General features: G+C 49.6%; 57 protein-coding genes, 2 rRNA genes and 1 riboswitch (1 of these 60 only partly in view). Of the genes, 49 read left to right on the top strand and 10 right to left on the bottom strand.

Going from position 1 to position 57,671, the window contains the following annotated elements; genetic code table 11:
* The 3 genes from DCC85_RS03490 to DCC85_RS03500 form a co-directional block, all read left to right on the top strand.
* Positions 1-1,815, top strand: a 23S ribosomal RNA gene (locus tag DCC85_RS03490); it begins 1,235 nt to the left of the window's first position.
* Between the two features lie 231 nt (positions 1,816-2,046).
* Positions 2,047-2,163 (top strand): 5S ribosomal RNA (gene rrf, locus DCC85_RS03495).
* A gap of 207 nt (positions 2,164-2,370) precedes the next feature.
* Positions 2,371-3,030, top strand: coding sequence for a CAP domain-containing protein (locus DCC85_RS03500; RefSeq protein WP_108464320.1), 660 nt, complete (start codon positions 2,371-2,373; stop codon positions 3,028-3,030).
* Positions 3,031-3,114: 84 nt separating this feature from the next.
* On the opposite strand, the gene DCC85_RS03505 is transcribed toward DCC85_RS03500, so the two are convergent.
* The 3 genes from DCC85_RS03505 to DCC85_RS03515 all read right to left on the bottom strand — a co-directional run bounded on the left by DCC85_RS03505 (position 3,115) and on the right by DCC85_RS03515 (position 5,919).
* Positions 3,115-3,375 (bottom strand): GlsB/YeaQ/YmgE family stress response membrane protein, encoded by a 261-nt coding sequence (locus DCC85_RS03505; RefSeq protein WP_108464321.1) that lies wholly within the window; start codon positions 3,373-3,375, stop codon positions 3,115-3,117.
* Positions 3,376-3,568: 193 nt separating this feature from the next.
* On the bottom strand, positions 3,569-4,714 hold the full coding sequence (locus tag DCC85_RS03510; RefSeq protein WP_108464322.1) for a type II asparaginase: 1,146 nt from the start codon (positions 4,712-4,714) through the stop codon (positions 3,569-3,571).
* Between the two features lie 218 nt (positions 4,715-4,932).
* A complete protein-coding gene (locus DCC85_RS03515) occupies positions 4,933-5,919 on the bottom strand; it encodes a ketoacyl-ACP synthase III (protein ID WP_108464323.1) in 987 nt (328 codons plus the stop codon).
* A 215-nt stretch (positions 5,920-6,134) separates the two neighbouring features.
* Between DCC85_RS03515 and DCC85_RS03520 the strand changes: the two genes are divergently transcribed.
* From DCC85_RS03520 to purD, 16 genes are all read left to right on the top strand, one after another.
* Complete coding sequence (locus tag DCC85_RS03520; RefSeq protein ID WP_108464324.1) at positions 6,135-8,255, top strand: DNA topoisomerase III; 2,121 nt, start codon at positions 6,135-6,137, stop codon at positions 8,253-8,255.
* A gap of 91 nt (positions 8,256-8,346) precedes the next feature.
* Positions 8,347-8,484 carry a hypothetical protein gene (locus DCC85_RS23100; RefSeq protein WP_199909969.1) on the top strand — a complete coding sequence of 46 codons (138 nt, stop codon included), beginning with the start codon at positions 8,347-8,349 and terminating at the stop codon, positions 8,482-8,484.
* 132 nt (positions 8,485-8,616) lie between these two features.
* Complete coding sequence (locus tag DCC85_RS03525) at positions 8,617-8,880, top strand: DUF1294 domain-containing protein (protein WP_108464325.1); 264 nt, start codon at positions 8,617-8,619, stop codon at positions 8,878-8,880.
* A gap of 81 nt (positions 8,881-8,961) precedes the next feature.
* A complete protein-coding gene (locus tag DCC85_RS03530; protein ID WP_108464326.1) occupies positions 8,962-9,393 on the top strand; it encodes a universal stress protein in 432 nt (143 codons plus the stop codon).
* Positions 9,394-9,669: 276 nt separating this feature from the next.
* A riboswitch (purine riboswitch) is annotated at positions 9,670-9,771 on the top strand.
* 151 nt (positions 9,772-9,922) lie between these two features.
* Positions 9,923-10,423 (top strand): 5-(carboxyamino)imidazole ribonucleotide mutase, encoded by a 501-nt coding sequence (gene purE / locus DCC85_RS03535; protein ID WP_108464327.1) that lies wholly within the window; start codon positions 9,923-9,925, stop codon positions 10,421-10,423.
* On the top strand, positions 10,420-11,595 hold the full coding sequence (gene purK, locus DCC85_RS03540) for a 5-(carboxyamino)imidazole ribonucleotide synthase (RefSeq protein ID WP_108464328.1): 1,176 nt from the start codon (positions 10,420-10,422) through the stop codon (positions 11,593-11,595). Before purE ends, purK begins: the two co-directional genes overlap by 4 nt.
* Positions 11,592-12,890 carry an adenylosuccinate lyase gene (gene purB / locus DCC85_RS03545; RefSeq protein WP_108464329.1) on the top strand — a complete coding sequence of 433 codons (1,299 nt, stop codon included), beginning with the start codon at positions 11,592-11,594 and terminating at the stop codon, positions 12,888-12,890. The genes purK and purB overlap by 4 nt, the downstream gene beginning before the upstream one ends.
* 43 nt (positions 12,891-12,933) lie before the next feature.
* Positions 12,934-13,827, top strand: coding sequence for a phosphoribosylaminoimidazolesuccinocarboxamide synthase (locus tag DCC85_RS03550; protein ID WP_108464330.1), 894 nt, complete (start codon positions 12,934-12,936; stop codon positions 13,825-13,827).
* An 87-nt stretch (positions 13,828-13,914) separates the two neighbouring features.
* Positions 13,915-14,160, top strand: coding sequence for a phosphoribosylformylglycinamidine synthase subunit PurS (gene purS / locus DCC85_RS03555; protein ID WP_108464331.1), 246 nt, complete (start codon positions 13,915-13,917; stop codon positions 14,158-14,160).
* A 5-nt stretch (positions 14,161-14,165) separates the two neighbouring features.
* The gene (gene purQ / locus DCC85_RS03560; protein WP_108464332.1) at positions 14,166-14,855 is read left to right on the top strand and encodes a phosphoribosylformylglycinamidine synthase subunit PurQ; all 690 of its coding nucleotides are present in this window, start codon (positions 14,166-14,168) and stop codon (positions 14,853-14,855) included.
* Positions 14,833-17,076: a phosphoribosylformylglycinamidine synthase subunit PurL gene (gene purL, locus DCC85_RS03565; RefSeq protein ID WP_108464333.1), complete on the top strand. Its 2,244-nt coding sequence runs from the start codon at positions 14,833-14,835 to the stop codon at positions 17,074-17,076. The genes purQ and purL overlap by 23 nt, the downstream gene beginning before the upstream one ends.
* Positions 17,061-18,530, top strand: a complete 1,470-nt coding sequence (gene purF, locus DCC85_RS03570; RefSeq protein ID WP_108464334.1) for an amidophosphoribosyltransferase — start codon at positions 17,061-17,063, stop codon at positions 18,528-18,530. The genes purL and purF overlap by 16 nt, the downstream gene beginning before the upstream one ends.
* Before the next feature lie 141 nt (positions 18,531-18,671).
* Positions 18,672-19,715 (top strand): phosphoribosylformylglycinamidine cyclo-ligase, encoded by a 1,044-nt coding sequence (gene purM, locus DCC85_RS03575; protein ID WP_108464335.1) that lies wholly within the window; start codon positions 18,672-18,674, stop codon positions 19,713-19,715.
* On the top strand, positions 19,715-20,344 hold the full coding sequence (purN, locus tag DCC85_RS03580; protein WP_108464336.1) for a phosphoribosylglycinamide formyltransferase: 630 nt from the start codon (positions 19,715-19,717) through the stop codon (positions 20,342-20,344). The genes purM and purN overlap by 1 nt, the downstream gene beginning before the upstream one ends.
* 198 nt (positions 20,345-20,542) lie before the next feature.
* Positions 20,543-22,090: a bifunctional phosphoribosylaminoimidazolecarboxamide formyltransferase/IMP cyclohydrolase gene (gene purH, locus DCC85_RS03585; RefSeq protein ID WP_108464337.1), complete on the top strand. Its 1,548-nt coding sequence runs from the start codon at positions 20,543-20,545 to the stop codon at positions 22,088-22,090.
* 84 nt (positions 22,091-22,174) lie between these two features.
* Entirely contained in the window at positions 22,175-23,443 is a 1,269-nt protein-coding gene (gene purD, locus DCC85_RS03590; protein WP_108464338.1) for a phosphoribosylamine--glycine ligase, read from the top strand.
* Between the two features lie 242 nt (positions 23,444-23,685).
* On the opposite strand, the gene DCC85_RS03595 is transcribed toward purD, so the two are convergent.
* Together DCC85_RS03595 and DCC85_RS03600 are read right to left on the bottom strand one after the other, a co-directional pair.
* Positions 23,686-24,261: an ArsR/SmtB family transcription factor gene (locus tag DCC85_RS03595; protein ID WP_108464339.1), complete on the bottom strand. Its 576-nt coding sequence runs from the start codon at positions 24,259-24,261 to the stop codon at positions 23,686-23,688.
* Positions 24,262-24,386: 125 nt separating this feature from the next.
* Positions 24,387-25,670: an MFS transporter gene (locus tag DCC85_RS03600; protein ID WP_108464340.1), complete on the bottom strand. Its 1,284-nt coding sequence runs from the start codon at positions 25,668-25,670 to the stop codon at positions 24,387-24,389.
* A 210-nt stretch (positions 25,671-25,880) separates the two neighbouring features.
* On the opposite strand from DCC85_RS03600, the gene DCC85_RS03605 reads away from it, so the two are divergent.
* The 7 genes from DCC85_RS03605 to DCC85_RS03635 all read left to right on the top strand — a co-directional run bounded on the left by DCC85_RS03605 (position 25,881) and on the right by DCC85_RS03635 (position 31,993).
* Entirely contained in the window at positions 25,881-26,816 is a 936-nt protein-coding gene (locus tag DCC85_RS03605) for a VOC family protein (RefSeq protein WP_108464341.1), read from the top strand.
* A 127-nt stretch (positions 26,817-26,943) separates the two neighbouring features.
* Positions 26,944-28,224: a threonine ammonia-lyase IlvA gene (ilvA, locus tag DCC85_RS03610; RefSeq protein WP_108464342.1), complete on the top strand. Its 1,281-nt coding sequence runs from the start codon at positions 26,944-26,946 to the stop codon at positions 28,222-28,224.
* Between the two features lie 198 nt (positions 28,225-28,422).
* Complete coding sequence (locus tag DCC85_RS03615; RefSeq protein WP_108464343.1) at positions 28,423-29,379, top strand: ABC transporter ATP-binding protein; 957 nt, start codon at positions 28,423-28,425, stop codon at positions 29,377-29,379.
* On the top strand, positions 29,372-30,127 hold the full coding sequence (locus DCC85_RS03620; protein WP_108464344.1) for an ABC transporter permease: 756 nt from the start codon (positions 29,372-29,374) through the stop codon (positions 30,125-30,127). Before DCC85_RS03615 ends, DCC85_RS03620 begins: the two co-directional genes overlap by 8 nt.
* Positions 30,128-30,220: 93 nt before the next feature.
* A complete protein-coding gene (locus tag DCC85_RS03625) occupies positions 30,221-30,550 on the top strand; it encodes a GntR family transcriptional regulator (RefSeq protein WP_108467707.1) in 330 nt (109 codons plus the stop codon).
* Between the two features lie 13 nt (positions 30,551-30,563).
* Entirely contained in the window at positions 30,564-31,262 is a 699-nt protein-coding gene (locus DCC85_RS03630; RefSeq protein ID WP_199909970.1) for an ABC transporter ATP-binding protein, read from the top strand.
* A complete protein-coding gene (locus DCC85_RS03635) occupies positions 31,259-31,993 on the top strand; it encodes a hypothetical protein (RefSeq protein WP_108464345.1) in 735 nt (244 codons plus the stop codon). The genes DCC85_RS03630 and DCC85_RS03635 overlap by 4 nt, the downstream gene beginning before the upstream one ends.
* A gap of 70 nt (positions 31,994-32,063) precedes the next feature.
* On the opposite strand, the gene DCC85_RS03640 is transcribed toward DCC85_RS03635, so the two are convergent.
* Positions 32,064-32,753, bottom strand: a complete 690-nt coding sequence (locus DCC85_RS03640; protein ID WP_108464346.1) for a DUF1129 family protein — start codon at positions 32,751-32,753, stop codon at positions 32,064-32,066.
* Positions 32,754-33,095: 342 nt separating this feature from the next.
* Here DCC85_RS03640 and DCC85_RS03645 point away from each other — a divergent pair, with 342 nt between their 5' ends.
* A complete protein-coding gene (locus DCC85_RS03645; protein ID WP_108464347.1) occupies positions 33,096-33,317 on the top strand; it encodes a hypothetical protein in 222 nt (73 codons plus the stop codon).
* 51 nt (positions 33,318-33,368) lie between these two features.
* Here DCC85_RS03645 and DCC85_RS03650 read toward each other — a convergent pair whose 3' ends face one another.
* Positions 33,369-34,289, bottom strand: coding sequence for a hypothetical protein (locus tag DCC85_RS03650; RefSeq protein ID WP_108464348.1), 921 nt, complete (start codon positions 34,287-34,289; stop codon positions 33,369-33,371).
* Between the two features lie 238 nt (positions 34,290-34,527).
* Here DCC85_RS03650 and DCC85_RS03655 point away from each other — a divergent pair, with 238 nt between their 5' ends.
* The 6 genes from DCC85_RS03655 (at position 34,528) to corA (ending at position 40,441) form a co-directional block, all read left to right on the top strand.
* A complete protein-coding gene (locus DCC85_RS03655) occupies positions 34,528-35,358 on the top strand; it encodes an alpha/beta hydrolase (protein ID WP_108464349.1) in 831 nt (276 codons plus the stop codon).
* 158 nt (positions 35,359-35,516) lie between these two features.
* Positions 35,517-36,335: a DODA-type extradiol aromatic ring-opening family dioxygenase gene (locus tag DCC85_RS03660; RefSeq protein ID WP_108464350.1), complete on the top strand. Its 819-nt coding sequence runs from the start codon at positions 35,517-35,519 to the stop codon at positions 36,333-36,335.
* Between the two features lie 122 nt (positions 36,336-36,457).
* A complete protein-coding gene (locus DCC85_RS03665; protein ID WP_234414329.1) occupies positions 36,458-37,525 on the top strand; it encodes a DUF3048 domain-containing protein in 1,068 nt (355 codons plus the stop codon).
* Between the two features lie 208 nt (positions 37,526-37,733).
* Positions 37,734-38,348, top strand: a complete 615-nt coding sequence (locus tag DCC85_RS03670) for a DUF47 domain-containing protein (protein WP_108464352.1) — start codon at positions 37,734-37,736, stop codon at positions 38,346-38,348.
* 15 nt (positions 38,349-38,363) lie between these two features.
* On the top strand, positions 38,364-39,350 hold the full coding sequence (locus DCC85_RS03675) for an inorganic phosphate transporter (RefSeq protein WP_108464353.1): 987 nt from the start codon (positions 38,364-38,366) through the stop codon (positions 39,348-39,350).
* A gap of 131 nt (positions 39,351-39,481) precedes the next feature.
* A complete protein-coding gene (gene corA, locus DCC85_RS03680) occupies positions 39,482-40,441 on the top strand; it encodes a magnesium/cobalt transporter CorA (RefSeq protein ID WP_108464354.1) in 960 nt (319 codons plus the stop codon).
* Between the two features lie 50 nt (positions 40,442-40,491).
* Here corA and DCC85_RS03685 read toward each other — a convergent pair whose 3' ends face one another.
* A complete protein-coding gene (locus DCC85_RS03685; protein WP_108464355.1) occupies positions 40,492-40,995 on the bottom strand; it encodes a hypothetical protein in 504 nt (167 codons plus the stop codon).
* Positions 40,996-41,235: 240 nt separating this feature from the next.
* On the opposite strand from DCC85_RS03685, the gene DCC85_RS03690 reads away from it, so the two are divergent.
* The 12 genes from DCC85_RS03690 (at position 41,236) to DCC85_RS03745 (ending at position 53,039) form a co-directional block, all read left to right on the top strand.
* Positions 41,236-41,526 carry a YerC/YecD family TrpR-related protein gene (locus DCC85_RS03690; RefSeq protein ID WP_108467709.1) on the top strand — a complete coding sequence of 97 codons (291 nt, stop codon included), beginning with the start codon at positions 41,236-41,238 and terminating at the stop codon, positions 41,524-41,526.
* Between the two features lies 1 nt (position 41,527).
* Complete coding sequence (locus tag DCC85_RS03695; RefSeq protein WP_108464356.1) at positions 41,528-42,295, top strand: sirohydrochlorin chelatase; 768 nt, start codon at positions 41,528-41,530, stop codon at positions 42,293-42,295.
* A 15-nt stretch (positions 42,296-42,310) separates the two neighbouring features.
* Positions 42,311-43,198: a diacylglycerol kinase gene (locus tag DCC85_RS03700; protein ID WP_108464357.1), complete on the top strand. Its 888-nt coding sequence runs from the start codon at positions 42,311-42,313 to the stop codon at positions 43,196-43,198.
* Positions 43,199-43,608: 410 nt separating this feature from the next.
* Positions 43,609-45,099 carry a 23S rRNA (uracil(1939)-C(5))-methyltransferase RlmD gene (gene rlmD, locus DCC85_RS03705; RefSeq protein WP_442789518.1) on the top strand — a complete coding sequence of 497 codons (1,491 nt, stop codon included), beginning with the start codon at positions 43,609-43,611 and terminating at the stop codon, positions 45,097-45,099.
* 255 nt (positions 45,100-45,354) lie between these two features.
* Entirely contained in the window at positions 45,355-47,073 is a 1,719-nt protein-coding gene (locus tag DCC85_RS03710; RefSeq protein ID WP_108464359.1) for an ATP-dependent nuclease, read from the top strand.
* 748 nt (positions 47,074-47,821) lie between these two features.
* Positions 47,822-48,019 (top strand): helix-turn-helix domain-containing protein, encoded by a 198-nt coding sequence (locus DCC85_RS03715; RefSeq protein ID WP_108464360.1) that lies wholly within the window; start codon positions 47,822-47,824, stop codon positions 48,017-48,019.
* Positions 48,003-48,380, top strand: a complete 378-nt coding sequence (locus DCC85_RS03720) for a hypothetical protein (protein WP_108464361.1) — start codon at positions 48,003-48,005, stop codon at positions 48,378-48,380. The genes DCC85_RS03715 and DCC85_RS03720 overlap by 17 nt, the downstream gene beginning before the upstream one ends.
* A 254-nt stretch (positions 48,381-48,634) precedes the next feature.
* Positions 48,635-48,820: a hypothetical protein gene (locus tag DCC85_RS03725; RefSeq protein WP_108464362.1), complete on the top strand. Its 186-nt coding sequence runs from the start codon at positions 48,635-48,637 to the stop codon at positions 48,818-48,820.
* A 198-nt stretch (positions 48,821-49,018) separates the two neighbouring features.
* Entirely contained in the window at positions 49,019-49,204 is a 186-nt protein-coding gene (locus DCC85_RS03730) for a helix-turn-helix domain-containing protein (protein ID WP_108464363.1), read from the top strand.
* Complete coding sequence (locus DCC85_RS03735; RefSeq protein WP_108464364.1) at positions 49,201-50,277, top strand: hypothetical protein; 1,077 nt, start codon at positions 49,201-49,203, stop codon at positions 50,275-50,277. The genes DCC85_RS03730 and DCC85_RS03735 overlap by 4 nt, the downstream gene beginning before the upstream one ends.
* Before the next feature lie 1,113 nt (positions 50,278-51,390).
* Entirely contained in the window at positions 51,391-51,546 is a 156-nt protein-coding gene (locus DCC85_RS22860; protein WP_159081767.1) for a hypothetical protein, read from the top strand.
* 2 nt (positions 51,547-51,548) lie between these two features.
* Positions 51,549-53,039 carry a recombinase family protein gene (locus tag DCC85_RS03745; protein WP_108464365.1) on the top strand — a complete coding sequence of 497 codons (1,491 nt, stop codon included), beginning with the start codon at positions 51,549-51,551 and terminating at the stop codon, positions 53,037-53,039.
* Positions 53,040-53,106: 67 nt separating this feature from the next.
* Here DCC85_RS03745 and DCC85_RS03750 read toward each other — a convergent pair whose 3' ends face one another.
* Together DCC85_RS03750 and DCC85_RS22865 are read right to left on the bottom strand one after the other, a co-directional pair.
* Complete coding sequence (locus DCC85_RS03750) at positions 53,107-54,663, bottom strand: recombinase family protein (protein ID WP_234414331.1); 1,557 nt, start codon at positions 54,661-54,663, stop codon at positions 53,107-53,109.
* A complete protein-coding gene (locus DCC85_RS22865) occupies positions 54,664-54,819 on the bottom strand; it encodes a hypothetical protein (protein WP_159081768.1) in 156 nt (51 codons plus the stop codon). It lies immediately after the preceding gene.
* A 347-nt stretch (positions 54,820-55,166) separates the two neighbouring features.
* On the opposite strand from DCC85_RS22865, the gene DCC85_RS23610 reads away from it, so the two are divergent.
* The 4 genes from DCC85_RS23610 (at position 55,167) to DCC85_RS03775 (ending at position 57,240) form a co-directional block, all read left to right on the top strand.
* Positions 55,167-55,343 (top strand): helix-turn-helix domain-containing protein, encoded by a 177-nt coding sequence (locus DCC85_RS23610; protein WP_108464366.1) that lies wholly within the window; start codon positions 55,167-55,169, stop codon positions 55,341-55,343.
* Between the two features lie 2 nt (positions 55,344-55,345).
* The gene (locus tag DCC85_RS03760) at positions 55,346-55,549 is read left to right on the top strand and encodes a helix-turn-helix domain-containing protein (RefSeq protein WP_108464367.1); all 204 of its coding nucleotides are present in this window, start codon (positions 55,346-55,348) and stop codon (positions 55,547-55,549) included.
* A gap of 429 nt (positions 55,550-55,978) precedes the next feature.
* Positions 55,979-56,161 (top strand): helix-turn-helix domain-containing protein, encoded by a 183-nt coding sequence (locus DCC85_RS03770; RefSeq protein WP_108464369.1) that lies wholly within the window; start codon positions 55,979-55,981, stop codon positions 56,159-56,161.
* Complete coding sequence (locus DCC85_RS03775) at positions 56,161-57,240, top strand: hypothetical protein (RefSeq protein WP_108464370.1); 1,080 nt, start codon at positions 56,161-56,163, stop codon at positions 57,238-57,240. The genes DCC85_RS03770 and DCC85_RS03775 overlap by 1 nt, the downstream gene beginning before the upstream one ends.
* Positions 57,241-57,671: the final 431 nt, after the last annotated feature.

The raw sequence follows: 57,671 nt of genomic DNA on the forward strand, positions 1-57,671 counted from the left end.
CTTTGAGGCGTGGAGCCTGAGAGTGACATTTTGGCCGAAGATAGACCTCTATAGGGTCTGAGGCTAAATGCTCTCCAGGGGATAGACACACTTCGAAGGCGGAGTGAAGTCGATTCAGGGGTAGGGGAGCGTTGTATGTAGGTTGAAGGTGTACCGTAAGGAGCGCTGGACAGCATACAAGTGAGAATGCCGGTATGAGTAACGAAAAGATCAGTGAGAATCTGATCCGCCGAAAGCCTAAGGGTTCCTGAGGAAGGTTCGTCCGCTCAGGGTAAGTCGGGACCTAAGGCGAGGCCGAAAGGCGTAGTCGAAGGACAACAGGTGGAAATTCCTGTACCACCGTAAACCGTTATGAGCGATGGGGTGACGCAGCAGGGTAGTGACGCGGACTGATGGATGTCCGTCCAAGCAGTGAGGCTGGTGTGTAGGCAAATCCGCACACTTTAAGGCTGGGCTGTGATGGGGAGTGAAAATTACAGTAGCGAAGGTCATGATCTCACACTGCCAAGAAAAGCCTCTAGCCAGGTGAAGGTGCCCGTACCGTAAACCGACACAGGTAGGCGAGAAGAGAATTCTAAGGCGCGCGGAAGAACTCTCGTTAAGGAACTCGGCAAAATGACCCCGTAACTTCGGGAGAAGGGGTGCCTCGGTAGGGTGAATAGCCCGAGGGGGCCGCAGTGAAAAGGCCCAAGCGACTGTTTAGCAAAAACACAGGTCTGTGCGAAGCCGCAAGGCGAAGTATACGGGCTGACGCCTGCCCGGTGCTGGAAGGTTAAGGGGAGCGGTTAGGAGTAATCCGAAGCTGTGAACCGAAGCCCCAGTAAACGGCGGCCGTAACTATAACGGTCCTAAGGTAGCGAAATTCCTTGTCAGGTAAATTCTGACCCGCACGAATGGCGTAACGACTTGGGCGCTGTCTCAACGAGAGATCCGGTGAAATTTTAATACCTGTGAAGATGCAGGTTACCCGCGACAAGACGGAAAGACCCCATGGAGCTTTACTGCAGCTTGATATTGGACTTTGATACGATTTGTACAGGATAGGTGGGAGCCTAGGAAGCCGGAGCGCCAGCTTCGGTAGAGGCGCCGTTGGGATACCACCCTGATCGTATCGGAGTTCTAACCTGGTACCGTAATCCGGTGCGGGGACAGTGTCAGGTGGGCAGTTTGACTGGGGCGGTCGCCTCCTAAAGAGTAACGGAGGCGCCCCAAGGTTCCCTCAGAATGGTTGGAAATCATTCGAAGAGTGCAAAGGCAAAAGGGAGCTTGACTGCGAGACTGACAAGTCGAGCAGGGACGAAAGTCGGGCTTAGTGATCCGGTGGTACCGCATGGAAGGGCCATCGCTCAACGGATAAAAGCTACCCTGGGGATAACAGGCTTATCTCCCCCAAGAGTCCACATCGACGGGGAGGTTTGGCACCTCGATGTCGGCTCATCGCATCCTGGGGCTGAAGTAGGTCCCAAGGGTTGGGCTGTTCGCCCATTAAAGCGGTACGCGAGCTGGGTTCAGAACGTCGTGAGACAGTTCGGTCCCTATCTGTCGTGGGCGTAGGAAATTTGAGAGGAGCTGTCCTTAGTACGAGAGGACCGGGATGGACGCACCGCTGGTGCACCAGTTGTTCCGCCAGGAGCACAGCTGGGTAGCTAAGTGCGGAAGGGATAAGCGCTGAAAGCATCTAAGCGTGAAGCCCCCCTCAAGATGAGATTTCCCAATTAGTAAGACCCCTTGAAGACGACGAGGTAGATAGGCTGGAGGTGGAAGTGCAGCAATGCATGGAGCTGACCAGTACTAATCGGTCGAGGGCTTATCCTAAAATGACCCCACAAAGTGAAGAAAAGGCTTCGAGGCTGATTCCGAATACTTTGCGGGGACCCCGAGAAGATCTAAATCACAATTTCGTTTCGTATCCAGTTTTCAGGTGATTAAACATCTGAACAATTGTGGGTTAATATCAAGATTTGATATTTACTCGCAGGTTGTTTTTGAAGGTGGGTTATTTTCCTTGATGAATTTCAGGGAGCAATAGCGACCGAAAAAAAACTGTTTGGTGGCGATAGCGGAGGGGTTCCACACGTACCCATCCCGAACACGACCGTTAAGCCCTCCAGCGCCGATGGTACTTGGACCGCAGGGTCCTGGGAGAGTAGGACGCCGCCAAGCGAATAAAAAGAGCATTGTTGATACATGATCAACAATGCTCTTTTTCTATGTATGCAAGTAATGCTACTGCGAACATATGCTGATTCCCAACATCTACTTGAAGCCGAAAGAGAGATCTCATGGTATGCTTATTAAAGGTTACAGAATTGTAACTAACTATGAAGCAACATGGAAATTCTAAATCGACATTAAAGGAGATGAAGTTAGATGAAACACAGAATGATCAAGCATTGGGTTACCGGAGGTATGGCTGTACTATTAACTGTCGGAATCATGCTTCCGACTTCGGCGTCCGCCGCTTCCTCTCAGACTACTTTTAACTGGTCTACGTATTTTCAAAATGTAAATGTACAGCAGTGGCTTCAGCAGCAGCAATCCAACTGGTCTGCAGGGAACACACAGACAAAGAAGCAGACACAGACTCAGACGCAGACCCAGACTGGCAAACAAGGAACAACTAACAGTACACAAAACAACACAACTGCAACAGACAAATCTCAGTTTACTGCCGAGGTTATTCGTCTGGTTAACCAGGAACGGGCTAAGCAAGGACTTAAGGCTTTAACTGGAGACGCGAGCCTTAACAATATGGCATTGGCGAAAGCTAAGGATATGAGCCAGAATAACTACTTTGATCATACGTCTCCCACTTACGGTTCTCCGTTTGACATGATGAAGAAATTTAATATTTCTTATAACTATGCTGGGGAGAACATTGCTAAAGGACAAAAGACACCAGCAGAGGTTGTGCAGGCCTGGATGAACAGTGCAGGTCATAGAGCGAACATCCTGAATGCAAATTACAACCTGATCGGTGTAGGCTACTACAATGGCTATTGGGCACAGGAGTTTGTCGGCAGATCTTAATTCTCATTTTAAAAAAAGCAAGAAAAGAACAAACCGACGGAGTGAACCTCCGCCGGTTTTTGTTCATATTACTCATCGTATTCGTTAAGGATTGCTTCTTCTGCCCATCGAGCGAAGAATCAAGCTGACGATAAATACGAGGACAACAGCACCAATCAGGGCTGGAATGATATAGAAGTCACCGATTTCCGGTCCCCAATTACCAAGCAGCAGACCACCAAGCCATGCACCGACAAAACCAGCGATGATATTCCCGATAATACCACCCGGAATATCTCTACCCATGATTAAACCAGCCAGCCATCCAATAATACCGCCAACAATCAAAGACCACAAGAAACTCATATCGTGTCACCCCTCCATAATTATTGTTGTCGTTTACTATTAACCGTTTTGGGTTGTTCTAAACATCGAAAACGGGACTTACAGAATTTACAAATTGGTATGTGACTAACTTATTCTAGTCCAAGGCAAAAGGAAAGGGCTGACGCCAAATTGCGCCAGCCTATATGAAATGGGAGGAGTAACTTAAGGGATATTAATATTCGTTAAAGAACTCTTGAATCTTAGCAGGATCTTTGGTCTGGGTGAGGGCGAGCATAAGCAGAATCCGCGCTTTCTGCGGGTTAAGCGAATCTGAGGAGACAAAGCCGTCCTTGTTCTCGTCAGCTGACTGAGAAACGGTTCCGCTGCCAACCCGGGTGGAACGAACAATAATCGTACCCTTCTTAGCAGCATCGCTTGCGCCCTTAGAAGAAGCGCTCGACATGGAGCCGTCGCCCGAACCGGCAACTACGATTCCCTTGGCACCTGCAGCAACTGCAGCATCATACAGATAGCGTCCGTTGTTTTCATATTCATACAGAATATCTACTTGTGGAAGCTGATCCAAATTCGAGATGTCGAATACAGAAGAGGTTGTATGCTTGCGGATTGGTTCGTTGTAATAGTACACCTTGCCGCCAACAATAGCACCAAGATAGCCTTGCTCAAGAGATTTGAACGTGTCTACAGCGGTTGTATTGGTTTTACTAATATATCGCGCTGATCCAATTCGGTCATTCAGCATTACCAGCACGCCTTTGCCGTAGGATGCTTTGTCGCCAGCTACTTTCACAGCATTATAAAGGTTAAAAGGACCGTCTGCGCTAATGGCGGTAGCAGGGCGCATGGAGCCTACAACGACAACGGGCTTATCGCTTTTAATGACAAGGTTCAGAAAGTAAGCTGTCTCTTCCAAAGTATCTGTGCCGTGGGTGATGACTACGCCATCCACGTCGTCGCTTGCAAGCAGGGTATTGATCCGCTTGGCCAGCTTGAGCAGAATTTCATTCGTGATGTCAGGGCTTCCTACATTGGCGATTTGTTCTCCACTGACCTCTGCGATCCCTTTCATTTCAGGAACGGCGTTGATGAGGGTATCAATCCCAAGAGCGCCGGCCTTATAGCCGGTGACTGCGGTGTTGGAATCTGCGGATCCGGCAATGGTGCCGCCGGTTGCTAGAATTTTAATTTTGGGGAGCTGAGTGTTCTTCGCCTCGGTAGTGGAAGAAGCTGCTGTCGAGGAGAGAACCTTGCCGGGCACTGGCTCTGCCGCGTGAACACCGGCTGCAGATCCAAAGACAGATGTACCAAGCAGAGTGGCAGCTAACAAGGGTGCAGCGAAATATTTCTTGTAGTTCATGGTGATTGTTCCCCTTTCGGTATGTAGAATTAAATGACATGAGTTAAGGCTTATGACGGATTATAGAACTGAAACAAGCCATTTAGCAATACCTGTGTTAAGTTTTCTTACATAAAATAATTTTTGCAGCCTGAAACGATTTGTTTGTGGTAGGAAAATGGACATAGAAAAAGACCAGCTCTCAAAGCTGGTCTTTAGTTTGCCTAGAGGCCAAAAGACTAATTATCTATTCCCCATTTTAGCAACAGTCCGGCATAAGTTAGACCGGCTCCGAACCCGAACAGAACAAGATGGTCTCCACGCTTTAATTTCCCTTCTTGGCGTGCAAGCTTCAGGGAGAGAGGGATTGAGGCGGCAGAGGTGTTCCCGTAGTATTCCGCACTGGTCAATGTGCGCTCGGCAGGAATACCGGTCTTCTCGGTGATGGAGTCAATCATCTTCAGATTAGCGCTGTGAGGAACGAACCAATCAAGCTCATGGAGGCTTAATCCGCCAGCTTGCAGCAGACGGGAAATACCGTCTGGTACGGTGCGTACAGCCCATTTATAGACCTCTCGTCCGTTCTGCACAATTTTTCCGTTGCCTTCTAGGACTGTACCATCCAGAGCGGCGGCCATTCCGGCCCGGTAGACATGACGACCTCCGGACCCGTCACTGCCCAGCGTAGCAGCAAGAAATCCTGGATCGGCAGGATCTGCTTCTACGAGTGCTGCGCCAGCTCCATCACCGAATAGAATACAGGTGCTCCGATCCGTGTAATCTGTAACTTTGGTAAGGGTCTCTCCAGCAATAACCAACACTTTGCGGTGTAGACCGGAGCTGATAAGCCCGTTCGCCAAATGCAGCCCATAGGTGAATCCGGCACATGTTGCGTTGAGGTCCACAGCCCCTGCCTGTTTGAGGCCAAAGTGATCTTGAACCCGGCAGGCTACGCTTGGAAAAGGATAGTCGGGAGTCGTTGTAGCCACGAGAATGAGCTCCACATCCTCAAGGGTTCCTTCATAGGAACGGGCCAGGTCCTCAACAGCGCGGATACAGAGATGGGATGTGAACTCTTCCTCTGCCGAAATTCGGCGCTCCCGAATTCCTGTCCGCTGTACAATCCATTCATCGTTCGTATCCACCATCTTCTCAAGATCCGTATTCGTGAGAATGCGTTCGGGGACATATGCTCCCAATGCACTCAACCTTGCTATTGAACTCATATATTTCACGCTCCTTTTTGGATGAAAATCTAAAATTGTTTTTATTATAGCATCAGATACTAGTACCTGGTACTAATTTAAGAAGAATTTTAGTGTTTTTTTGAAAGTTTGTCAATCACCCTTGTCTTAAGTAGCATTGCCAGAGTCTTATCCTAGGTATGCGAAAATGCCGAGTGATAATGGTATAATGGAGGACGTGTGAAAGGAGAGAGGTTATGAAGATTTTAGTGCTGGCAGAAAAGCCCTCTGTCGCCCGTGAAATTGCGCGTGTGATGGGAAGCCGCGATAAACATAAAAGCTATTTTGAAGGACCTCGGTATGTCGTCACCTGGGCGCTGGGCCATTTGGTGGGACTTGCTGAGCCTGAGGATTATGATAAGAAATATGCCACTTGGAGCTTAGAGGATCTTCCGATTCTTCCTGGAAAAATGAAGCTTAAGGTGCTGCGCGAAACCAGCCATCAATTCAAGGCGGTTCAACAGCTCATGCGCCGTTCAGATATTTCAGAACTTATCATAGCGACGGATGCGGCCAGAGAAGGTGAACTGCTCGCGCGCTGGGTGATGGATATGGTGAAATGGAACAAGCCGTTCCAGCGGCTGTGGATCTCTTCGCAGACCGATAAGGCCATCAAGGAAGGCTTTGCCTCACTGAAGCCCGGCCATCAATTCGATCGGCTGTATGAATCGGCACGCTGCCGTGCTGAGGCGGATTGGATGGTCGGCCTGAATATCACTCGTGCGCTGACAACCAAGTTCAGTGCCCAGCTGTCGGCAGGACGGGTGCAGACACCTACCCTGGGGATGATTATGCAGCGTGAGCAGGAAATAACCTCGTTCCGCTCGGAAGAATACTCCCAGATTCGAGCTGATCTGGGCGGTTTTGAGGCGCAGTGGCGTTCACCCCAGGGCGAATCCCGGATTTTTGACGAATCTAAGGCTAAAGCGCTCCAGTCCAAGCTTGCAGACCAGACCGGGCGGGTTGTGAAGCTAAAGAAGACGGATAAGAGTGTGCCTCATCCCCTGGCTTACGATCTGACCGAGCTTCAGAGGGATGCGAACCGTCGGCTTGGCTTCTCGGCCAAACAGACATCTAACGTGCTTCAACGGCTCTATGAGCAGCATAAGCTGGTTACCTACCCGCGAACGGATTCAAGGTATTTGACGAGCGATATGATTGGGACGCTGAAAGAACGACTTAGCTCAGTTGCTGTCGGTCCGTATGCGCCACTGGCGCGACCGCTGCTGCGCAAGGATTTGCACGTAGGCAAGCGGGTGGTGGATGACAGCAAGGTCACAGACCACCATGCAATTATTCCGACCGAGCAAACGGTGCTGCTGAATGCGCTGAGTAGTGATGAGCGCAAACTGTATGATCTGATTGTCCGCCGGTTTATCAGTCTGTTCTATGGACCTGCAAAATATGACCAGGTTGCGGTGGCTGTCGACATTGCCGGTGAGACTTTCCATGCCAAGGGGACAACGGTAAAGGACAGTGGCTGGCAGGCTGTCTATGACGGAGAACACCTCGAAGAGGAAGGTGAGGACCCCGCTGATGAAGCGGAATCAACCCTTCCTGAGCTGAAGGAAGGCATGACGCTGCAGGTGAAGCGAAGCCGCATTGTTCCTGGCCGCACTCAGCCGCCGAAGCGCTATACCGAGGCGGCCCTGCTGTCGCAGATGGAGAAGCACGGACTCGGTACTCCGGCTACCCGGGCGGATATTATCGAGAAGCTGGTCAGCTCAGATACGATTGAGCGTCAGGGTGGAGTGCTTCATCCTACGGGTAAAGGGAAGCAGCTAATTGAGCTTGCTCCCGCAGAGCTCCGCTCACCGGAGCTGACGGCGAAATGGGAAGCGGAGCTTGAGCGGATTGCACGCGGTCAAGGGAAGCCAGATCCGTTCCTGCGCGGTATTCGTGAAATGGCGGGACAGCTTGTCTCTGGCGTCAAAGCTAGTGCCGCCTCTTACAAGCCGCATAACGTCTCGAACAGTCACTGCCCGTCATGTGGGACCCGTCTGCTGGAGAAGAAGACCAAGCGCGGGCTGCTCTTGACCTGTCCGAATGAAGATTGCGGCTATAAGCGTTCCGGTGACAAACGGCTCTCGAATCGCCGCTGCCCTCAGTGCCATAAGAAGATGGAAATGAAGGAAGGCAAGGCGGGGATGTATGTGCAGTGCCTGAGCTGCGGTATTACCGAGGTCTTGAACAAGGACAGCAAGCATGTTAACAAGCGTGAGCAGCAAAAGCTGGTTAAGCAATATGCGAAGCAGGAATCCTTGGGCTCGAACCTTGGTGAGCTGCTAAAGGCTGCGCTGGAGCAGAAGCAGGATTAAGGATAATCCTGCGCTTAGGCGGGCTTACAGGGGTTACCGGTATAAATTGCTCCTCTCTAAGGGATGTTAATCTTCAGGGAGGTGATGCCCGGTGCCTTATCACAAGCCGCGCAAGCTCAATAATCAGCAGAACAAGTCCAGCGTGATGGAGGAGACGCAGGCGCTCCGTCCTAAGAAGCAGGCGGAATCCCCGCCGAATTTGAATGAAATTCCTAAGCAGGAATCTTGAGAAGAGCCGAAGGGCTCTTCTTTTTTGGGTATAATTGTCTTGTGTCAGTCAGAGTTTTATAATAGAAACAGAAGTAAGTGGTAAGAGCAGACTTATATAAGCTGTGAACGAAGAGCGGGAGGTGCCTTTCAGATGAGGGAAATATTGATAGTCTGGTTCGTCTTCATCAATCTGATCGGGTACCTGGTGATGTCTGATGATAAGCGCCGGGCTAGGAAGAGGCGGGAGCGAATTCCGGAGCGGACCCTGTTCCTGCTCGCATGGATCGGCGGTGCCTTGGGCGTGCTCATAGCGATGTACAGCAAACGGCATAAGACCCGGCATATGAGCTTTGTGATCGGCGTGCCGCTGCTGTTGTTTTTGAATGCAGCCTTGTATGTGTACTTGCTGCTGTAGTCCCCCTTAATGGCACTTAGATTCTAACCAGAGGCCTCAAGGGTAATATACATATATTATAGTAAAGAGAGGTGCTTTACGATGTATTCCAAAATTCTAGTAGCTTATGATGGTTCCAAAGCTTCGAATAAAGCGCTCGACAGAGCGATTGAGCTGGCCAAGCTGTCCCCGAACGCTGAGCTTGAAGTGATCCATGTATTTGATTTTCCTCGCTTTTATGTAGCAGAAGGCTTTGCTCCTGTACCGGCAACGATGAACCAAGAGTTCTATGAGCTTGCAGAGAAGACTGTCGAGGAGGCGAAGAGACGTCTGGAGGAGGCGGGCATGTCTGGCACAGTGGAGCTCGCACAAGGCTCGGCTGCAGAGGTTATTCTGGATTATGCAGATAAGCACGACAACGATGTGATCGTTATTGGCAGCCGCGGACTTGGGGGCATTCGCGAATTCGTGCTGGGCAGTGTCAGCCACAATGTAGTACAGCATGCACGAATCCCGGTTATTGTAATTAAATAATCAGCTATATAGAATGAACTAAAGAAATGAATGTTATAGGGCCGTATTAGGCCGTTAAATATAGAAAGATCAATGTAAACTTTAGTTCAATCTATATAATTAGAGGGGATGCCGGACTGGCATTCCTTTTTTGCTTGCGAAAAAAGCAGACACTCCATGCATGAACATTCCCTTAGCTTTAAATCCGAACAATCATAATTTAACAATTTGGAATGTTCGGGTTTAAGTTGACACGGCATGATCGGTATTGGTAAACTAGAGGCAGGGAGGCGCGGATAGGCGCCCATATATAAGTCTCGTATAATGCCGGGAATATGGCCCGGAAGTCTCTACCTGGAAACCGTAAATTTCCGGACTACGAGGGAAGCGGCAGGAAAGTTTCTTTGTGGTCTCTTTAATATAGGCCCTCTTTCTCTTATGCCCGATTCCCGAATAGTCCGGTGTCCTGAAAATATTCGTATTTTCTTAGATATCGGATTTTTTTGTTGATGAAGCAGTATTTATTCCAACGAGGAAAGTAGGTTGAAACATGTCAGCGCAGGTGGCTGTAATTATGGGCAGCAAGTCAGATTGGGAAACGATGGCACATGCTTGTAATGTTCTTGAGGAGCTTGGGGTTGCCTATGAGAAAAAGGTAGTCTCGGCGCACAGAACACCGGACCTGATGTTTGAATATGCGGAGGGCGCTAGCTCGCGCGGCATCAAGGTCATCATTGCCGGAGCAGGCGGGGCTGCGCATCTGCCAGGCATGGTTGCGGCCAAGACGCCGCTTCCGGTTATTGGTGTGCCGGTAAAGTCGGCGGCGCTCAGCGGTCTGGACTCGCTGCTGTCGATTGTACAGATGCCGGGCGGTATTCCGGTGGCGACGGTTGCGATCGGCAAGGCCGGCGCCATCAACGCAGGACTGCTTGCCGCGCAGATACTCGGAGCCTTCGATGAGGAGCTGATGGGCCGGGTTCAGGCTCGCCGGGACCGCATTCGCGATGAGGTGCTTGAGAGCAGCGACAGTCTGGGAGATGTGAGCTTATGAGCCGCGGCGACTGCGTGCAGCCAGGATCTACGATCGGTGTCCTGGGCGGTGGCCAGCTGGGCCGGATGATGGCACTTGCCGGCAGCAGCCTCGGTTACCGGTTCGTGACCTTGGACCCGACCAAAGACAGCCCTTGCGGGCAAGTGGCAGAACAGATTGTTGCCGGCTATGCGGACAAGGAAGCAGCCCGGGAGCTGGCAGCCAAGGCGGATGTGATCACCTACGAATTCGAGAATGTGGATGCTGAGGTAGCAGCGCTGCTAGAGGAGCTCTCACAGGTGCCTCAGGGTAGTAAGCTGCTGCATACTACGCAGCATCGCCTGCGGGAGAAGCGGGCGATTGAAGCAGCCGATGTGAAGGTAGCTCCGTATGCGGAGATTCGCAGCGAAGAGGAGCTTCGCCAGGCAGCCGAGCGCTTGGGACTGCCAAGCGTGCTGAAGACCGCGACGGGCGGCTATGACGGCAAGGGTCAATGGGTAATCCGCAGCCGGGAAGAGATTCCTGAGGCTTACGCGGCACTTAGCGCGGGCGGGGCAGAGCTGGTGCTGGAACAGTTCATCGCTTTTGACAAAGAGCTGTCGGTGATTGCGGCTAGAAGCCCGCGCGGTGAGATTAAAACTTTTCCCGTGGCAGAGAATATTCATGTGGACAACATCCTGCATGCTTCGATCGTTCCGGCGAGAGTGCCGGCTCCGGTGCAGGCTGAAGCAGAGAAGCTGGCTGCAGCGATTGCTGAGTCTATGGGAGCGGTCGGGCTGCTTGCGGTAGAGCTTTTCCTGACAAGGGATGGGGAGCTGTACGTCAATGAATTGGCACCGCGGCCGCATAATTCGGGACATTACACGATGGAGGCCTGCACGACTTCACAGTTCGAGCAGCATGTGCGGGCTGTATGCAACCTGCCGCTGGGTGAAGTGAGACTGCTTAGCCCTGTGGTGATGGTTAATGTGTTAGGCGAGCATTTGGAGGAAGTCGTTCAGCGTGTGGTGTCAGGGATCTGGCAGTCGTCTGGAGAGCAGAGTAAGGCGATCGTGCCAAAGGTTCACCTGTACGGAAAGAGCGGGTCCGCCCCGAAACGGAAAATGGGACATATCAATCTGCTGTGTGAGCAAGTGCAAGACGGACTTGATTGGATAGAGCAAACCAAGATATGGAGGAATCAACAAGGATGATTGAACGTTATAGCAGACCGGAAATGAGAGCCGTTTGGACGGAGGAAAATAAATTCAAGGCATGGCTTGAAGTGGAGATTTGTGCTTGCGAGGCATGGGCAGAGCTCGGTGTAATTCCGAAGGAAGATGTGGTGGAGCTGCGCAAGAAGGCGAGCTTCGATATCGACCGGATTTACGAAATTGAGCAGGAGACCCGCCATGATGTGATCGCTTTTACCCGTGCGGTATCTGAAAGCCTTGGCGCTGAGCGTAAATGGGTACATTATGGGTTAACCTCTACTGACGTGGTAGATACGGCGCTCGGCTATATCCTGAAGCAGGCTAACGAGATTCTGGAGAAGGATATTCTGAACTTTATCGAGATTTTGAAGGAGAAGGCGCTGGCCTATAAAGATACGCCGATGATGGGGCGTACACATGGGGTTCACGCTGAACCGACGACATTCGGGCTGAAGATGGCTTTGTGGTATGAGGAGATGAAGCGTAACCTGGATCGTTTCCGTCATGCAGCAAGAGGGGTAGAGTTCGGTAAAATTTCCGGGGCTGTAGGCACTTATGCCAATATTGATCCGTTTGTGGAGCAGTTCGTCTGCGAGAAGCTGGGCACATCGCCAGCTCCGATCTCCACCCAGACCCTGCAGCGTGACCGCCACGCCGAATATATGGCTGCACTTGCTCTTGTAGCTACTTCCCTGGACAAGTTCGCGACTGAGATTCGCGCGCTTCAAAAGAGTGAGTTCCGTGAGGTGGAAGAGGCGTTTGCCAAAGGACAAAAAGGTTCCTCGGCGATGCCGCATAAGCGCAATCCGATCGGTTCAGAGAATATTTCCGGCCTATCCCGCGTAATCCGCGGCCATATGGTATCGGCTTATGAGAATGTGACGCTGTGGCATGAGCGCGATATTTCGCACTCTTCGGTGGAACGCGTGATTTTGCCGGATGCCACAATGCTGCTGAACTATATGTTGAACCGCTTTGGCAATATTGTGAAGAATCTGACGGTATTCCCGGAAAATATGAAGCGCAACATGAGCCGCACGTTCGGTGTTCCATTCTCTGGCCGTGTGATGACGAAGCTGATCGACAAGGGCTTCAGCCGTGAGCAAGCCTACGACACGGTGCAGCCGCGGGCTATGCAAGCTTGGGAGACCCAGCGCCAATTCCGCGAGCTGGTGGAGGAGACGCCGGAAATTACCGCGGTGCTGAGCAAGGAAGACATAGAGGATGCTTTTAATCCGGCATGGCATTTGAAGCATGTAGATACAATTTTCCGCAAGCTGGGCTTGATTGAATAAACGGGGCACACCCGAGTGGAATGGGCGAGGAGGAAGCTAGGCGATGACTTCATCTGCAATTTCTACAGCGAAGGAATTTATCAAGGCACCCTTGTTATATAAAGGCAAAGTGCGTGAGCTTTATGATTTGGGCGAGCATTACCTGATTGTGGTCACCGACCGGATCTCAGCGTTCGATTATATTCTGGAGCCGGCGGTGCCGGATAAAGGGAATGTGCTTAATCGGCTGAGCGCCTTCTGGTTCGACCGTACGGCAGAGCTGATCGAGAACCATGTCATTCACACCGATGTCGAGCGGTTAGGCGACCTAGTCACCAATAAGGAGCTGCTCAAGGACCGGATCATGGTTACTCGCAAAGCTCAGCGAATTGATATCGAGTGTGTCGCCCGCGGCTATGTCACAGGCGGCGGCTGGCGCCAATATGAGGCCAACGGGGAGATTAACGGCATCAAGCTGCCGGAGGGCCTCCGCAAGAACAGCAAGCTGGAGGAGCCGATCTTCACGCCGGCTGCGAAGAACGATGTCGGGCATGATGAAGATATTTCGTTCGAGCAGATGAAGGAAATCGTGGGAGCTTCCCTGGCGGTAGAGCTTCGGGAGATGACGCTGAAGCTGTATGGTTACGCCAGAGACTATTGTGAGTCGAAGGGGATTCTGCTCGCAGACTGCAAGCTGGAATTCGGACTGATTGACGGCAAGCTGATTTTAATTGATGAGATTTTCACTCCGGATGCCTCCCGCTTCTGGGCGAAGGAGAACTACGCGCTAGATACGGAGATCGACAGTATGGATAAAGAGCCGGTTCGGACCTATTTGGCTAACTCCGATTGGGATAAGAACAGCCAGCCGGCTCCGCTTCCTCCGCTAGTCGTGGAGGAAACCTCACGGCGTTACCGCGAGATTTACTACAGGCTGACGGGACAGCAGTTATCCTAATTCCTAACGCATGTGAAAGCTTGGACAGATTGGTTAACAGGCAAGGGCAGCACTTATCCCATTCATTATTAGGAGGAACAACGGAACATGATTAAAGCAACGGTCTATGTCACTATTAAGCAAAGCGTACTTGATCCACAGGGAGTTGCCGTTCAAGGCGCTCTGCATTCTATGGGCTTCCAGGAGGTAGAATCGCTACGCATTGGCAAATATATGGAGCTCCAGCTGGACACGAATGACCGTGCCGAGGCGGAAGCTCGTGTGAAGACGATGTGCGAGAAGCTGCTGGCTAACACAGTTGTTGAAGACTATCGCTTTGAATTGGAGGGCTAACCACCATGAAATTTGCAGTACTCGTATTTCCGGGCTCCAACTGTGATATTGACTGTTATAAAGCGGTGGAGGATACGCTCGGCGATCCGGTCGATTACGTCTGGCACACGGCGACAGACCTCTCCGCCTATGATTGCATTCTTGTTCCGGGCGGTTTCTCTTATGGAGACTACCTGCGGTGCGGCGCCATTTCCCGGTTTGCACCGGTGATGGCAGAGGTGGCTAAGGCTGCTGAGCAGGGAAAATATGTGCTGGGGATCTGCAACGGCTTCCAGATTCTGACCGAGGCCGGCTTGCTGCCAGGGACACTTCGCCGCAACATGTCCCTTAAATTCCGTTGTCACGACACCGTGCTTCGTGTGGAGAACAACAAGACCCCGTTCACGGCGGACTACGCCGAGGGCGAAGAGATCATAATCCCAATCGCACACGGCGAAGGCAACTACTATTGTGATGAAGAGACACTGAGTCAGCTAAAGGCGAACAATCAGATTGTATTCCGCTATGTTAATAATCCCAACGGTTCGGTGGAAGATATCGCGGGGATATCCAATAAGCGCGGCAATGTGATCGGCATGATGCCCCACCCTGAGCGAGCGGTAGATTCGCTGCTGGGATCGGAAGACGGCAAACGCATGTTTACATCTATTTTGAAAGCTTGGAGGGATCATCATGGCGCAGCAACTGTCCGCTAAAGAACCGACGGCGGAGCAAATCGCAAACCAGCAGATCTATAAACAAATGGGCGTGTCTGACAGCGAGTATGAGCTGATCTGCGGTTTTCTCGACCGTAAACCGAATTATACGGAAATTGGCGTCTTCAGTGTCATGTGGTCCGAGCACTGTGCTTACAAGAATTCCAAGCCGCTGCTCCGCCGCTTCCCGGTTACAGGCCCTCGGGTTCTAATGGGACCGGGCGAGGGCGCAGGCATTGTGGATATTGGCGATAACCAAGCGGTGGTATTCAAGATTGAGAGCCATAACCATCCATCAGCTGTTGAGCCTTATCAAGGCGCAGCAACCGGAGTTGGCGGTATCATCCGGGATATTTTCTCCATGGGAGCAAGACCTGTCGCTGTGCTGAATTCCCTGCGTTTTGGAAAGCTGGAGAGCGACCGGGTCAAATATTTGTTCGAGCATGTGGTGTCCGGCATTGCAGGATATGGCAATTGTATCGGTATTCCGACGGTTGGCGGAGAGATCACCTTTGACGACAGCTATGACGGGAACCCGCTGGTCAATGCAATGTGTGTCGGCTTGATCGACCATGACAAAATTCAGCGCGGGGTCGCTAAGGGCGTGGGGAACCCCGTGTTCTATGTGGGCCCACCAACGGGACGTGATGGCATTCACGGCGCAACCTTTGCCTCTGAGGAACTGACAGAGGAGTCGGAAGCGAAGCGGACAGCGGTTCAGGTTGGCGATCCTTTTATGGAGAAGCTGGTGATGGAAGCCTGCCTCGAACTGATCGACAGCGGGATTGTCTTGGGGATTCAGGACATGGGCGCAGCCGGTCTGACCTGCTCGAGCGCGGAGATGGCGAGTAAGGCGGGCAATGGGCTGGAGCTGTATCTGGACCAGGTTCCGCAGCGTGAGGAAGGCATGACCCCTTATGAAATGATGCTGTCGGAATCGCAGGAGCGGATGCTGTTTGTCGTCGAGCCGAAGCATGAAGCACAGGCGCAGGAAATCTTTGACCGCTGGGGCGTGATCTGCGCCAAGGTGGGCAAGGTTACCGATGATGGCCGCTTGAAGCTGTTCCATCACGGTGAAGTAGTCGGCGATATGCCGGTGACCGCACTCGTGGACGAGTGCCCGATCTACAATAAGCCGTCGGCTGTGCCGGCGTATTATGAAGCGAATGCGAAGGTGGATACGCTTCATTACCCGGAAGTCACCGATCTGGGCGAAGCGCTTGAGCAGGTGCTTTCTTCTCCTACAGTAGCCAGCAAAGCCTGGGTATATGAGCAGTACGACTACATGGTGCGTACAAGCACCGCAGTCCGTCCCGGCTCTGACGCCGCCGTTGTGACCATCCGCGGCACACGCAAGGGCCTTGCGATGACGACAGACTGCAACGGTCGCTATGTGTATCTTGACCCTGAAGTGGGCGGGAAAATTGCAGTCAGTGAAGCGGCGCGGAACATCGTCTGCTCCGGTGCTGAGCCGCTGGCGATTACGGATAACCTGAACTTTGGCAGCCCGGAGAAGCCGGATATTTTCTGGCAGATGGAAAAAGCCGTAGACGGCATGGCGGAAGCCTGCCGGGTGCTGGAGGCTCCAGTGATCGGAGGGAACGTCAGCTTGTACAATGAAAACGCCAAGGGTGCGATTTATCCAACACCTGTTGTGGGCATGGTCGGATTGGTTCATGATGTGGACCACATTACGACTCAAGCCTTTAAACAGGAAGGGGATGTGATCTTCCTGCTTGGCGAGACCAAAGCTGAGCTTGGTGGCAGTGAATTTCAATCCGTCGTTCATGGAGTAGCGGAAGGACGTCCGCCGGAGCTTGATCTCGGCACGGAGAAGAAGCTTCTCAGCGCGGTGCTCGGTGCCATTCAACAAGGGCTTGTGGCTTCCGCGCATGATTTGTCGGAAGGCGGCCTGGCTGTAGCGCTGGCTGAATCCTGCATCAGCGGGAACATCGGGGCCCAGGTGAGCCTGGAGACAGCACTCCGCCCGGATGTCGCGCTATTCAGCGAATCGCAGTCGCGGATTCTGTTGTCTGCTTCCGAGGAGAAGGCAGCCCAGCTTGAACAATATTTGAAGGACAGCGAAGTACCTGTAACGAAGATCGGACGTGTGGCAGGCAAGACCCTGGAGATCGACATCAACCGTGCTTCGGCTGTAAACAAATCCGTGGAAGGCCTGAAGCAAACTTGGGAGGAAGTTATTCCATGTCTGATGAAGTAACGTTTTGGACTGGCGATTATTATAACCAAGGGACGGGCCCTAACGATATATTCGATACGCTTAAAGAGGAATGCGGCGTCTTCGGTGTCTTCGGACATCCGGAGGCCGCCTCCTTGTCTTATTATGGACTTCATGCTCTGCAGCACCGCGGGGAGGAGAGCGCAGGTATGTGTGTGACCGGCTCGGGCGGGTTCAACTATCACCGGGGTATGGGACTGGTCAAAGAGGTCTTCGACAAGGACCGTCTGGCCTCGCTCAAGGGAGAACGCTCCATTGGGCATGTGCGCTACTCGACAAGCGGCGACAGCCGATTAACCAATGCGCAGCCGCTCGTGTTCAAATACCGTGACGGTGATCTCGCAGTTGCCACGAACGGTAATATTGTGAACGCCCCGAAGATTCGGCGCGAGCTGGAGCAGGGCGGGTCGATCTTCCAGACTACCAGCGACACCGAGGTGGTCGCCCATCTGATCGCCCGTTCGCCGAAGCCGCTGGTGGAAGCGGCTAAGGATGCCTTTCGCCAAATTGTCGGCGGCTTTGCCTTTCTGCTGCTGACTAATGATAAGCTGATTGTCGCCTGTGATCCCAACGGCCTGCGGCCGCTGACCATGGGCCGCCTTGGGGACGCTTATCTGTTCTCTTCGGAGACATGCGCCTTTGAAGTAATTGGGGCAGAGACGATCCGTGACATTCAGCCTGGCGAACTGCTGATCTTGGATGCGGAGGGCCTGCATGAGGACCGGTTCGCTGAATCTCAGCGTAAGGCACTGTGCGCGATGGAGTACATTTACTTTGCCCGGCCGGATAGTGATATGAACGGTTCCAATCTGCACTCCTCCCGCAAGCGGATGGGTCAGCGGATGGCGATGGAAGCGTTCGTGGATGCGGATGTGGTTACTGGAGTGCCGGATTCCAGCATTTCGGCAGCGATCGGCTATGCGGAGCAGACCGGAATACCTTATGAGCTTGGGTTGATTAAGAACAAGTACACGGGCAGAACCTTCATTCAGCCCAGCCAGGAGCTGCGGGAGCAAGGGGTGAAGATGAAGCTTAGCGCGGTTCGCCGTGTGGTGGAAGGCAAGCGTGTTGTGATGATCGATGATTCGATCGTTCGCGGAACGACCTCGCGCCGGATTGTGAATTTGCTGCGGGAAGCTGGGGCTACCGAAGTTCATGTGCGGATCACTTCACCTCCTTTCAAAAATCCCTGCTTCTACGGCATCGACACGCCGGATCGGCGCGAGCTGATTGCCTCATCGAAGTCTGTGGAGGAGATCTGCCGCGAAATTAATGCGGACTCCTTGTCATTCTTAAGCTCTGAGGGATTGATTGAAGCGGTCGGCGGAGACAATGTTAAAGATTATAAAGGCGGGCTGTGCATGGCTTGCTTTGACAATGACTATCCAACACGTACCGATTTCGGGGGCGAGGAGCAATTTGGCTGCGGTTGCTGATCAGGTGATGTCAGCGGCAATCCGTGTGCAGCGGGTGTTGCCTCGTCTGCCGTTAGACCTTGATTAAGGCTATTAACTTTTCATCCACTTAAATGAGATATGGAATAAACAATAGATGTATAAAAGGGAGAGTGTCCTTACGTGTCCGAAGCATACAAGAAGGCCGGTGTAGATATCGCAGCGGGGAATGAAGCGGTTGAACGGATGAAGAAGCATGTAAAACGGACGTTCCGTCCGGAAGTCATGACTGACCTGGGCGGTTTCGGCGCGTTGTTCGGCTTGAACAAAGATAAATATGAGGAGCCGGTCCTCGTCTCGGGAACCGATGGAGTCGGCACAAAGCTGAAGCTGGCGTTCGCTATGGATAAGCACGATACGATCGGAATTGATGCCGTGGCCATGTGCGTGAATGATATTGTCGTTCAAGGCGCTGAGCCGTTGTTTTTTCTAGATTATCTGGCTTGTGACAAGGTAATTCCGACGAAGATTGAAGCGATTGTATCCGGGATTGCCGAAGGGTGTGCCGAGTCCGGCTGTGCTCTGATCGGCGGGGAAACGGCTGAAATGCCAGGGATGTATGCGGAAGGTGAGTATGACATCGCCGGGTTTACTGTAGGTGTGGTGGATAAGAGCAAGATCATTAATGGAGCTTCCATTACTGCAGGAGATACGGTGATCGGTCTTGCTTCAAGCGGTGTGCACAGCAATGGATTCTCCTTGGTTCGGAAGCTGCTGCTGGAGCAGGCTGGTTATGATCTGAAGGATGCTCTTCCCGAACTCGGGAATGCCCGGCTGGGTGATGTGCTACTAGAGCCAACCAAGCTGTATGTGAAGCCGGTGCTCTCCCTGCTGGAGAAGGTCGAAGTGAAGGGAATGGCCCATATTACCGGCGGTGGATTCATTGAGAACATTCCACGCGTGCTTCCAGAAGGGGTTAATGTCGATATTGAATACGGCTCCTGGCCGATTCTGCCGATCTTCCAGCTGCTGCAGGAGAAGGGCTCCGTGTCTAATCGTGACATGTTCACTACCTTTAATATGGGGATCGGGCTGGTGATCATCGTATCAGAAGGCCAAGCAGAGGCTGCTCTAACCTCGCTGCGCGCAAGCGGTGAGACGCCTTATGTTATCGGAAAAGTAACGCCAGGCTCATGTGAAGTGACATTTACAGGAGCTGAGGTCTGATGTCTGTGCTGCGGATTGCGGTGTTCGCATCCGGTCAGGGCAGCAACTTCCAGGCGCTGGTGGATGCAGCCAGAGAGGGGCTTCTCGGGGCTGCCGAGGTGTCGCTGCTTGTCTGCGACAAGCCGGAGGCGCCTGTGGTGAAGCGGGCCGAAGCTGCCGGAATCGACACCTTTCTGTTCCGGCCCAAGGACTATGGCAGCCGCGAGGAATACGAGCGGGAGATTGCCGCGAAGCTTGCTGAACGCGGCGTGCAGCTGATCGTCCTAGCCGGATATATGCGGCTGTTGACGACTGTGCTTGTGGAGCCGTATGCAGGACGGATGATCAATATTCATCCGTCCCTGCTGCCGGCGTTCCCGGGCCGCGATGCAATCGGCCAAGCGCTCGAGTACGGCGTGAAGGTGACCGGGATCACCGTCCATTTTGTGGACGGGGGAATGGACACCGGAGCCGTCATCGCGCAGCAGGCCGTGGAGATTCGAGAAGACGAGAGCCGGGAGGCGCTCGAAGCACGGATTCATGCGGCCGAGATGGAGCTGTATCCGCGTGTGGTGTCGTGGTTTGCCGATGGCCGGATTACTTTGAATGACCGAAATGTATCGATAGTAAGCGGGAACAGCTGGAAATAGCGTATTAGCGCAAATTATTGTCCCGACCTACAGCAGACGCGTGCTCATTCGATATTTCCCGAGAAATATATTGTCGCATGCGGCGGGATCAGCGTTTGCTGTCGATGTAGTGATCTGTCGGAAGTCCGGAGAGGCGGGGCGTAGAGCGAGGCTTCACAAGAGAGTCTATTCTTCGTAAAACTTTTAGGAGGAGTTATAGTGACAATCAAAAGAGCGTTGGTCAGCGTATCAGATAAAACAGGCATCGTGGATTTTTGCCGCGAGCTGTCTAAATTGGGTGTGGAAATTATTTCGACGGGGGGAACGAAGAACCTGCTGTCGAAGGAAGGGGTTCCGGTCATTGGCATTTCTGATGTAACCGGGTTCCCGGAAATTCTGGATGGCCGCGTGAAGACGCTGCATCCGGCGGTGCACAGTGGGCTGCTTGCGATTCGTGACAGCGCTGAGCACCAAGCGCAGATGAAGGAGCTGGGACTGGATTACATCGACTTAGTTGTCGTAAACCTGTACCCGTTCCAGGAGACGATTGCCAAGCCGGATGTATCTTATGAGGATGCAATTGAGAATATCGACATCGGCGGACCGACGATGCTGCGTTCTGCGGCGAAGAACCATGCTTTTGTCAGTGTTGTCGTCGATGCAGCGGACTATCAGACGGTCCTTGACGAAATTCGCTCAGAGGGCGACACCTCCCTGAATACCCGCAAACGGCTTGCAGCCAAAGTGTTCCGTCACACGGCCTCTTATGACGCTCTGATCTCTGATTATTTGTCGAACGTCACCGGCGATCCGCTGCCGGAGCGCTTTACAGTCACTTATGAGAAAATCCAGGATCTTCGCTATGGGGAGAACCCGCATCAGAAGGCGGCTTTCTACCGCAAGCCGCTGGCTGCAGCAGATACGCTGACCACGGCTAAGCAGCTACATGGCAAGGAACTGTCCTACAACAATATTAACGATGCGAATGCAGCACTGCAGATCGTGAAGGAGTTCGAGGAGCCTGCGGTCGTTGCCGTGAAGCATATGAATCCTTGCGGTGTAGGCATCGGTGCAAGCGTACTGGAAGCCTATCAGAAAGCATATGCCGCTGATCCAACCTCCATCTTTGGTGGAATTGTAGCCGCGAACCGAATTATAGATGAAGATACGGCTATGCTGCTTAAGGAGATTTTCCTGGAGATTATTTTGGCGCCGGGCTTTACGCAGGAAGCGCTTGATCTCTTGACCAAGAAGAAGAATATCCGCTTGCTGAAGATTGGTGATCTTAGGGCCGGAGGAGCGCGCGAAGCGCAGTATGTGGTAACCACGATTGACGGCGGCATGGTGGTTCAAGAGAGCGATGTGCATTCACTGGACCCTGCGAATCTTCAGGTTGTCACTGACCGTAAGCCGACCGAGGAAGAACTGAAGCAGCTGCTGTTCGGTTGGAAAGTAGTTAAGCATGTGAAGTCTAATGCGATTCTGCTGGCTAAGGACAGCATGACGGTGGGCGTGGGCGCTGGCCAGATGAACCGGGTAGGCGCAGCGAAGATCGCCATCGAACAGGCGGGCGAGAAGGCGAAGGGCAGCGTGCTGGCCTCCGATGCCTTCTTCCCTATGGGCGACACGCTGGAGCTTGCGGCAAAAGCAGGCATCACCGCTGTTATTCAGCCGGGAGGCTCTATTAAGGACGAAGAATCGATCCGGGTTGCTAATGAGTATGGGATTGCGATGGTCTTCACCGGTGTTCGTCACTTCAAACACTAAGCTTAAGCTTGTATTTTCATAATAATCTTTTGGCAGGGGCCCGCCTCAGAGCGGGCCTTTGCCGCACTAGCAAGGGGGAGAAGCATGGATATTCTAGTCATCGGGGGCGGCGGCCGAGAGCATGCCATCTGCTGGGCACTTGCCAAAAGCCCTCGCGTCAACCATATCTACTGTGCACCGGGGAATGCAGGCATCGGTCAGCTGGCAGAGCTGGTACCTATTCAGGTGGGCGAATTTGAACGGCTTACAGCGTTTGCCGAAGAGAAGCGGGTAGGCCTTGTCGTTGTAGGTCCGGATGACCCGTTGGCAGATGGGATTGTGGATGCCTTTGAAGCAAAGAGCATTCCGGTGTTTGGTCCAAGGAAGAATGCGGCCCATATCGAGGGAAGCAAGACTTTTATGAAGGATCTCTTGAAAAAGTACTCCATTCCCACAGCTGCTTATGAGAAGTTTGATAATTATGAAGAGGCGCTTAAGTATTTGCAGAGCCAGCCTGTACCGATTGTCATTAAGGCCGATGGCTTAGCTGCTGGTAAAGGAGTAACGGTGGCTTTTACCCGGGAGCAAGCGGAGCAGGCACTGCAGGATATTATGGTCAGCAAGGTATTCGGCAGCTCAGGAGCCCAGGTGGTCATCGAGGAATTTATGGAGGGGCAGGAGATGTCAATTCTGGCCTTCGTGGATGGCGAAACCGTATGTGCCATGCCGGCGGCCCAGGACCACAAGCAGGTCTTCGATGGAGACCAGGGGCCGAATACGGGCGGAATGGGGACTTATTCGCCGCTGCCTCACATTGACGATGCAATTATCCAGGAAGCGGTCGAGACGATTGTCAAGCCAACGGCCAAAGCCATGGTTGCTGAAGACCGCCCGTTCCGCGGCGTGCTGTTCGCCGGGCTGATGATTACGCCAGATGGCAAGTCGAAGGCGATCGAGTTCAACGCGCGTTTTGGAGATCCGGAGACACAAGTGGTGCTGCCGCGTCTGAAGAGCGACCTTCTGGAGGTCTTTCTCGCTGCGGTGAACGGCACGTTGGATCAAATCGAGCTGGAATGGAGCAAACAGTCTGCCGTTTGCGTGGTGCTGGCGTCCCCAGGCTACCCGTCGAGCTACCCGAAGGGATTGCCGATCACGGGTCTGGATCAGACTGGCGAAGAAGCCCTTGTGTTCCATGCCGGAACGGCCAGGAATGAAGAGGGCGAGTGGCAGACGAGCGGAGGCCGGGTGCTGGGCGTCGTAGGTTTGGGCGATAGCATTGCTGAAGCCAGAGAGAAGGCTTATGCGGCGGCACGGCAAATCGAATTTGAAGGCAAGCATATGCGAACAGATATCGCAGCCAAAGCACTTAAATAGCTGCTATCACCTTGAATCACCAAGAGGTCTTCTCCTGCTTAGAACGAAGCGGGAGAAGACCTCTTATTGTGATTAGAGCGGATTAGACACTTTTCGGTGGTCCTAGGTATAACAAAATCCCCTTGATGAACAGGAGTTCAGCCTATGAATTGTTCATGGCTTATGTACTGGCACCAAGGGGATATTTGTGGGTTAACGCCTAAGCAGGATGCGAGAAATGCCGCGCAGGTTCGGCATCTTCATTATTCATGATCTGTACTCTTGGGCGAACAACCCATCATCATAGAAACAAACAGCTCATAAGATTTCAAGCCGGGTTCTGCATTCCGATTCTCATATTTCTCCGCCAGGCCTTGAACTTCTTTGAAGAATTCCTGAGCCTCTTCAGGAGACATGCGAAGCTTCTTGTTCATTAGCTGTCCAGCAGCCGGATTGTCTCCGCCGATATTGCTCAGGAAGTGCTGCTTATTCATCTCGAACATTTCGCTGATAAGCCCTTGGGTGGCTGAGGTATACAGCTTCTTCACAGCTGGCTCCAGCTCTTTGTTCACAATCTGTATTTCTCCGTGAAAGGGTTGATAGTACTTTGCGATAATGCCCTTGATTTCTCGGGTCTCTACCACCTTAAGCAGCCCAATGCTCTCCAGCTTCTTGACATGATAATAAACCTTAGCCGGAACCTCGCCCATCGTATCCGCCACTTCCTTCACCGTGGCCGGGCGGCCGATGAGATGAAAATTGTTAAAAATCTTAAGCCGGTACGGATCGGAGTATATCTTGATCTCTTCCGGTGTCTTGAAATTCAGTACGTCCGTCATTACGTCACCCCTATGGAGTCGATAAACATCTATGCTCTTCATTATAAGGGACGCTTTCCTTTAAGACAAAGCAAGAACAGGAATTGTTATGATTCTTTTTCTTAAATGAATCTCTGGATGTAACTCTATACCTTGCGAAAAGAACGGAAACGAGTCAGTAGGAGCGCAGCTGCTGCAATGATGGACCCCATGGCCCCATACAGGATTGGGATCGGTATCGCGTCCGCCACCGCTCCGGTCAAGGCGCCGCCAAGCGGCATGGCACTAAGGCACAGCATGTTAATCAGGGCGGCTACGCGTCCCAGCATATGTCCGGGCGTGACCTCCATAACATAGGAACGCAGCGGACTGCTGGCCAGACTTACGGAGACGCCGATCAGGAACATCAGAGAGATGGCGGCTATGACGGTGTATTTATCCGGTGCCCATGGAGGGAGGCTCAGCAAGGCGAGACCCAGGCCAAGCAGCAGGATTCCCGACAGGATCAGCGTGCTCTTCCGGCAGCGGTCTCCCCACTTTGCCAGCCCAAGGCCGGTCAAGATCATGCCAAGGGTTAATCCCATGCTGAGTGAACTCACCAGGGCGGGGCCGCCATGAAGAAGCTCTTTGACATAGACGGTGTTAAGCACGTTCAGCGGAGCCAGACAGAAATTAACCAATGCGGCAAGCAGAATCGTGGTGAAGATGAGACGGTTTGTTTTGACATAGGAGAAGCCCTCCTTCAGCTCGTGAAGATATTGCTGGAACTTGCCCTTAGCACGAACCGAACCTTGACTATCTGCTGAGGGTTCTTCTTCCTTGGCAGACCCTGGGGCGACGAAGAGGGTCAGCAGGCCCGAAACGATAAAGGTCGCTGCATCCAGCCACAGCGCCCCGCTGATGCCACAGAAGGCGATGATGGCTCCAGCAGCAGCCAGACCCATCAGCTCTGCGGTTTGGGAAGCGGAGCTTGAGAGAGAGTTTCCTTGTAAAATTCTGGATTTTGGCAGAATCCGGGGAATCCAGGAAATTTCGGCAGGGGCCGCGAAGGCCTCAAAGGAAGAATTCAAGATCGTGAATACAAACAGATGCCAGGGTTCGAGAAGGCCAAGCGAGAACAGCAGAGCAGTTAGGCATACGATGCTCCCCCTGCCATAATCGGCCACAATGACGATGATCTTCTTCGGCCAGCGGTCCACGAAGACGCCTGAGAACAGGCTTAGGACAATAGAAGGAATGCTGTTTACAGCGAACAGCGTCCCCATAAGCAGCTTGGAGCCGGTCAGCATATAAACCATCCAGCTGTAGGCAATGGAATCGATCGAGTCGCCAAAGCGGGAGATGATTTTGGCACAGAGCAGCAGCATATAGTTGCGATTGCGGTATAAACGTTCCGATTGAACAGAGGGGGAAGTTAATGCAGGTTCCACTTAAGATCACCTCATATAATTTTATTTATCATTAAAATAATTTTAACGTTAACTTTATTTTAATGATAACCCGATTTTTTGCAAGCCTCATTTTTCAATTTTGATTTCCGTTGAGGTTGATGGCAGACACTTCAGGCAGCGGGGATGCTTTCCTGCCGCTGAGTCCGGTATAATAGACAGGATAAGGAAAAAGAGCTGGGAGGCGGAACCTTGTTAAGAACGGAAGGAATTCATCATATTACCGCTTACGTGAATGATGTCCAGTCCACGGTGGACTTTTACGCCGGGCTGCTAGGCTTGCGTCTGGTGAAGCGGACGGTGAATTATGATGCACCACAGATTTATCACTTGTATTTTGGCAACCAGGTCGGGAGCCCGGGGACGATTATGACCTTTTTTCCACAGCCTAATGCTAGACAGGGCAGTCTTGGCGGTGGACAGGTAGGCATTATTGTCTATGCTGTGCCTCCGGGAAGCCTGCTCTTCTGGAGGCAGCGGCTCAAGCAGTTCGGCGTCCACTATATGGAGACAAAGAGATATGGCGAGGACTTCATTCGCTTTGCGGATCATGCAGGATTGCTGATTGATCTGGTGGAACGTAAGGAAGGTCCGATGAGCCGGTGGAGCTTCAGTGGTATTCCTCTGGAGCACGCAATCAAGGGCTTCGGGGGAGCGATGCTGTTCAGTGCGGCGCCGGAGCAGACTGCGGCTGTGCTGCAGGAGCTGCTCGGGATGGAGCCGTATGCGGAGGAAGAGGGCTTGATCCGATTTAGAGCAGCAGGCCAGCTAGGCAACTGGATCGATCTGAATGTGCAGCCCATTCCTTGCGGAGAGAAGGGGGCAGGCATTGTTCACCATTTGGCTTGGCGGGTTAAGAGCCGGGAAGAGCAATTGTGCTTCCGGGACCAGCTTATCTCCTGCGGGCTGGAGCCTACGCCTGTGGTGGACAGGCAATATTTTAGGGCGATGTATTTCAGAGAGCCAGGCGGCATCTTATTCGAGGTCGCGACTGATCCTCCAGGTTTTGAGCTTGATGAGCCCGGGGGAGTTCTGGGACAGAGCCTTATGCTGCCGGACGAGCTGGAGGAAGAGAGAGCTTCCATTGAGAGGAAGCTTCCATCCTTCGAAGTTCGAGAATTAGGGTGATGTCCTCGTGGAGTGGACAATGTACACTCAAAAATATTCTCTATTTTGAAGTCAAAGTGATACAATAGACGGGTAAATGCAGCCTCGGAGCTGTTGATATATAAGCCAAGCGGAGAGTGGAGACAAGATGAAACCAACTGAACAAGCGAAGACGGCGGTGACCCCCTTCGTAGGAATGGAAGATATCGTGCGCGCACATCATGTGCTGCGCGAGGTGATTGTACGCACCCCGCTGCAGCGGGATGCGGTATTGTCGGCCAAGTATAACTGCAACGTATATTTAAAGCGGGAAGATCTGCAGGTTGTTCGCTCCTTCAAGATTCGCGGTGCATACAACACGATTCGCAGTTTATCGCCCGAAGAGCTGGGCAAGGGCATCGTCTGTGCCAGTGCTGGAAATCACGCTCAGGGTGTGGCTTTCTCCTGCAATGCGCTTGGCATACAAGGTAAAATCTTCATGCCGAGCACGACACCGAATCAGAAGGTCAGTCAGGTGAAGCGCTTCGGAGGTTCCCATGTTGAAGTAATTCTCATCGGCGACACCTATGATGACGCTTATGAAGAGTCCATGAAGGCTTGCCGCGAGCAGGGTATGACCTTTATCCATCCGTTCGACGATCCGATGATTGTGGCGGGGAACGGTACCATCGGGATGGAGATTATGGAGAATTTGGACGTTCCTGCCGATTTCGTATTTGTTACTATCGGCGGTGGCGGCTTGGCCGCAGGCGTGGGCACTTATGTAAAGATGGTGAGCCCAAGCACGAAGGTAGTTGGCGTGGAGCCGCTCGGCGCGGCATCGATGAGTGAGGCGCTGAAGCAAGAGCAGGTGGTCACCCTGGAGACGATCGACAAATTCGTAGACGGCGCAGCGGTCAAGCGGGTTGGCGATCTGACTTTTGAGATTTCCAAGAAAGTGCTGGACGATGTGGTTAAAGTGCCTGAAGGCAAGGCCTGTACCACAATTCTTGAGCTCTATAATGAGAATGCAATCGTGGTGGAGCCGGCAGGCTCACTGCCTGTAGCTGCCCTGGATATGTATCGTGACCAAATCCGCGGCAAGACGGTGGTCTGTGTGATTAGTGGCGGCAATAATGATATTGACCGGATGCAGGAAATGAAGGAGCGCTCTCTCATTTACGAGGGGCTGAAGCATTACTTTATGATCAACTTCCCGCAGCGGGCTGGCGCCTTGCGTGAATTTCTTGAAGAAGTGCTTGGACCAGACGATGATATCGCCCGGTTCGAGTACACGAAGAAGCACAACAAAGAGAACGGTCCTGCACTGGTGGGGATTGAGCTGCGTTCCAAGAGTGATTATGAGCCCCTCATTGCACGGATGAATGAGAAAGGGCTAACTTATACTGAACTGAACCGTGATTTGAATTTGTTTAATTTGTTGATCTGATTTGTTATATAGTGTTAGCAAGTTAAGGGTCTTCCCCGAAAGGTGGGGAAGGCCTCTTTTTGTGCAAACAGGAAGAGGGAGGGGCACTCTTAAAAGAGGCTTGGAATAGTACGCTACAAAATTTTCAGAAAGAGGCTTTACAGTATTCGAATACTAGTGTACTATGTAACTATAACACTAATACGAAGGGGCGTATTTATGAATACATCGGCAAATGTGCAGCACAAACAAGATGCCGTGCTGAAGTTAGACGGCGTAACGAAGACTATTGGCGGTAAACATATTGTGGACCACCTTTCATTCGAGATGCATCCGGGCGAAGTCGTAGGCCTGCTGGGACCGAACGGGGCGGGCAAGACAACCACCATCCGGATGATTGTTGGCCTGATCGGTATGAGTGAAGGCGATGTAATGATTGGAGGACATAGCATTAAGCAGGACTTTACGAAGGCGATACGTCATGTGGGAGGAATTATTGAGAATCCTGAATTCTACCCTTATATGACCGGCCTGGACAATCTGAAGCAGTACAAGCGAATGTCTGAAGGGGTGACCGATGAACGGATTGCCGAGGTGACCCGGCTCGTTGGACTTGAGGATGCCCTTAACAAGCGGGTGAAGGCATATTCGCTCGGGATGCGCCAGCGGCTTGGAATTGCCCAGGCACTGCTCCATAGGCCAACCATCTTGATTCTCGATGAACCGACGAACGGTCTGGACCCTGCCGGAATTCGGGAGATGCGCGATTACCTGAAGGAGATTGCCCATAAGGAAGGCATCTCGATCCTTGTCTCAAGCCATTTGTTGTCTGAGATTGAACTGATGTGCAGCCGCGTTGTTGTCATTCAGAACGGCAAGCTGGTGACCGTACGCTCTCTTGGTGAAGAGAACCAGGTTCAAGAGCAGCTGCAGGTGATCATTCGGGTGAATCCGCTGCAGCAGGCCCGCCAAGTCATCGATCTGCTGGATGGCGTTGCCGTGACGGCGGTCAATGAGGAGCGCTCCGAACTGGCGCTGTCACTTCGCGATGAGGCCATTCCGCAGGTTGTTGATGCGCTGGCAGCCAAGCAGATTAAGCTCTATCGCATTCAAGAGGTCAAACAATCTCTGGAAGAAGAATTCCTGAAATGGACGGGAGGAAACCGCATTGCGTAGTTTTGGAAATCTGGTGCTTAATGAATGGTTGAAGCTGAGTAAGAAACGGACGTTTATCGTGGCTTATTTGATCATGGCCGCTTTTGTGGCGGGATTTGCTTATATATTGTCCGCTTTTAGTAGCGAGCCGATGACGGCTGCCGAATTTGCTGACGGCATCATGGTTAAGAACGGCCTGGGCCAAATCATGCTCTATATCGTTATTATCGGTACTGCAGGGATTATGGCGAGAGAGCACAGTATGGGGACGGTCAAGTTCCTGCTAATCAGAGCTCAGAGCCGTACAAAAATTTTGGCTTCAAAGTATGTAACGATGCTCATCTATCTGCTGAGCGTGATGGTGTTCACTTGCGTTTTGGCTTCCGGTCTGGGCTTGCTGATATTCAGTAATGGGGCAGGAGAGTCAAGCTGGACAGATGTTTTTGCATCTATAGGATATACGGCTATATATTTAGTGATTTACTCGACCCTGACGTTCATGTTCGGTGTATTGACCAAGTCCGCAGGGGCAACAATCGGGATCGGATTGTTTGCCGTGATGCTTGAGAGTCTTGCCGGTATGCTTCTCGGAAAGTATGAATTCATCAAGTACCTGGTGTTCGTGAATACCGACTTTACGATGTATCAAGGAGGCAAGTCACCAGTTGAGGGAATGACGCCTCTCTTCTCGGCCATAGTGCTGAGCATTTACTTTGTCTTGTTTCTTCTGGTCAGCTTTGTTACGTTTAAGAGACGGGATATTGCCTAACCTCAATCAGGTTGATGGAGAGGGCGGCGGAAAGGGGCAAGACTTGTGGTAAGCATTGAATTTGACAATAATCTGCCGATCTATCTGCAAATCATGAATTATTTGAAGCGACAAATTGTGACCGGTGCATTAAAGGCTGGCGATAAAATACCCTCAGTCCGTGAGCTTGCGGCAGAGATGCAAATTAATCCGAATACGATCCAGCGCACGTTCCAGGAGCTGGAGAGGGAGGAAATTGTGGAGACAAGACGGGGGCTGGGTAGATATGTGACAAGCGAGGAATCGAAGATTATGGCAATTAAGAAGGAAATGGCGGGCGATTTATTGGGACGATTCATTCAAGGGATGCGCGAACTGGGGTTTGCGGAGGAAGATATCGTAGCCATAGTCCAAGAAGCGGTTAAGACCAGTACTCAGGAATAGGGGAGAACGTAACGTGGAACACGTACTGCAAATGTCAGACATTATCAAATACTACGGTCCTAAACGGGCTCTAAGCGGAGTATCGCTCAGTATTGAGCCAGGTCGAATTGTCGGACTGCTGGGCACGAACGGGAGCGGCAAGAGCACGCTGATGAAGATTGCCGCCGGTCTGATCCAGCCCTCCTCCGGCACGGTGATAGCTGCAGGCCAGTCGGTTGGTCCCGCTTCGAAGGCGCAGGTATCCTTCATGCCGGATACACCAGTGACCGAGTCTTGGATGCGGGTTAAGGATGCGATCCGTTATTACCAGGACTTCTATCCAGACTTCAGTACGGAGAAGTCCGAAGAGATGCTTTCCTTCATGAAGCTGAATCCGGAGGAGAGGATCACCAGCCTCTCGAAGGGAATGAATGAACGGCTTCAACTGACGCTGGCGCTCTCCCGTCAGTCCAAGCTGTACCTGCTGGACGAACCCATTGGGGGCGTGGATCCGGTGGCACGTGGCAAAATTCTGGACGCCATTGTTCAGTTCTATGATGAGGACAGCAGTCTGATTATTTCCACGCATCTTGTCTCAGACATTGAGCGAATCTTTGATGAAGTCATCTTTATCAAGGATGGAGATATTGTACTGCGGGAAGAAGTGGAGACATTGCGGATGAAATACGGGAAGAGCGTGGATGAGATGTTTAAAGAGGTGTTTGGCGAATGATTAGGCTGCTTAAATATGATTGGAAAAGAAATGCAACCGCTCTGCTCGGCTCGGGGGCTGTGCTCATCATAGTTCAGCTTATGCTGGAGGTATTTGCAACCAATCCAGAATTCAGGATTGTAATGAGTATTATGGCTTATTCTGCGGCAGCCGTTCTGATTGTGGTCATGGCATGCAAAACCTATGCTCAGAATATCGTCTCCTACAGCCGGCATTTGCTGCCCGTACGAACCAGCTTCCATGTGCTGTCTCCCATTTTGCTGGCCCTAATCTGCTCTATTATTTTGGGCATTATCATTATCCTCCATCTGATGCTGACGCGACAATTTATCGATCACCAGAGATATGTGGAGTTAGTCCAGGTTCACGCATACTCGCTGATATGGGCCGGGGTCCTCATCTTATGGGTATTTATGACCCAGATCATCACCATCTTCCTTGCGATTACGATCAGCCGCAGCTTCCGCGTTAAGGCCCGCGCTTGGATTGGCCTCATCGCCTACTTTGGAATAGCCTATGTGATGAGCTTCTTGGAGCATGTTCTTCAGCTTGAGCCGCTGGGATGGGCGGATGAGATAATTAGAACTAATGAGAAATCAAACACACAGGTCATAGATTTGAATATGAAGGGTCTTCAAGGCTTCTATAGTACGCTAGCGTTCGAGTTCATCATAGCTTGCCTAATGTTCTTTATCATCGTTCGGCTACTTAAGCGCCGTGTGGAGTCCTAGCTCCGAGGATTTGAGTAAATGGGGAAAGCCCTTCGCTATCCATGATTAGCGGAGGGCTTTTATGCTTAAATTATGAGATCTTCGATTTATGGAAAAAGAGCAGCCGCTGGCCGATTAGGCCCACAATGAAGATGACGAGGCTATCCCAAGGCGATACCGTGAACGCCGGAAGCAGCGCGCCCAGCAGGAGGAACAGGGCGATAATGCCAAGCGCGATGCCAAGGTAGATCCCCAGTGTTCTGGGCGACAGCTTCTCCCTTCCTTGAGAGTCCTGCGCTTCCTGCTTCGCCTCCGGCTTAAGAAAGCGGGTCAGCAGTTCAACAAGTACAATGGCACCCAGGGCGATCAGGAGCAACGTGGAGGTTCCAATTCTTGTATACTCCAGTTCCCCGCCGAACCATTTGCTGAAGAAGCCGGTCAGCATATAAATAAAGAAAACCCACGTAAGGGCTACCCACGGGATCATAATATAATAAGAGATTTTATCCTTCAGTGTACGCGGCTTGCGAATCGACAGATCTGCAACAAGCTGTTCCCCGTAAGCAGCCGGGTCTGTGCCGAAGACTTCCTGAACTGGCCGTCCTTTGTCTTGCAGCTTCATCATTTGGCGTGCCGTCTCCAGCAGAACCTCCTCACCTTTGGCTTCCGTTAGGCTGCTTGAGCGAATATACAGCGCGATTTCGCTGAAAAAGGCTTCATTGTCGGGGGACATATTTTCTCGCAGCAGATTCGTTTCCCGGATCATTTCGTGGATGTACATATGTCTCTCCTCTCCAGAGAATTCACTTTCTATAGAATGAACTAAAGTTTTATATTGATCTTTCTAATTAAACGGTCTAATACGGCCCTATAACATTCATTTCTTTAGTTCATTCTATATAGTTATCAGAATAACCGTTTTCTCCCTTTTTTCAGTAGTATACTCAGTTCTTCCAGCTGCTGCAAGGGACCAGGGACGTGTCTAGACTACCGACAAAAGATGCAGAATCATGTGAACAAATAATGTCATATCGGCTGATTTGGTATAAAAAATGTCGCTTCCTCCGAAACTAGTCCCCATAAAGCCGGTCATTCCGGGACACAGGTCTAAAGGGGGATATGCATGAGCAAGTTCAAATCGGAATTAACGCGCAAAATGCTGCTGAACAGCAACTCCAGGGGCAGCCTGGAGGAGGTTGCCGACGAAGACACGGCGATTGAATTCGGTGCGGATGAGGAATTTATGGGAGAAAGACCGGTGAACTTGCTCGAAAATGAGCACTTTCTCGGACAATGGGAAGGTAAAGAGGAGACGCATGCCTTCTTCAGACATTCCTACGAGTAGGAAGGCAAGAGCCCGCTTTCGGTGAAGAAAGCGGGCCTTTCCCTTGCCTAGTCAGTCAAGGGGCACATTCTTTTTCAAATAGTCATTAACAGCATCGGTGCGCTGGTCCTGGTTATCCGCAACAAGCTTCATGAAGCTAGCCAGTTGCGTCAGATAAGGACTGCCTTTGGGGTTATTTCGCTGCAAGAATGCGAGATAGCCTTTTTTGGCGTTAGGGGTGATCTGCCCTGATTCATAATCGAACAAAGGCGTGTTGTTGGCTCCATAGAAGGTCAACGTTCTATATTGCTCAAACAGAGCTTTGATCTGTGTAATCCGGTTGGAATGAGGATACTTCTGTATAAAGCTCTCCTGGGAAAGCGCCCTTGCAGCAATTTCCTGATAGCCAATGACAATGGCGGCATCCTTTAACGGCACACGGGTCGATTCTACGCTCATAATACCGATATAGGCCTTAATGTCGGGAGTTACATAAGCGCTGAATGGGCTGTACTGGGCATAATCAATCATGGGGAAGAACATGCCCTCCGCAGTCTCCAGGCGGTAACCCTGCTGCTTGGCCTGAGTTAAGAGCTTCTTCAGGGACGCATCTTGAGTACGTTGGATCAGCGTGCTGAGGGAATCGCCTTGCTTATACAGCTTGGAAAGTTCCGCCTGCACAGAGGGGGCTCCTAGTCGGTTCTCCAGGGTCTCAAGGGCCTTGTTCTGAGCATTCTCCAAATGCAGGGTCATAAGGCTTGCCTCACGGCGTGTGGCTTTGGAGATGTGCTGCCCCAGGTAAGTCTTGGCTTGGGCCAGCTTGCCCGGCTGCTTAAGCAGGGCCTCAAAGCTGCGGTAGACTTCGCTGGTTGAGACTGTGCTGACCGCAGTGGCGGATGCGGCAGCCGCTGCTTGGGTCTGTGGAAGCAGAAGCGGCTGCACAGCAAGCGCAAGCGCGGCAGCAGATAGAGCGGCAAGCTTAATTTTGTTCATGGAAAAGCCTCCCTAGAAGCATGATAATTTTGGCTTACAGAATACAATTACCCTTCTAACGGCAAGACGGTATCAATTGTTGCACAACTGGATCAGGGGAGTATGAACCATTTGTAACAGCAAAGTAAGCAAGGCAGGGCTGAAGTTTGACAGCTTAGGCTTAACATGCTAAACTTCTAAATACCATTAAACTAATCGGAATTATTGAGTATCTTGATAGAATCAGGGGGACGCGCTTATGGAGAGACACATTGTAATCCATCACGGGGAAGAGAATATGACGGCAAGCATTCACTATCCTGCGGCAGTGGCCAAGAAGGAAGCGCGCTGTAAGGACAGAGTTCCCCTGGTCATCATTTGTCATGGGTTTGTAGGCAGCCGGATCGGAGTAGACCGCTTGTTCGTGAAGACCGCTCGTGAGCTGGCGGAAGGCGGGTACCTGGTTGTACGCTTCGACTATATTGGCTGCGGGGAAAGCAGCGGCGTTTACGGCAGAGAAGGCATGGAGTCGATGATTGCCCAGACGAGGGCCGTGCTGGATTACGGGCTCAGCATCGGCGATGTGGATCCCACCCGGGTCACCTTGATCGGACATAGTCTTGGAGGAGCTGTCGCTCTGCATACGGCCGCGGTGGACCGCCGGGTCAAGAATCTGATTCTCTGGTCTGCCGTTGGGTATCCCTTCAATGACATTGTGAAGATCACGGAGCGTCAGGTATATGATGATGCGGTCCATTACGGGCATGCCGATTACTTAGGTTATGAGTTTACGCCCGTGTTCTTCGAGTCCTTGGCTCTGTATCAGCCTTTCCAAGAGGCGCTGAAATTCTCTGGCAATGTGCTTGTCATTCATGGCACCTCGGATGATGTGATTCCGGTAGACTATGCCTTTTTGTATCAAAAGATCTTCTGGATGCGTCCGGAGGGCCGCTGTGATAAGGAGATTATCTTCCAGGGGGACCATACGTATTCTTCAGGAGATCATCGCAGACAGCTGCTCAAAGTGACCGTGGATTGGCTGGATCAGCAGGAGAGCATTCAGACCGAATGGCAGCACTGGATGATTTAGTGGATTGTAGAGAGATTGCTGAACTGAGAGAGCAGCCGTCAACCCTAACGGGTTGGCGGCTGTTTATACTTTACTTTGGTTCATGCAAAAGTGGTAAACGCGCGTCCAAAGCATTACAATAGAAGCAAGATGATAAATTGCCGGAAGGAGTGGCTCCTATGACTATGCCTGCTTTGTTTATTGCGCATGGATCACCTATGCTCGCTCTGGAGGAAAGTGCGTACACCGCCTTTTTGCGGCGGCTGGGTCAGCGGCTTTCCTGTCCGAAAGCGGTTGCCATCTTCTCGGCGCACTGGGATGAGCCGCACCAAGCCGTAACGGGAGATGACGTGCATAAGGCGCTCCATGATTATTATGGGTTTCCTGAAGCGTCTTACCAGATTGATTATTCGCCGCCAGGCTCGTCTGAGCTGACGGATCAGATTCAGCAGCTGTTCACGGCGGGGAATTTGAAATGCCGGGTTGTGCGGCAGCGAGGGCTGGATCATGGCTCCTGGGTAGTGCTGCGGGCGATGTATCCAGAGGCCAACATTCCGGTGGTGGAGCTCTCCATTGATACCAAGCGTTCTCCCAAGGAGCAGTATGCCATTGGCCAAATGCTGGCTCCGCTGAGAGAGCAGGACGTGCTGGTAATCGGCAGCGGCGGATTGATTCATAATCCCCGGCTGGCCCGTGACGCCGAGGCGGCAGACCGAGCCCGGCAGTTTGAGAGCTGGATGGCAGAGCGGCTTGATACCTGGAAGCTCAGCGATCTGCTCCAGTATGATAAGAAAGCGCCGAATGCCCGGCATGCCGTCCCTTCCTATGGGCCGGCGCATCTATCCCCGCTCTTCTACGCGATGGGAGCGGCGGATACGGACCCGCAGGCGCATAGACTGTATCAAGACTACCAAACTGAAGGAGTTAGCTTGGACTGCTGGCAGTTCGGAGGCGAAGACCTGAACCTGCTGGAAGCTTCGAGTGGCAGCATGAAATAGATCGAAATATTAGCGCAATGCCTTAAGATATAGGCGTTGCGCTTTTTCTATATATGGTGGCCTTAAGACAAGGATAGAAGATATAATGGGAGAATAAACCAATATAACGGAGGAATCGAATTTTGTCGTATTTGTCATCTCGCAACATGCTGATCACGCTGCTGGCGGCTTCCATGCTGCTGTTGTCCGCCTGCGGGCCGAAGGAAGAGGCTGCTCCAGCCGCAGAGCCTGCGGTAACTGTGAATGACCAAGCGCCAGGAGGGACAGCTCCAGCGGCCGCTTATACTTCCCCGCTTACCGGTCTCCCGTCCGAGTCTGCGGTGGCATCCCGTCCGATGGCGGTTATGATTAATAATGCGCCAGCGGCTCGCCCGCAGTCCGGGCTAGGGGAAGCGGATATCGTCTATGAGGTGCTTGCCGAAGGCGGCATCACCCGGCTTGTCGGTATCTTCCAGAGCTCTTCGAGCGGAGTGAAGATCGGGCCGGTGCGGAGCATCAGGCCTTATCTGATTGATATCGGGGAGAGTTATCATGGTGTGCTGGTGCATGCCGGAGGCAGTCCGGATGCCTACGCGCTGATTCAGCAGGAGCATAAGGAAGAGCTGGATGAGATCGGTAAGGGGGGGGCTTATTTCTGGAGAGATAAGACGCGCAAAGCCCCGCACAATCTCTATACGAACCTGGAACAGCTGCACGAGGGGACAGCCAAGCAAGGCTTTGCAGCGGAAGATAACGCGGTACCGTCCTACAGCTTCAAGAAGGAGGATGACCCCGCCGAAGGTAATGTGGCCAAAGGGGTAGAGGTGAAATTCTTACTGAACAGCTATAAGGTATCTTACCGCTATAATGCAGAAACGCATCTTTACGAGCGTTACATCGGGGACAAGCCTCATCAGGATAAGGATACAAGCCAGACGCTGAGCTTTACCAATGTTGTTGTGCTCGGTGCAGATCATGCCGTACTGGACGATATCGGACGTCTTCATGTAGACCTTACGCTGGGGGGAGAGGCGCTGCTGCTGCAGCGCGGGCGAGTGATCGAAGGAAGATGGATTCGCAAGGCGGATGATGTAATCCGGTTCGTACAGAATGGGCAGGAAGTACCCTTCTATCCGGGTAAGACGATATTCAATATTGTGCCGAATGATCCCGATTTCCAAAGCCATGTTCAGCTGCTTGATCCCCTGTAGTGCGTGGGCACCCCATTTTTTGGTGAATTAGGGAGTAATGGAGGAGTAATGAAGGAGTCTTGAGGAAATGCTAAGAAATAGCCACATGAAAAGTTGACGTTAGCGTTTACAATGCCTTTACAATACATTGCAGAGATTGGTAAGATAACAAGGGTTGTCATCGTTCAATTTTTTTCGTCAAACTTTTTTGAAAAGGGGATATCCATAAGTGAGAGCCAAAAAGAAAGACATCTTTTTCCAGACGCTCGAGAACATGGCAGATACAATTGTCGCAGCCGCTGATTATTTCGCACAGCAGGTTGCCGATTTCAAAAATGTGTCGGAATTTGTCAAAGAGATGAAGAAATATGAAAATGAATGTGATGAATTCACACATACCATCATTATTGAGCTGAACAAGACGTTTATCACACCGATTGAACGCGATGATATTATGGAACTTACCACGACGCTGGATGATGTCATGGACGGTCTGGAGGCAACAACCGCCCGCTTCTTCATGTATCATTTGAGCGAGCCGGACGAGCATATTGTCAAATTTGCTGAAATTCTCCGCAACTCTGCGTATGAAATTCAGAAAGCGATTCACCTCTTGTCCACTAAGAAGCTGCTGGCTATTCGCGAGCATACGATTCGCTTGAACGACTTGGAGAACCAAGGGGATGAGCTGCAGCGGATTTCCGTCAATGAGCTGTTTGCCAAAGTGAAGGATCCGATCGAGCTGATCAAGAAGAAAGAGATCTATGAGCGGCTGGAGGCAACTACGGATTCTTGCGAGCATGTAGCCAGTATGCTGGAATCCATCATTATGCGTAATTCTTAAGGGGCTCTGATATAAATGGATCAAATGATCATTCTGTGGATTGTAATTCTCCTGGCACTCTCGTTCGACTTTATTAACGGATTTCATGATACGGCGAACTCGATTGCAACTTCGGTATCCACCCGGGCGCTGACTCCACGCAGAGCTATTCTGTTGGCAGCTTCTATGAACTTCCTTGGCGCCATTGTGTTTACCGGGGTGGCGAAGACGATCGGGGGCAGTATTGCCGATCCGACCAAGCTCGACAACGGGCTTGAAGTTATTATAGCTACACTGCTTGCTGCAATTATCTGGAACCTTGTCACTTGGTGGTTCGGAATTCCTTCCTCCTCATCTCATGCTCTGATCGGTGCCCTGGTTGGGGCTGTATACGTTGGAGCGGGCTCAGATCATGTCAAATGGTCCGGCTTTAGAGAGATTGTCGAGGGATTATTAATCTCGCCAATTATTGCATTTATAATAGGATATATTGTGATGACGCTGCTGAAATGGATATTTGCCAAACGCAGCCCTCATACGGTCAATAAGGGATTTCGGACGATGCAGATTCTGACGGCAGCCCTCCAATCCTTTACGCATGGTACGAATGATGCGCAGAAGGCTATGGGGATTATCACCTTTGCTCTGGTCACCTCCGGTGAACTGAGTCAGCTGGAAGTACCTTTGTGGGTTAAGGTTTCTGCAGCGGCTTCCATGGCACTCGGTACCTCCGTCGGCGGATGGAAGATTATCAAGACCATGGGCACGAAGATCTTCAAGATTGAGCCGATTAACGGGTTCGCGGCGGACATCTCGTCGGCCTCTGTAATCTTCTCGGCTACCTTGCTTCATCTGCCTGTCAGCACTACACATGCAATCACACCGGCCATTCTTGGCGTAGGTGCGGCAAAGCGCTTTTCTGCTGTCAAATGGTCGCTGGCAGGGCGCATTGTAATTACTTGGTTCATTACAATTCCAATTTCAGCTGTGCTGGCTGGATTGATCTATAAAATCCTGTTCTAGGATAATAGAAAAAGTGAAAGAAGCGAACCCTTTCGGGTTGGCTTTTTTTGTTGGCGGTTTTTCATACCCTATTAGGTGAGCTTACCTTTATCGGTAGGTGTCCAGATGCTCTAAAAGAAAGGATACATATTATGATAAGAACGCTTGGGATCACTCTGGATCATAAGGTAGAATCGGATATTCCTCTGGACCAGCTGGACGATCCGCGTTATTCCTGGATTTGGGCGGATTTTGCAAAACCGACGGACGAGGAGGCAGACCTGCTGGGGTCTGTGTTCCACTTCCACCCGCTGGCCATAGAAGACTGTCTGCACGTTCTACAGCGTCCGAAGCTGGACTTCTATGATGAAGTGCAGTTTCTGGTTGTACATGCCCTGGAGGCGGATACACTGAATACCAGCGAGGTAGACCTGTTCATCGGTCAGCGGCTGCTGGTCACCTTCCATCATCATCCGCAGCCAGAGGTGGACGATGCATGGCGGCAGGTGCTGGAGCGGGCGCATGACCGCAAAATTTGGGCGCGCGGCCCCTATGCGGCCGCCTATATGGTGATCGACAACTTGGTCGATCAGTATTTCCCTTCGGTGTATAAGATCGAGGATGAGCTGGACGAGCTGGAGAGCAGAGGAAGTGAGGAATCGGTGGAGGAGCTGCTGGAGCAGGTATTCGATCTGCGGAGCAGGCTGCTCAAGCTGCGCCGGACCATTGTGCCGATGCGGGACTTAATGTACCGGGTGCTGAATTCCACGCATATCCAGGGGGAGAAGGAGCCGCGCGCTTATTTTGCGGATATCTATGATCATCTGCTGAAGCTGACGGATATGATTGAAGCCGATCGTGAGATGACGGCGGACTTGCGGGACTCCTATATCTCCCTGAATTCGAACCGGATGAACGGCATTATGAAGACACTCACCGTCATTACGACCGTCTTCATGCCGCTGACGTTAATTGCGGGGATTTATGGCATGAACTTTGACCGGATGCCTGAGCTGCATTGGGAATACGGTTATTTTGCGGTGCTAGGCCTTATGGTGCTTCTGGCCCTATGGATGATCCTATGGTTCAACCGGCGGGGCTGGTTCAAGTAGTCTCCGAATAAGCTGTGTAAAAAACTAAGGGAGTAAAGGACGGCGCCGGTTTAGCGGCGCCTTCCTTTATTCCCTTTCTTCGTGGTTGCTTTTTTCGAGCTGCTGGAGCGCTTGGAGCCGCGCTTGCTGCTAGAACGGCGCTTTTTTGGGCGGTATTCGTCCAAGGAGTTGGCAGACTGGCTGCTTGCCCCTCCCTTGGCCCCTGGAAGCAAGGAGCCCATCAGCAGTTTAGCCATAGGGGCGAACTGCTGAACTCCGGCCATGACTTTCTGAACTTTACCTACCGTATTCATAATGCCATCAATGCCGCCCATGCGGTCAATGATGCCTTTGAGCTCGCCCAGGTTCGGCAGTGAGAAGCCGCTCTTGGCCGCAGGTGTTGCTGCAGAATCCACCAGCTCAGTCTGGGGCGTAACCGGCACCAGCGCAGAGGATTCCGCCGTATCGGTAACACTGCTGCCACTATAAGGATTTACACCGGGGTAATACGGAGTGGGGGGCGGCGTAAAGTCCTGGGAGGCTAGGCTGCGGTAAGGAGATTTATAATGGGGCATGTTAGGGATCACCTTCCTAGGTTTAAAATTTGTCTATGCAGGATAGACATTCGTGGAGAGGTTCTTGATGTAGTGTATGTGCTGGGCAAAAGGGCGGTATAGACGAATGTCCCGACACGCCTTAGGCTTAAGCGGAATTGGGCTATTGATTTCTGTAGCGCGTGAAATCGTTAATGCTTGAAAAGAGTGCCTTCACTCATGTACAATGGAGGTACAGTAACATTAGGGGATGATGAACAGGTGCAGCTCAAGAAATTGAATGACAAGAGCATTGATCAATTATTCGAAGCCATTCTTACGCTTAAAAACCTCGAGGAATGTTACATCTTCTTCGACGATCTCTGTACCGTTAACGAAATTCAGTCGCTGTGCCAGCGGCTCGAAGTTGCCCGCATGCTGGGGAAAGGTTGCACTTATAATCAAATTGAAGCGGAGACCGGAGCAAGTACGGCTACGATTTCACGTGTTAAGCGCTGTCTGAACTATGGCAACGATGGATATAAAATGACGTTAGAACGTCTGGGACACTAGCATGCAGCCCGGTGTTCTAGTGATTAGTCACGGCTCGGCCGACCTCTTATGGATCAAGCAGGTGGATAAGGTCGTGAGCGAATTGAAGCTTCCTCCGGGTGTTCCGGTGGAAGCTTCTTTTCTGGAGGCTGTAGAAGGCCGGCTCATTCAGGACGGCATTGATCGTCTGGAAGCGAGAGGGGTCACCGATCTGATCGTGATTCCGCTGTTCGTCTCTTCGGGAAGCACACATATTGATGAAATTGCTTATGCGCTTGGTGTGAAGCACCGCCCGGACAAGGAGACGGATCTTGTGCCATTTAAGATCAAAGCGAGAGTCTATTTCGGAGAGCCTATTGATGATGATTCGCTGATTGCTGTGATGATTGGGGACAAGGCACGCCCGATGTCGGACGGGGGCAGAAATGAAATGCTGCTGTTGGTAGGCCATGGCAGTATTCACGACGGCTTCCGTGAGCGGTGGCAGCAAGGGATCGCGTCTCTTGCGAATCATGTGAAGGAGCTCAGCGGTTTTTCCTTTGCCGACTACGCCTTGCTGAACCCTGACAGTCTGCGCTCCAAGGTAGAGCTGTGGCAGGGCCGGGGCTGTGAAGTGATTGTAGTTCCGGTCTTCTTAAGCCCTGGATATTTCACCAAAAAAGTTATTCCTGCGAGGCTGGAAGGCTTGTCTTATCGCTATACGGGGGAAACATTGCTGCCTCATCCGCTCTTGCGGGACTGGATACAATTGCAAATCTCGCATATAATGGGATCATTGACGATGGAATAGGTGGCGTTACCCAATATGAAAAGAGCAAGGTTGATTTATAATCCGACCTCCGGGCGGGAGGAAATGAGACGTCTTCTGCCTGACATTCTGCACCGCCTCGATGTGGCCGGCATCGAGACGTCCTGTCATGCGACGACAGGCGAAGGTGATGCGACTCGGGAAGCGGCAGAAGCTGTCTACCGCGGTTATGATATTATCATTGCGGCCGGAGGCGACGGCACGCTGAATGAAGTGATTAACGGCATGGCGGGGAAGGACAATCCTCCCCCGCTTGGTGTGTTCCCGCTGGGAACCACGAATGACTTTGCCCGGGCAATGGGCATCCCGAGAAAGTGGGAGGAATACTGTGATCTGGTGATTCGGGATCAGACCCGGCCGATCGACATCGGCAAGGCCAATGACCGGTATTTCATCAATATTGCCGGAGGGGGCTCGCTAACCGAGCTGACCTATGAAGTACCGAGCCGGCTCAAGACGCTGATCGGGCAGCTGGCCTATTATATGAAGGGCATTGAGAAGATGGTGAATCTCTCACCGACTGAACTGTCGATCCATGCAGAGGGCTACGAGCCAATGCACGGTGAATTCATGATGTTCCTGATCGCCAACACGAACTCCGTAGGCGGCTTCGAGAAGCTGGCTCCGGATGCGAGAATTGATGATGGACTGCTCGACGTGATCGCCGTGAAGAAGTGCAAACTGGCAGAGTTCATCCGCCTTGTTACCATGGCGCTGCGCGGGGATCATTTCAATGATTCGCATGTCATCTATCTGAAGACGAAGCGCATGGAAGTGAGCTCACCGAAGCAGGTGCTGTTGAACCTTGATGGAGAGCTAGGCGGCAAGCTGCCAGCTGTATTTGAAATTTTACCGTCACATTTGCGAATTTTTGCTCAAAGCTAGACTGGACTAGCTGTAATTATGTTGTAGGTTAATAAGCTGAGTAATAACTGCAGAGGAGCAGTGCTGCGGCTGGAGAGATCATAATCTTGGTCTCCTTGGGCTGGGAGAGCTGTGTTCCCTTGCAGTTATTTCTTTGTTTATAGCCATGAATACGTTAAAATGAGGGAATAACTGTAGGCTGTAGGACAGCACAAGCCTATTTGAAGCAGAAATATCGGGGCGTGGAGCGGTTGGCTTGGCTATGCAGGAAATGAGCCCAGAAGCCCTTTAACTATAGATTCTATACAGGAAAGAAGTGAACTTATTTCATGAATAAGCAACGCAGCGGCAGGCCGGCAGGCGGAAGAGGAGCAGCAGGCCGTGGCCGCGGACAGGCCGCGGGGCGCGGGCAGAGAGCAGCTGCCGCAGAAATGAATGCACCCGTCGCGAAGAACGACGAGCTGGAGCTTGAGATCATCGGGATGAATCACGATGGAGAAGGGGTAGGCCGCGCAGATGGCTATACCCTGTTTGTAGCGGGCGCATTGCCGGGCGAGCGCACGCGGGTGCGCGTGCTCAAGACGAAGAAGCAGTATGGCTATGCCAAGCTGCTGGACGTGCTGGAGGCGAGCCCGGACCGCGTGGCCGCGCCGTGCCCGATCTATGATCAGTGCGGCGGCTGTCAGCTGCAGCACCTGAGCTATGCCGGGCAGCTGGCCTGGAAGCGGCAGCACGTCGTAGACGCGCTGGAGCGGATCGGGAAGCTGCGGGTGGCTGCGCCGGGTGCTGGCGCAGCTGGTGGGGGTGCTTCAGGTGCAGCTGCTGGACGTGCAGATGCGGCGGCAACTGCTGGAGATGCGCGAGATGGGGATGCTGCCCCTATGGAGGGCGGCATCGTGGTGCGGGACACGCTTGGCATGGCTGAGCCTTGGCGCTACCGCAACAAGGCACAGGTGCCGATCGGCGTCGCCGAAGGCGGACTGATCGGCGGATTCTACGCGCGCGGCAGTCACCGGATCATCGACATGGAGACCTGTCTGATCCAGCATGAGCACAACGACGAGGTCGTTGCGCGCGTGAAGGAAATTGGGCGGAGCTTAGGGATCCACGCCTACAACGAAGAGACCGGGCGCGGTCTGCTTCGCCACGTTGTGGTGAAGAAGGCGTTCCGCACCGGCGAGATGATGCTCGTCCTGGTCACGAACGGACGAGACATCCCGCATGCAGATGCCTGGATCGGGCTCATTCGTGAGCAGATCCCGCATGTGGCCAGCATCTGCCAGAACGTGAACACGAAGCAGACGAACGTCATCTTCGGCGATGAGACCCGCGTCCTGTGGGGACGCGATGTCATCTATGATTATATTGGCGATGTGCAGTTCGCCATCTCGGCCCGCTCGTTCTACCAGGTCAACCCGGTGCAGACCGAGGTACTTTATGGCAAGACGGTCGAGTACGCCGGGCTTACCGGGAAAGAGACCGTCATCGATGCCTACTGCGGCATCGGGACGATCTCGCTGTTCTTGGCGCAGCATGCCGACCAGGTGTACGGCGTCGAGATCGTCAAGGAAGCGATCGAGGATGCGCGGAGCAATGCCGAGCTGAACGGGATGAAGAACGTTCAGTTCGAGGTCGGCGCTTCCGAGGACGTTATCCCGCGCTGGAAGGAGCAGGGCATCGAGGCGGATGTGATCGTTGTCGATCCGCCGCGCAAGGGCTGCGACCCGCGCCTGCTGGAGACGATCCTCGAAATGAAGCCGGAGCGGGTGGTGTATGTGAGCTGCAACCCGAGCACGCTGGCACGCGATCTGCGCGTGTTGGAGGACGGCGGGTACAAGACGGTGGAGGTGCAGCCGGTGGATATGTTCCCGCATACGGTGCATGTAGAGTGTTGCTCACTGTTGGTGCGGAAGGACAATTAAATCGGAGATGTATTGGCGGCGGAAATAGTAACGAGGAGCGGAGAACTCCTCGTTTTTTATATAAGGAAGTCAGTCTCAATGCTGTGTTTATTGTAAAGAAGGTAACAATTCTTTTTTGAAAAAATGAGTAATAAATGATGTTAATTATAATCCACTCAGGCGATGCGTCTAAGTGGGTTCTTTTTATTTTATATCATATTAAAAGTAGGAGACGTATGGTAGAATTTAACTATAATAAATAGGAGGGAAGAACCAATGAGGTTGACGAATTTTAGTGTCACTAACTATAAAGTCTTTAAGGAAGAGTTTACAATTGAGTTTTCAAAAGATTCAATTGCTATTTTAACTGGAAGAAATAATACAGGTAAATCAACTATATTAGAAGCTATCAACTGTTTTTTTCAAAAAGAGAGTAAAGCGAAGACTATTCCTAACGACTGCTTTTCTGAGCGGGGGAAGAGTATTGTCCTAAAAGCGGTTTTTGAATCTGGTGGAGATAAAGTTACTATTGTAAAAAAATATAAAGAAGAGTCTGCACCTAGTTTTTATGATGAAAATGGTACTGAAATTAAAGGCACACACGAATCAAAGGATAAGTTGGAAGAAATTTTAAACAATAAACCATTTTACATCACACCATCTATGTTACCTGATGACATTAATGACTTAATTCAGAATATTTATTCTGAAATAATTAAAAACGATTTACAAAAACTTGAATATTTTAATGGAGACCCCGAAAAAGAGAAAGAAATGTTTACATTAGCACAGGAATATTCTCAAATCAAAAAGTCTTATCCTGAGTTTCTAAGAAGGATTAAATTAAATACGGACAAAATACTTGAACAAGTAAGTAACGATGTTTCCGATAACTTGCGAATTCTATTTTCTAATGAGCATTTATCTTTGAATGTTGTAGGTGGTGAAAGCGAAGGTTTTTCATCTACGGATATATTAAAGTCCACAAATTCAAATGTTCATATTGACAGTAATAAACAAACTAAAATGCCTCTAGCAAATCAGGGTACTGGATTACAACGAATGAGTTTAATATATCTTATTCAAAATATGATTGAAAAAAAGCTTTTAGATGAAAACGATAATAAGTTGTTGCTCATAGATGAACCAGAAGCTTTCTTGCACCCAGAGGCAGTTCGAGCGTTAAGTCGTTCTCTTTATAAAATTGGACAAAAAATGCCATTAATGATTTCGACACATTCTCCAATACTAATAGATTTATCTGAGAGACATACCTCTATCCAAGTTTTTCGGGTTGGCGAAAAAGAAGCAATTCAATTATACAAGTCCGTTAGTGAGCAATTTGATGATGATGATATTCAAAATATGAAGATTTTAAACTATGTTGATTCTTATGTAAATGAATTCTTCTTTGCGGATAAAGTAGTGATTGTCGAAGGAGATACTGAGTATATTGCTTTTAAACACCTTGCTAAACAAAGCAATAAAAATATACATATAATCCGTGCTAGGGGTAAGGCGACAATTGCAACCCTGATGAAAGTTTTAAATCAGTTTAGCTCTAGTTATGATGTTCTACATGACGTAGATAATCATATTAGGTATTCCTCTTCTACATTAAAAGCTCAGCTAACAAATTGTAAAAAAATTGTAACATTAAAAAATAGCGATGACATTAGAGTGTTTTGTTCAATATCAAACTTTGAAAATGCCATTAATATTGGAGACGTTGAAAATGATAAAAAAACTCAAACTATCTATCAAATATTACATGACACCTCTGATACGGGTGATTTAGCTAAAGCTAAAAAGTTAGTGGAAAATTTATTTAAACATATAATAAATCGTGAGGAAGAAAAATCTTTAGAAGGTGGATTTCGTAGGATAAACAATGAAAAAGAATATGATGATTTATTTGATGATTTGATTCAACAAAAAACTAAAGAGGAAATGGAGGAAAAGAAGAAAAAGGAAGAGGAATTGGTGAATATATGAATAGTTTGATAATCATTATGAAGTGGGGCTGAATGCCCCATTTCTTTTTTATACCAATTAACTCTGGTCGACTTAGATAACCGTCCTTTTTGTACCACCTACCCAGTACCTGATGAAATAGTCATTGCATATGAGCCGATGTTAAGGCTTGTCATACCCGCCTGAAATTTTTCCAAATATCCTTCTGTACGCACAAAGAAGCCCCTACCGTATCGGCGGTAATGAAATAAGAACAGTAATGAAAGATGGAGAACCTTGGTTTGTGGCTTAAGATGTTTGCGACATACTTGAACTAACTAACCCGTCAAAGGCATTAAGTACATTAGAAGATGACGAAAAGAGTTCTCTAACTATTAGTTATAGTGGTAACACGACTTGCGAAGTTCTACCTTCTATTAGAAAGAACGGCATGTGCGCACAAAAAAGCCCCTACCATATATCGGCGGGGGCGAGAATAGGGAGCGTTGTTTCTAGTATTAACATGAAGATGGCTAGTATACCTATTTCCCTATCAAATAAAAAAAATGCTTTATAAAGCACCCCTTTTCTGCAAACTTCCCCTTACTGAAAAACCTAATTATCCCCAGTTACCATCGTGATAGACCTCAATTACCTTAGCTTGCCTTTGTCAGTGTTTTATGCTGACGACTCATGTGTTCAACCTAACTCTTTACTATCCGTACACACTTGTCGTTAGTCTTTACCAACCTTTACTTATAATGAGGTCAATCAAGAAAGGAAGGTGAAGATGATGGAAAAAATGTTCTCCATCAAAGAAGCGAAAGTCGTGCTAGGTCTATCCTACAACACCGTATATCGGCTGATAAACAACGGCACTATCAATGCCGTTAAAATCGGCGGCTCTATTAGAATCCCACAGGCGGCACTCAGGAAGTTCATACTTGAGGACACCACAGGAGGTAATGTCAATGATAATCAACCATAAGGCGGTCTCACTCACCGAAGCCGCCACAATGCTGAACCTAAATGAACAGGAAGTTTTACGACTGAGCCAGCATGGTTACTTGGAGCAAAGCAAGCCTGAAGACGGCAAGACACGAATTAGTCTCCACAGCCTTGAGAGATACGCCCATCGTAACGCTATAGCCCTTCAGGAAGTCCCTAAGCCCTTTGTAGGGCTTGCAGGAAGCTTTACCATTGGTGAGGCAATGACCAAGCTAGGATTGAAGACTGAAGCTATGGTACACAAGCTAATACAGGTAGGGAAACTGAAAGCAGGGTTTGAGGGTGGGGCATACGTTGTCAATGCTCAAAGTCTACACAACTATGTAACAGGACGGTGCTAGTCATGAGAATGTAAACATTGAACGAGATTTCAAATTTACTAACTAATGCAACTCCTACGAGAGTTTACACGATGCAACGCATCTGGAACTGGTGTCAAAATGAAGCCTTACGCTATGTAGTAATTCCTAGCGGGGTTCGCGGGGTGTCTTTCAAACCTGTGTGGATTCGAGAGGACGAATTGAAGAGCTTTTTACAGAAGAAGGGCTTTAATACCGAAACGCTATTTCCCACAAGATAAGGAGAATGAAAACTTATGAAAGCCAGTGATTATGCAATTCAGTTTGATAACTATATTCGCAATTGGTGTCAACTAAATGGTCTGAGCTATAACGAGGTGGTTGATAAAATTTGTGGAGTAAGTAATTTACCTGAGCTTGCGGGCTACCTAGCCAATAATGGGATAGACCCAAAAGCCGCCTTTGGTAGCTATTCACGTTGAGGTAATCGCCCCATAGGAAACACAAAAGAGAAAAGCCCCTGCTGACCAAGGCAGGGGCAATCAGAGGAACGTATACTTTCATTATAGGCATGTTCTTTCGCAACTAAACACTCATTTGGAGCGACAATTTAAAGTAAGAGGGTTATTTTTTTAGCCTTCACTGTCACTAGCTTATACCACTACAAGGGGGAACAGGACATGAAAGAAATATTGAATCGCAAAGAAGCCGCAAAAGTCGCAGGGGTTAGCCCTAGAACGATTTTGAGAGCCATACAAGCCCATCAGCTAGGCGCTGTTAAGCTTGGTGAGGGTAAGACATGCTCTTACATGATAAGCCGCTCAGCCGTTGCAGAATACATTCAGAAAAGGGGGCGGAAGCAATGACGGGCAGATTCATTCTGTACCATAACGGATTCTATTCCCTTCCGAATGAAGTAGCATGTTGTAGCCGCCTAACAGGGGATTCATTAAAGTTGCTTGGACTTATTATGAATCGGGTTAATACTGCTGAATCACAGGGCAAAGAACTGAAAATTGTTGTCATGCCAAGACTCTTTCTAAAGAGGATATTCGGAAACAGCGTTGACAAGACAGTAAAGAACTACGCCAAACGCTTAAAGGAACTTGGGTTCATCGAATCCTATCTAGTGCAAGGTGGGGACGGTGGGGAGTTCGTATTCACCATCAATGACCGCCCTGAGAACAATCCTTACGTACTTCTGAGCCGTATTGAAAATGAAGTGATTGCCAACGCTGAGTTACAGGCAGGACATGGAGCGGATGACTTGCTAGAAGCCTTTACAGCCGCAGTACAAGCTGTAGAACAAGATTATGCCGTTAGGCTAAAGAACGCCGCTGAGAGCCAACGAGAGATTATTCTAACAGCGTACCGTAGTTACCTTAGTGAAGCACTCCAAGTTGATGGGAAGGCTTGCGTAGGGACTAGACAAGCTAAACCTAAGAACGATAAAGTCAAGTCTTCAACGACAGTGACCGCCTTACCTGATGATGTTGATTCATGGTCATTAGCTGACTTCATGAATTGCTTCCTCCAAGAGTACAGGAAGATTACTGGAAAGAATCACAGCATTAGAAAAAGCCAAAAGACTGGTAAAAATGTTGAGGATTGCATTAAGGACTTACAGCACCATTATCGAGACCATGAGAAGGCAAAGCGTAAGCCGTTAATGAAAAGGCACATTGAAGCGTTCTTTGTGAACTATCCGCCGACTGATAAAATCACCCCAACTGCATTTCTAATGGCTAACTCCGAAGCACTCTACAATGTTGAAGACTTCCTTGAAACAGGAAAAAGACATGTCCCCTATGGAGAAGTACGTTCATTCAATGATAAAAAAAGTCAGCCAGAATTGAAAGCACTGCAAACAAAAGAAGCCAAGCAGGAAAACAAAGGGCTGTCGCCAGATGACTTTTTAAGAAGAATTAAGTTATTGTGATATGAAGGGAAGGAAAATAAATTCCTTACACAAGGAAAAATATTTCCCTGTACATGGAATTTGTTTTCCCTCCAATCAGAATACATGGAAATATCTTTCCCTCTCACGCCCATTTTCCCTAGGTAAAACCTAGGTATATTGCTTCCCTAAGAACTTACTATAAAGAACATAAAGAACTGAGAACAAGTAGTACAGCACGACAGGTGAAATTCGTTGACAATAAGTGAAATTGGCGGATTAGGAATAGACAGCTTTACTGTACTTTTACCAACCTCACCTAATTTCTGATTTTACCAAGATAGACTTTACATGGGATGGTACAAGATATGTTCCGCCGCCCCTGTTGACGCAGGAAGCGACTTTTAACCCCCCCGTGAAGGAAGGAAGCCTTCAGGCTTCTGACCCTCACTGTATGCTAACATATGTAATTAAAGTCGTTCAACAACTGTTAAGTAAGATGGGGATATCAAATTTTGCCCCACCCCTACCTACCTCATTGTTTTACTTCCTCTTCGCAGGTGTCCACTTAAACCCGCAATTCATACATCCATTAACGAGTTCACTTCTACCGATAAACCCAACTAGTATACTCACAGGCAAGGATAGGCTAATCGAAATCCAACAAACAATGCCAATGAAAGCTATAAGACCTTCACTTACCCCTAATCCACTACCACCAGACAACATATTCATCAATATAAATTGAGTTACAATAACACCGATAATTACTACTAATAGCGGAAGCAACGCCATCCACCCTAAAGTCTTAAACATTTTTGAGAAGCTATAGCCCCTTTTATTGGCTACTATTTGTGTTGATTTGCATTTCCGACAGGCAACAGTGCTACCATTACCTGATGCACTCGTAGGGATACCCGCTCCCCCTGCTTTACTGACAGTAGTCCTGTTAGCTTGGGTGGGCGTTGACCTGTTGGGTTGATTCATTGTAGTTTTAGTGGTACGTTGCACTTCTTTTGACTCCCTCCTGATGTGTGTTTGGGCACGCAGACCTATTCGGCAAAGTTTACCAAAACCCTTTTTATAGCCTCCCTTTTGTGGTTCGCATCTTTTCTTCTACATGGAGCGACCACTGATAGTAGGGAGATGATGATAATGAATGTTGAAAGAACTTTTATCGGGCACGAGTCATTTAAAAGTCTGTTTATGCCTTTGATTGATGCTCAGATTGACAGAATTATGGAACAACAGAATGACTTACAGTATAATGATGGTAACGCCAATACATCTCATAGTGAAAGGGTTGCATAACTATGAGATGTGCAGTATATATACGTGTTTCGACAGATAAAGAAGAGCAAAAAATGTCATTACAAAATCAAAGAAGTTTATTTTACGAGTATCTAGAAAAACAAGGTTGGGATGTATTTGACTTCTATGTAGATGTTGAGAGTGGGACAACTGGTAAAAGGGAAAACCTGCAACGCTTGATACAGGATGCTAAGGCTCGAAAGTTTGATGTTATTGTTGCAAAAGAACTTTCACGCCTTGCTCGTAACGGAGGGCTATCGTATCAAATTAGGGATATGGCTGCGGATAACGGTATTGGCATTGTCACACTTGACAATGCAATCAACACGCTTGAGAGAAAAGGCGAAATGTTTGGGTTATATGCCTGGATATATGAACAGGAATCACAGCGTACATCAACTAGAATTAAAGCCGCCCTTAGCAGTAAGGCGAAGAAGGGTGAGTTCAAAGGCTCTATACCACCATATGGCTACAGACTTAATAGCGGAAAACTTGTTCTTGCTGAGGACGACACGCCCAACAATGTAAAACGGATATTCCGAATGTACCTAGAAGGCAAAGGATTTGACGCTATTGCACGTACATTGACCCGTGAAGGGTGTCTAACACCTGCCCAAGTCATCAACAAGAAAAACGCCGGACTATACTGGCAGGGTACTTCTATTAAGAAAATTCTAAATAACCCTCATTATGTTGGCGACTTAGTTCAAGGGCGGCAGACAACAATAAGCGTTACATCAAAAGTACGTGAAGAAGTACCAAGGGATAAGCAAATTATTATTGAAGACGCTCACCATGCTATTATCTCTAGGGAAGATTTTCAAGCTGTACAGCAGTACATGGAGGGGCGAAAGCGGCAAAAAGTAAAGCCCAAGGCTAAGAAGCACCTTTTTACTAACTATCTCTTCTGTACCGATTGTGGCAAGGCTCTATGGTATGTCCATTATCGAAAGGGCTATGTATGCGGCAACTATTATAAGCATGGAAAACACGTTTGCAGTCAGCATAGCGTGAAGGAAAAGGAACTCATAGGGGTTATCCTTGCTGACATTCGTAAAAGTGCTGAGACACTTAATGAGAATGAAGTTATGGGGCGGCTGGAGGCAAAGACCGTACAAGAAAGAAAGCAAGTAGACAAGCAAATTCAGTCTTTACTAAGCCGTATTGAAAAGCTAAAGGAGCAAAAGACAGGCTTAATCAGACTGTTGGCAAGCGGTACGATTACTGAGACCGAATATAAGGAAGCTACGGAGAGTGGCAATGCAGAACAGCATAGCCTACAAGACCAGTTAAAAGGCTTCCAGTCTCTACAATGTAATAATAGTACAGGGGAAAGTATCGTTCGATTTAAGAAGGAACTCAAGCAGTTTATGATGTTGGACGAACTAACTCCTGAAATGCTACATCGGTTTGTTGATAGGATTCAAGTTAAAGCGGATGGCTCGGTAAACATTCATTACAAGTTTACCGCCACCGCTCTTCTTACGGCTTAAATTACAGTGACCGACACTCAAGTCATGTGGAGTGTACAGTGTTACTTAAATTAAAAGGGGCTTCCGATTAAGCCCCTTGCAATAGTTCGCTCATATCCTGATCCTGAGGGTGAGCGATGCTGTAGTGAATCTTGATAGAGCCATCTTGATGGACTTCTATCTTTTCAATTACTTGATGGAGCAATTGTTTTAGAACTTGCTCATCATCAATGTCAAGCTGTGCAAACAACGCAATTTTCTTCTGAAAGGCACGGAATTGCTCTTCCGTGTCTTTTTGTGTTTCGATAACGGATTCCAATTCCGCTTTCCGTTTAGCAAGGGTATGTTGTTCTGCCTGATTGCGTTGATTTTGGGCATTAAACTGCTCAAGGGTAAGAGCCTGATTAGAGAAGAGGGTTATTAACCCTTGAACATTCTTCTCTAGCTGTTCTTGTTGCTTATTCAGCTTGTTCAACTCTTTGATTAGTGCGGATTGTTTTAGACCAACATTCCCTTTTACAGCATCGAATAGCCTGTCCAATCTAACGTTACTGCCAATCAGTTCCTTCAGGTCATCCTTCACAGCTGTGAGTAAGGTACCATACCCGATAACGTGGGAAGAACAGAACGCCTTTCCTCGCTTCACATAGCCACAACAAACGTAAGCCCCATTCTGCTTCTTTAGCCTATCCTTACGGTAGGTCATACCATGACCACAATCAGGACATAACATAAGGTGTGCAAAAAGGCTTTCCTGACCGTTACTGTGGCTATTTCCTTTTGATTTCATAAGGTCTTGTACGGCTTTGAAATCTTCCTTTGAAATCAGGGCAGGGTGGGCGTTCTCGAAGATAATCTGTTTATCTTCGGGAACTTTGACCCGTTCTTTAGACATGTGGCTTCTTACTTCTTCGCGATGTTGGCATAGTGTTCCGGTGTAGGTGACGTTGGTCAAAATACACTTAATGCTTGATTGTTGCCAAACCGTACCTTGATTACCTGCATTAGATACTGTTCTTGGTGTAGGGTAGCCGTGCTCAGTCAAGAAGTTACTGATTTTTTGCATTCCCCACCCGTCATGTAGATACCAGTGAAAAATGCTCTGCACGGTTGGAGCGGTCACTTCATCAGGGACTAAGTTTCCATTCTCATCTCGTCTGTAACCATATGCAGGCAATGAAGCCTGATACTTTCCCCGTTTAGCACTTCCTTGTCTTCCTAGCTTGATTCTACGTGAGAATGTAGCACTATCCTCTTCCGCTAATAAGGCCCGAATGTTGAAGTTAAATTTACTTTGGCTCGTAACAGAATCGTAATTATCCTCAGGAAGAATTAAACGAGCACCGGAACTAACGATAATGTCTGCCGTCTGCAAGTTTTCTACTAAATTCCGCCCAAGTCGAGATACGGATTTAGCTATAACCGCATCAAACTTCTTCTTTTTCGCATCGGCAAGTAATCGTTGCATTTGTGCACGATTTTTGACCTTCAGCCCACTTATACCATTGTCGATGTAAGTACCTGCCACAGTCCACCCGTTACGTGTAATCAAATCCATAGCATAGGCAATTTGATTATCAATGCTATCTTTCTGAGCGTCCCTAGTGGTACTCACTCGTGCATAAATCGCTACTTTCAAACTCATTTAACTCGCCATCCCTTCAGTGTCCTTTGAAGGAATGGTGTTTGCTCTATTTTCATCGTAATCAGGCTTATTTAGCTTGTCAATGTGAGCCTTGAGAATCGAAAGCAGAATTTCCTCTAGATTGTTGCTTCCGTTAAATGTGCGTTCCACTTTCATATTTTCAACCCCCTCACTTTTAGTTGTCGTTCTATGTCCTTGACTAGTTGCGATGAGGTTGAAAAAGTACCCCTTTTCTTTTTTTTAGTTTCCGCTCTTGCATTTCATTTCGTTCAGATAGTATCTCGCTATTATCGCTATTTATCTGAAATATATTGTACGTTAATGTTCGGTTTTTACTGAAAAATGGTTAGCTTCGTTCTCTCCCTCCTTTCCTGAAAACAAATGACCCATTCTTATCAAATAAGTTAAGATTTTTCACGATTTTTACGCTCATTTGTTAATCTTGCAAACTGCTTACTTATATTGTGACTGCTACAAATTCACTACCGAGAGGAGCGGTCTTCATGGAACGCTTGTACACCATTAAAGAGGTAATGGAAATCCTTCAGCTTTCTTACACTACGGTCTATGCGATGTGTTCAAACGGTACTCTGCCAAGCTGTAAGGTGGGCGGTAGCATCCGCATTCACCAAGAATCGTTAAGGAACTTCATCCTAAATAACACAAAGGGAGGTCAATAATTATGGAAGATATGAAATCTTTTCTAGGGCGCTTGTACAGTGCCGATGAAGTAGCAAAACTTCTGAACATTGACATGAATACCTGCTACAAATGGCTAGGCGAAGGACGAATTAAAGGAATGAAGTTAGCAGGGGCGCTTTGGAGGATTAGAGATGCAGATTTAAGGGCGTTTGTTGAGCAGTCCATTAAAGAAGGGAGTCGTTAATTATGGAGAAGTATTACACTGTTGCTACAATCGCTCAGCGACTTTCACTTCATAGCCGCCGTACCGTCAGTGATGATGCTGTCTACGCTTGGATTAGACAAGGACAGTTAGAGGTAGAACGCATCTCAGGCAATATACGGGGCTATGGTAAGTACCCCTACTATGTAGAGAGAACGCGTCTAAAGACATTTCTTCGGGAAATGAACTTTGACGTTGACAGGATTTTTCCTGATAGGTGAGTAGCCGTCCAAAAGGATACAGAAAAGCCCCTGCTGACCAAGCAGGGGCAATTAGAAAGGAACGTGTACATTCAATATAAGCAAGTCCTTTCGCAACTTAACGCATACATGGAACGACAACTAAAAGTGAGAGAGATATTTTTTAGCTTCCACTGTTACTAACTTATACCATCATCGAGGGGGAACAGAAATGAGAGAGGTAATGAATCGTAAAGAAGCCGCCCGAGCCGTAGGAGTTAGCCCTAGAACGATTCTGAGAGCTATACAAGCCCGTCAACTTGACGCTGTGAAGATTGGTGAGGGTAAGACCTGTTCGTACATTATAAGCCGTTCAGCCGTTGCAGAGTACATGAACAGAAGGGGGCGGAAGTAATGGCGGATAGATTCATTCTTTATCATACCGGATTTTATTCTCTTCCGAATGAAGTTGCGTGTTGTAGCCGTCTAACAGGCGACTCGTTGAAGTTACTTGGGCTTATAGCAAATCGAGTAAATACCGCTAAAAAACAAGGTAAAAAGCTGACAACTGTCGCAATGTCTAGACTTCTGTTAAAGAGAGTATTCGGCAATAGCGTTGACAGAACATTAAAAAATTATGCTAAACGGTTGAAGGAACATGGGTTTATCGAATCATATTCCTTTCAAGGAGGGAATGGAGGGGAGTTCATATGTACCATGAATGACCGCCCTGAGAACAATCCTTATGTGCTTCTGAGTCGAATTGAGAATGAATTGATATACCTCGCAGAATTACAGTCAGGACAAGGAGCAGATGCGCTGCTAGAAGCCTTCTCGACTACAATACAAGGTGTAGAATTCGATTATGTAGGTAGACTTAAGAACGCCGCTGAGAACGAACGTGAAGCCATTCTAGCGGAATACCATGATTATCTAAAGGAATCACTTCAAGTAAACAGGAATGTTTCTGTTGGAGTCAGTAAGTCGAAGCAAAAAAACAAGAAGATTAATCCTGTACCGTCAGAGACTTTCTTACCTGATGACGTGGAACAATGGTCTTATCCAGAGTTTACGAGTCACTTTCTCCAAGAATACCAAAAAGCTACAGGAAGAAGCCACAACAGAAAGACTCGGGAGGGTAAGACAGTTGTAGATTGCATTAAGGAATTAGAACGTCATTACCGAGACCACTTGAAGGAAGAGCGTAAAACGATGATGAAAAAGCACATTGAAGCGTTCTTTGTGAATTATCCGCCCCCTACATTTGACCCAAAGGCATTTCTTATGGCTGACTGCGATGCTCTATATAATGTTCAACGCTTCCTAGAGACTGGAAGCAAGCATATCCCGTATGAGCTGTCATGTAAGGACAGCAAGGGTAAGAGTCAAGCCGAGTTACGAACACAGCAAGCACGAGAAGCCAAACAGGAAAACATGGGTATATCTCATGATGATTTCCTTGCGTTGATTAAACGTAAAGCGTCAGGACATTAAATGTTGATTTAGGAAAATAAATTCCTTTCACATGGAAATATAATTCCCTGTACACGGTATTTATTTTCCTTTCAACTGAATTATTGAGGAATTATTTTTCCATCTTATATTCGTTTTCCATAGGTACTACCTGAACATTTTGCTTCCCTAAGAACTTATATAAAGAATAGATAAAAGAACTGAGAAGAACGTAGTACGACGAGGGGGAGTTCATATTCAAAGTAAATGGCGTACGACGAGGGGGAGTTCATATTCAAAGTAAATGGCGTAAGATGAGAGGCATTGCTTTTACAGTTTTACCTTTTAAGTTTTCTCTATTCGGATTCCACTAATAGCGGCACAGCCTCCTTTACTAGTGCCTTCATTGAGCCAAACCGTTTACCAGTAAAAGGACATATAAAGTTTGGTTTTACCTCCAACATTGCTGATTC

Source organism: Paenibacillus sp. CAA11, from assembly GCF_003060825.1.
GTDB lineage: Bacteria > Bacillota > Bacilli > Paenibacillales > Paenibacillaceae > Fontibacillus.

Excerpts from the sequence above, each read along its gene's own strand:
- DCC85_RS03500 (WP_108464320.1), top strand. The coding sequence starts at position 2,371 with ATGAAACACAGAATGATCAAGCATTGGGTTACCGGAGGTATGGCTGTA.
- DCC85_RS03505 (WP_108464321.1), bottom strand. The coding sequence starts at position 3,375 with ATGAGTTTCTTGTGGTCTTTGATTGTTGGCGGTATTATTGGATGGCTG.
- DCC85_RS03510 (WP_108464322.1), bottom strand. The coding sequence starts at position 4,714 with ATGAACTACAAGAAATATTTCGCTGCACCCTTGTTAGCTGCCACTCTG.
- DCC85_RS03515 (WP_108464323.1), bottom strand. The coding sequence starts at position 5,919 with ATGAGTTCAATAGCAAGGTTGAGTGCATTGGGAGCATATGTCCCCGAA.
- DCC85_RS03520 (WP_108464324.1), top strand. The coding sequence starts at position 6,135 with ATGAAGATTTTAGTGCTGGCAGAAAAGCCCTCTGTCGCCCGTGAAATT.
- DCC85_RS03525 (WP_108464325.1), top strand. The coding sequence starts at position 8,617 with ATGAGGGAAATATTGATAGTCTGGTTCGTCTTCATCAATCTGATCGGG.
- DCC85_RS03530 (WP_108464326.1), top strand. The coding sequence starts at position 8,962 with ATGTATTCCAAAATTCTAGTAGCTTATGATGGTTCCAAAGCTTCGAAT.
- purE (WP_108464327.1), top strand. The coding sequence starts at position 9,923 with ATGTCAGCGCAGGTGGCTGTAATTATGGGCAGCAAGTCAGATTGGGAA.
- purK (WP_108464328.1), top strand. The coding sequence starts at position 10,420 with ATGAGCCGCGGCGACTGCGTGCAGCCAGGATCTACGATCGGTGTCCTG.
- purB (WP_108464329.1), top strand. The coding sequence starts at position 11,592 with ATGATTGAACGTTATAGCAGACCGGAAATGAGAGCCGTTTGGACGGAG.
- DCC85_RS03550 (WP_108464330.1), top strand. The coding sequence starts at position 12,934 with ATGACTTCATCTGCAATTTCTACAGCGAAGGAATTTATCAAGGCACCC.
- purS (WP_108464331.1), top strand. The coding sequence starts at position 13,915 with ATGATTAAAGCAACGGTCTATGTCACTATTAAGCAAAGCGTACTTGAT.
- purQ (WP_108464332.1), top strand. The coding sequence starts at position 14,166 with ATGAAATTTGCAGTACTCGTATTTCCGGGCTCCAACTGTGATATTGAC.
- purL (WP_108464333.1), top strand. The coding sequence starts at position 14,833 with ATGGCGCAGCAACTGTCCGCTAAAGAACCGACGGCGGAGCAAATCGCA.
- purF (WP_108464334.1), top strand. The coding sequence starts at position 17,061 with ATGTCTGATGAAGTAACGTTTTGGACTGGCGATTATTATAACCAAGGG.
- purN (WP_108464336.1), top strand. The coding sequence starts at position 19,715 with ATGTCTGTGCTGCGGATTGCGGTGTTCGCATCCGGTCAGGGCAGCAAC.
- purD (WP_108464338.1), top strand. The coding sequence starts at position 22,175 with ATGGATATTCTAGTCATCGGGGGCGGCGGCCGAGAGCATGCCATCTGC.
- DCC85_RS03595 (WP_108464339.1), bottom strand. The coding sequence starts at position 24,261 with ATGACGGACGTACTGAATTTCAAGACACCGGAAGAGATCAAGATATAC.
- ilvA (WP_108464342.1), top strand. The coding sequence starts at position 26,944 with ATGAAACCAACTGAACAAGCGAAGACGGCGGTGACCCCCTTCGTAGGA.
- DCC85_RS03615 (WP_108464343.1), top strand. The coding sequence starts at position 28,423 with ATGAATACATCGGCAAATGTGCAGCACAAACAAGATGCCGTGCTGAAG.
- DCC85_RS03625 (WP_108467707.1), top strand. The coding sequence starts at position 30,221 with ATGAATTATTTGAAGCGACAAATTGTGACCGGTGCATTAAAGGCTGGC.
- DCC85_RS03635 (WP_108464345.1), top strand. The coding sequence starts at position 31,259 with ATGATTAGGCTGCTTAAATATGATTGGAAAAGAAATGCAACCGCTCTG.
- DCC85_RS03640 (WP_108464346.1), bottom strand. The coding sequence starts at position 32,753 with ATGTACATCCACGAAATGATCCGGGAAACGAATCTGCTGCGAGAAAAT.
- DCC85_RS03645 (WP_108464347.1), top strand. The coding sequence starts at position 33,096 with ATGAGCAAGTTCAAATCGGAATTAACGCGCAAAATGCTGCTGAACAGC.
- DCC85_RS03650 (WP_108464348.1), bottom strand. The coding sequence starts at position 34,289 with ATGAACAAAATTAAGCTTGCCGCTCTATCTGCTGCCGCGCTTGCGCTT.
- DCC85_RS03655 (WP_108464349.1), top strand. The coding sequence starts at position 34,528 with ATGGAGAGACACATTGTAATCCATCACGGGGAAGAGAATATGACGGCA.
- DCC85_RS03660 (WP_108464350.1), top strand. The coding sequence starts at position 35,517 with ATGACTATGCCTGCTTTGTTTATTGCGCATGGATCACCTATGCTCGCT.
- DCC85_RS03675 (WP_108464353.1), top strand. The coding sequence starts at position 38,364 with ATGGATCAAATGATCATTCTGTGGATTGTAATTCTCCTGGCACTCTCG.
- corA (WP_108464354.1), top strand. The coding sequence starts at position 39,482 with ATGATAAGAACGCTTGGGATCACTCTGGATCATAAGGTAGAATCGGAT.
- DCC85_RS03685 (WP_108464355.1), bottom strand. The coding sequence starts at position 40,995 with ATGCCCCATTATAAATCTCCTTACCGCAGCCTAGCCTCCCAGGACTTT.
- DCC85_RS03695 (WP_108464356.1), top strand. The coding sequence starts at position 41,528 with ATGCAGCCCGGTGTTCTAGTGATTAGTCACGGCTCGGCCGACCTCTTA.
- DCC85_RS03700 (WP_108464357.1), top strand. The coding sequence starts at position 42,311 with ATGAAAAGAGCAAGGTTGATTTATAATCCGACCTCCGGGCGGGAGGAA.
- rlmD (WP_442789518.1), top strand. The coding sequence starts at position 43,609 with ATGAATGCACCCGTCGCGAAGAACGACGAGCTGGAGCTTGAGATCATC.
- DCC85_RS03710 (WP_108464359.1), top strand. The coding sequence starts at position 45,355 with ATGAGGTTGACGAATTTTAGTGTCACTAACTATAAAGTCTTTAAGGAA.
- DCC85_RS03715 (WP_108464360.1), top strand. The coding sequence starts at position 47,822 with ATGATGGAAAAAATGTTCTCCATCAAAGAAGCGAAAGTCGTGCTAGGT.
- DCC85_RS03720 (WP_108464361.1), top strand. The coding sequence starts at position 48,003 with ATGATAATCAACCATAAGGCGGTCTCACTCACCGAAGCCGCCACAATG.
- DCC85_RS03725 (WP_108464362.1), top strand. The coding sequence starts at position 48,635 with ATGAAAGCCAGTGATTATGCAATTCAGTTTGATAACTATATTCGCAAT.
- DCC85_RS03730 (WP_108464363.1), top strand. The coding sequence starts at position 49,019 with ATGAAAGAAATATTGAATCGCAAAGAAGCCGCAAAAGTCGCAGGGGTT.
- DCC85_RS03735 (WP_108464364.1), top strand. The coding sequence starts at position 49,201 with ATGACGGGCAGATTCATTCTGTACCATAACGGATTCTATTCCCTTCCG.
- DCC85_RS22860 (WP_159081767.1), top strand. The coding sequence starts at position 51,391 with ATGAATGTTGAAAGAACTTTTATCGGGCACGAGTCATTTAAAAGTCTG.
- DCC85_RS03745 (WP_108464365.1), top strand. The coding sequence starts at position 51,549 with ATGAGATGTGCAGTATATATACGTGTTTCGACAGATAAAGAAGAGCAA.
- DCC85_RS03750 (WP_234414331.1), bottom strand. The coding sequence starts at position 54,663 with ATGAGTTTGAAAGTAGCGATTTATGCACGAGTGAGTACCACTAGGGAC.
- DCC85_RS22865 (WP_159081768.1), bottom strand. The coding sequence starts at position 54,819 with ATGAAAGTGGAACGCACATTTAACGGAAGCAACAATCTAGAGGAAATT.
- DCC85_RS23610 (WP_108464366.1), top strand. The coding sequence starts at position 55,167 with ATGGAACGCTTGTACACCATTAAAGAGGTAATGGAAATCCTTCAGCTT.
- DCC85_RS03760 (WP_108464367.1), top strand. The coding sequence starts at position 55,346 with ATGGAAGATATGAAATCTTTTCTAGGGCGCTTGTACAGTGCCGATGAA.
- DCC85_RS03770 (WP_108464369.1), top strand. The coding sequence starts at position 55,979 with ATGAGAGAGGTAATGAATCGTAAAGAAGCCGCCCGAGCCGTAGGAGTT.
- DCC85_RS03775 (WP_108464370.1), top strand. The coding sequence starts at position 56,161 with ATGGCGGATAGATTCATTCTTTATCATACCGGATTTTATTCTCTTCCG.